This is a genomic window from Shewanella sp. ANA-3 (assembly GCF_000203935.1).
Taxonomy (GTDB): Bacteria; Pseudomonadota; Gammaproteobacteria; order Enterobacterales; family Shewanellaceae; genus Shewanella.
Genome location: NC_008577.1, coordinates 344,714 through 401,854, shown reverse-complemented (window position 1 = coordinate 401,854; position 57,141 = coordinate 344,714). Strand labels below are relative to the sequence as shown.

The window sequence follows — 57,141 nt, the reverse complement described above, 5'->3', positions numbered from 1 at the left end:
TGCTGTCGGTCTCCGCCTACGTCGGCAGCGCCACCGCTAGCCTTAAGCGTGGTGCAATTGTCGGCACTATGCTGGTGAGCTTGTATGCGGTGCTGTACTCGATACTGCAACTAGAAGATTACGCTCTGCTGATGGGCACCGGATTGTTATTAGTGGTTTTACTGGTTCTGATGTTCATAACCCGTCATCAACCCAAGGACACAGTGCAATAGCACCCAAGGTTCCACCCTTGAAGACCCCCGACAGCGCATTTTTTGCTGTCGGGATTTTTTATTGGCAAGCCCAAATGTGACATGTAGCCTATGTGGTTTACTCGGAGGCGAATATTTTGACTCATCCAGCCTATCTTCTACGTCGTTTAGCCCTTGTCTGGTTACTGCTGGCAACCATTCCAAGCTTACTGTTACTCACCCAAAATCAATTATTTCCACTGATCGACTTGCAATCGCCCTTAGCTAAAGCCCTGTACTGGCTGACCACCACAGGCACGGCGCCCTATGGAGTGGCTACCGTGTTAGTGGTACTGGCACTCGCCTATCGCTATATGCCAAAAGCGCTGTTTATTAGCCTGTTTTTAGCCATTAGCCTCAGCCAAGTCATCAGCCTGAGCACCAGTCATACCTTTAAAGCCTTTTTTAAAGAGCCAAGACCGAACTTAGTGTATCTGTCCGACCAACGGCTCCCAGAGGAAGCACAACTCAACCCACACACTTTTTATCAATTAGCCAAACCTGAGCGTTCACAGGCCATCGCCGAGGCGCTAACCGAGCTACATACTATGGAGCCCGAGGTCAAACTCGCGCCTAACATTCACCAACATTGGGAAGATGAAATCGGCTATTCCTTCCCATCGGGTCACACGATTTTCGCAGTCACCTTAGTGCTCACCGCCAGCTATTACTTGCTACTCGCGGGTTTGCCGCTATTTGCCAACGCGTTATTTAGTTGGGGATTATTGATGGGCCTCAGCCGTATGTTACTCGGCATGCACTGGCCGCAGGATGTACTCTTCTCCACCGTACTCGCCGCCATCATCAGCAGCTTAAGTGTATTTTTAGTGGAAAAGTTCAGACCAAGAAGTAAAGAGCAGCCCAGCGGTTAAAAAGTATAAAGCCAACTCAAGGGCTAGTTCAGTGCGACAGGCGGCATCTGCAACTTATGTCGATGCCGTTTTTATGAGGAAGCGTCTAAGCGACCAATCACTTCAGCCATACGTAAATGCCACTATATCCGTCAACAGCAATACTGCCAAGACGACAGATATTGAAAGCGCCATCACACCAATAATCAAATGACTGTATCTTGCGAGGAACTTGTGTTCGATAGCAGCTTCTGGTTGTTGAATAGGCACAGATAAGCTCACCTTATCACCTATTTTTGGCCCAAAGCGGTTGTAGGCATGCTCGTTATAATTCATCAGCGCGCCACAGGTATAGCGCTGCCCTCGCCAGAAATATTCAATCACCGGATTAATAAACACTTGCTGATCCCTAAAATGCTCAGGCTCGTCGCTATATCGAGTAATCTCGTGCAGCGAAACGACCGTCCCTTCAACCAGCTCATAAGTGAACAGCTGCTCTTGCCTAAATCTTAATATCCCGCCAATCCCGATCAACCCAAGCACCAAAGAAAACCAAGAGATTAACAGCAGCCCGCCAATATCCTCGAAGACAAATGCACCAATAATCACGGCAGGAATAGATAAGATAAAAATGAGGAATAATTTCTTCATAAACACGCATTACATCGACATAAAAGAGTGAAGCCATGCACCCAACTTCGTCAACCATAGAAACATACTAAGCCGTCATCAATGACAAATGCTTAGCTTATTCAGTATTCAATCAAGCGTTACAGGTAGTAAGTATCTTCGGCGGTCCTAACCATGGCCTTCTGGGCAACGATAATCGATAAACATTTTGGAGGTATAAAGAACATCATTTGCGATAAATCCAAACACTTTCGGAGGTCCCGATATTTCAAGTGCATTGTGTGAGGTTTACTCTAATGCAAGAGGGTTAAAAACAATCAAACGTGGTGCATCGGTAGCATTATTTGAAAAGTGCTCATGCTCAAAGTCCCTTCCTTGGGCTTCAATTGTGTCTGCCGCTGAGGAGAGAAACTTTGCAATTTCTCGAAGATCACTCGGCGTGGCAGAAATAGTTACTTCAATGAGTGCCTTAGGTTGTGGTTCGGCCGCTTCGGCTAGTTCTTCTTGTGTATATCCCCAAAATTTCATGCGAGCACTTGATCCTTGTTATCAATATTAACAGCCAACACCGAACCCACAGAAGTTCACCATCCCCTCGGAGTTGCCGCAGGGCGAATAGACAAATTGCGTGAGTCTCGCCATGGATGGCGAGCTAGCTTTCGCAGGTGCAAGGACGCATCCTTCGGAAGCGGTAGCAAATTTGGCTATGAGCACAAGGGGCTTTCAACTCCGTTAGGGGCGTCTTGGAGCATCCAAGGAGGATAGGACGAGCAGTCCTCCTTGGTCGGGTGTGGGTTGAAGACCCACGACTTTGATTTACCTCGGCCGTAAGGCCGCAAACATATAGTCAGCTCAACATTAAAACTAAATGATTAAACGCACTTCTCATCTGATGAATCATCGGAAGAAAGTACTCGGCTAATACTGCCGAAGATAGCGGTTAAAATCCCAATGCCCACATCCATCTGCCGGGCATTGCTATCATCACCGCTGGCCTCGCGTTGACTCTGATTGCCTGCTGTTCCTCGCACAAAATCACAACTGGTATTGCTCATATTGCTGGAGGCACAACCACTTAAGATCAGAATCAAACCGCCAATCAATAAACGTGAGCTAACTAAGCGCAAACTCACTCTGCGTAACATCCTTATACGCGAAACTGACATATTAGTTCAGCACCTCTTCTAGGGCGCGCAGACAGAGCGCGACATTCTCACGACGGGCACCAAAGCCCATTAAACCGATGCGCCAAGCTTTGCCCGCTAGAGCACCAAGGCCGGCACCGATTTCAAGGTTGTAATCCTTGAGAAGACGCGCACGCACGGCGGCATCGTCAACGCCTTCAGGGATATAAATGGCATTAAGTTGTGGCAAGCGCGAAGCTTCGGCGACCACAAATTTCAGGCCGAGTTTTTCAAGGCCGGCGCGCAGCACTAAATGCATGTCTTGATGACGTTTCCACGCATTTTCTAAACCTTCTTCGGCCAATAAACGCAGCGATTCGTGTAGGGCATAAAGTGCATTAACGGGCGCGGTATGGTGATAACTGCGCTTGCCACCAGCGCTGGTCCAATAGGCCATGACCAGACTTTGATCGAGGAACCAGCTCTGCACCGGCGTCTTACGGTTTTTAAGCTTTTCCACCGCATTGGGCGAGAAAGACACAGGCGATAACCCCGGCACGCAGGAGAGACATTTCTGACTGCCAGAATAAATGGCATCGATTCCCCATTCATCGACTCTTAATTCCACGCCGCCGAGGGATGTGACCGCATCGACAATCGATAAACAGCCGTATTGTTTTGCCAGCGCGCACAGGGTTTTAGCATCACTCAATGCGCCTGTTGAGGTTTCGGCATGCACAAAGGCGAGGAATTTAGCATCGGGGTTGGCCTTAAGCGCCGCTTCAACGGCAGCAGCGTCGACTGGCGTACCCCATTCGTTATCCACCAGCACCGCAATCGCACCGACGCGCTCGACGTTTTGGCGCATACGCTCACCAAACACACCGTTGCGGCACACAATCACCTTTTCGCCGGGTTCGACTAAGTTTACAAAACAGGTTTCCATGCCCGCACTGCCGGGGGCCGACACTGCCATCGTCATTTCATTTTTGGTCTGAAACGCATATTGGATCAGGCTCTTAAGCTCATCCATCATGCCAACAAATAATGGGTCTAGGTGACCAACGGTCGGCCTTGCCTGCGCGGCTAATACTTCAGGATAAACATCCGATGGACCTGGCCCCATCAAAATGCGGCGAGGCGGATTAAAGGCAGAAAAATGCGGTGCAGGTAACATCATGTCTCCTTAATGCGTAGGGTCGAGGTCTGATTATTGTGTGACTAGAGCATTCACTCTTAACTTGTTAAACCAAACTACCACAAAAAGGGGCGCCTGTGCGCCCCTCCTTTAGCCTAAGTTGTAACCTAAAGCTAAGTGATTACAAAGGCAGGCTCTTTTTTCCTTTTCCAGCATTCAAAAATAGTTGATAAGCAGGGCTTTGCGTCTCTTCTTGATAGACAAATCCCAGCTCAGTTAAAAACTGCTGAAACGGCAAGGCATCGCCCTCGGGAACTTCGAACCCCGCCAGCACTCGCCCAAAGGCCGCGCCGTGATTACGGTAATGGAATAAACTGATATTCCACTTGCTCTGCAGGGTAGTTAAAAACTTCAGCAGCGCCCCCGGATGCTCGGGAAACTCGAAGCTAAATAGGCGCTCCTCTAACGGCTCTGGCGGATGACCACCGACCATATAACGCACATGCAATTTCGCGGTTTCGTCACCGGATAAGTCCTGCACCTCGAAGCCATTATCTTCTAAGGTATTGATGATCTGCTCTAATTCGCCATGGCCTTTGGTCAGACGAATACCCGCAAACACCACCGCCATATCGCGGCTACTAAAGCGATAGTTAAATTCGGTCATCACCCGCTTTTCGAGCAACTCACAAAAACGCAGGAAGCTGCCGGGACGCTCGGGCACTTTAACCGCCAGCACGGCTTCTTTTTGCTCACCCAACTCGCAGCGCTCCGATACATAACGTAGGCTATGGAAGTTCACATTCGCGCCACTTAATATCGCCGCGACTTTTTCCCCCTTGCCACTCTCGCCTGCGGCATTGGTGCTGACGTATTTTTTAAGCCCCGCAAGGGATAAGGCGCCAGCAGGTTCGGCAATGGCGCGGGTATCCTCAAAAATATCTTTTACAGCAGCGCAGATTTCGTCGGACGTTACCGTCACCACTTCATCCACAAACCACTTAGCTAAGCGAAATGGCTCTGTGCCGATACGTTTAACCGCGACCCCATCGGCAAACAAGCCAACTTGCGCAAGTGTGACAGGCTCGCCCGCCTCCATCGCCGCTTTTAAGCAAGCCGCATCTTCAGGCTCCACCCCAACAATTTTGACCTGTGGCATCACCGCCTTGTAATAGGCCGCAATCCCAGCAATTAAGCCACCGCCGCCCACGGGCACAAATACCACTTCAAGGTCGCGCTGCTGTTGCAGCATTTCTTGGGCGATAGTGCCTTGGCCTGCGATAACGGCTTCGTCATCGAAGGGGGCGATATACACCCGACCCTCCAGCTTTGCCATCTCCATCGCAAAGCCATTGGCCTGATCGAAGGCTTGGCCGTGCAACACTACGTTGCCGCCCAAGCGGCGCACAGCATCGACTTTGATATCCGGCGTAGTTTCGGGCATCACAATCACAGCATCCACACCACGACTGGCCGCCGACATGGCCACGCCTTGAGCATGGTTACCCGCCGAGGCGCACACTACGCCGCGTTGACATTCGGCTTGGCTTAACTGGGCGATACGGTTATAGGCGCCGCGCAACTTGAAGGAATGCACTGGCTGCATATCCTCACGCTTTAAAAATACTTGGCAGCCCAAACGCGCCGAAAGTTTATTCAGGCTCGAGAGTGGCGTCACTTTCGCAACGTCATAAACCGACGACAGCAGGATTTTTTGCAGGTAGCTTTGCGCAAGCTGACTCTTTTCTAAGGCAGAAGTGCCCGGCTTCGACTGAGAGGCCTGCGCCTCAGCCTGCTCCGTTTGCGACGATGCGAGAGATAACATATCAGTCCTCCAACTTACTGCGATCGCGCACCGCGCCCTTATCGGCACTGGTGGCAAGCATGGCGTAGGCTTTGAGCGCCATCGACACATAACGCTGACGCGAAAGCGGTTTCCACGCCATTGGCCCACGGGCGAGCATGGTTTCACGGCGCGCCGCTAACTCGGCATCACTCACCGCAAGCTTGATACTGCGTTTAGGAATATCGATTTCGATGCGATCGCCGTTTTCAATCAAGGCAATCGTGCCGCCCGCCGCCGCCTCAGGCGACACATGGCCGATGGATAAACCGGAAGTTCCACCAGAGAAACGGCCGTCGGTGATCAGTGCGCAGGCCTTGCCTAAACCGCGGGATTTTAAGTAACTGGTGGGATACAACATTTCTTGCATGCCTGGGCCGCCTTTTGGCCCTTCGTAACGAATCACCACCACATCACCCGCCACCACTTCGCCACCTAAGATACCAGCGACTGCATCGTCTTGGCTTTCGTACACCCGAGCGCTGCCGATAAAGGTCAGATTCGATTCATCCACACCCGCCGTTTTAACAATACAGCCATTGTCGGCCAGATTACCCGATAACACGGCCAAACCGCCCTCTTGGCTGAAGGCAAATTCGCGGCTGCGGATACAACCTTCACGTCTGTCATCGTCCAGCGATGGCCAGCGGCAGTCTTGGCTAAAGGCTTTAGTGGTAGGAATACCCGCAGGTCCCGCCATAAAGAATTGTTTTACTTTGTCATCTTGGGTTTGCATGACATCGTACTTGGCGAGCACCGACTTGAGGTTGCCCCCCGCATCGGCGGCAACGTGTGGCACATCGGTATGTAGCAGTCCGGCGCGGTCTAGCTCGCCTAAGATACCCATCACACCACCGGCGCGGTGCACATCTTCCATATGGTATTTAGCGGTCGACGGCGCCACCTTACACAGATGCGGCACTTGGCGCGACATACGGTCGATATCGTCCATAGTGAATGCCACGTCCGCCTCCTGCGCCGCAGCCAATAAGTGCAACACTGTATTAGAGGAGCCACCCATGGCGATATCTAGCGCCATGGCGTTTTCAAAGGCTTTAAAGCTGGCGATGTTGCGTGGCAGTGCAGAGGCATCATCTTGTTCGTAGTAACGTTTGGTCAGCGCCATTACGCGGCGGCCCGCTTCTAAAAACAACTCACGGCGATCGGCATGGGTCGCGAGCATGGAGCCGTTGCCCGGCAGCGACAGACCTAAAGCTTCGGTTAAACAGTTCATCGAGTTGGCGGTAAACATGCCCGAACAGGAACCACATGTAGGGCAAGCACTGCGTTCAATTTTGGCGCTATCTTCATCGCTCACACTCGAGTCGGCCGCCGCCACCATAGCATCGACTAAATCGAGCTTGATAAGCTTGTCCGACAGTTTGGTTTTACCCGCCTCCATCGGCCCACCCGACACAAACACCACGGGGATATTGAGGCGCAGCGCCGCCATCAACATGCCGGGGGTGATTTTGTCGCAGTTAGATATACAGACCAGCGCATCGGCGCAGTGGGCATTGACCATATACTCAACGCTATCGGCGATAAGCTCCCGCGAAGGCAGACTGTAGAGCATGCCACCGTGGCCCATGGCGATACCATCATCCACAGCGATGGTGTTGAATTCCTTGGCGATACCGCCCGCCTCTTCGATGGCGTCCGCCACCAGAGAGCCCATATCTTTTAAGTGCACATGGCCGGGAACAAACTGAGTAAAGGAGTTGGCAATCGCAATAATCGGCTTACCAAAATCATTGTCTTTCACCCCTGTGGCGCGCCATAGCGCACGGGCACCCGCCATATTGCGGCCTTCGGTACTGGTTGCTGAACGTAACTTTGGCATTGACTCTATCCCTTATCTCAAATCGAAAATCGTGCCCTTAGGGCGTTGCTGCAGTGCTAATACCGCTGCCACTGGATGCTTATGCGTGTACTTTTTGTTGTTGCAAGTTTAGCGGTAACAAGACCTTGCATTGAGTGACATCAATCAATTTATTCAGTTGATTGCTGAGCAGCTCGATGGCGCGCTCGCTGTCCACTTCCATATCCAGCGACAGACTCGCATCGTCGTTCATCCGCATTTGCATTTGGGTGACAGTAAAACCACGGTGACGAGTCACCCGTAGTACACGTTCTATCACTTCTGGGCGTTGTTGAACCGTTAATTCTAGGGAGTGGATCATGTTTGTTTCTCCATTTCGTCCATCATATCGCTGTTTGATGCGCCGGGGGGCACCAGTGGCCAAACGTTAAAAGCATCGTCAATTGCTACGTGTAACAAATAGGGACCCTTAGCCGCTAACATTTCGGTTAAGGCCTCTTCCACTTCGTCGGAAGAGAAAATCGTTCGGCCGGGAATATCGAAGGCCGAAGCGAGTTGCACAAAATCGGGGTTGTCTGACAGATCGGTTTCGCTGTAGCGCTCTTCAAAGAATAGCTGTTGCCACTGTTTCACCATCCCCAGTTTTTGGTTGTCGATTAGTAGGATCTTCACCGGTAATTTGCGGCGCTTGATGGTGGTCAGCTCCTGCACGTTCATCATAAAAGAGCCATCGCCAGACACTGTGACCACAGTTGCATCCGGGCGGGCGACTTGGGCGCCGATAGCGGCGGGTAAACCAAAGCCCATAGTGCCTAAACCTGCGCTGGATAAATGATCTTCAGGGCGACGGAACCACATATGTTGGGCGACCCACATTTGATGTTGGCCCACATCGCAGCACACTACGCTGTCTTCGGGCAGTTTATTAGCAAGGCGGCGCAGCATGGCGGGAGCGTAGATTAAGCTGCCGGGATGTTGATAATCCCATTGATGTTTACGGGCAAGATGTTCAACCTCTGCTTGCCAAGGCGTGATGTTCAGCGCCATAGCTAAAGCAGGGAAAATCTGGCGTAAATCACCGGCGATGGCCACATCGGGCTGGCGCAATTTGCCTAACTCGGCGGCGTCTATATCTAAATGGATGACTTTAGCCTTATTGGCAAAAGTCGCTAAACGTCCTGTGACCCTGTCATCGAAACGCGCACCGGCAACCACTAATAAATCACAATCCTGCACCGCTAGGTTGGCCGCCTTTCCGCCATGCATACCTAACATGCCTAAATAACCTGGGGTGCCGTGGGCAATACTGCCTAAGCCCTTTAACGTTGCGACCGATGGCATCCCCGTGGCTTTGATAAATTCCCGCAGTTGATCGACCGCGCCCGCCATCCCGACGCCCCCCCCCACGTACAGCATAGGCTGCTTCGCCTCAGCTAACAGGGCGCGTGCCGCGTCAATCTCACTGGCGCTCGCCTGTGGCTCATTGGTTACCGCTAACAAGGGAGTGCGATATTCCAGTTGCGCGATTTGGATGTCCTTAGGAATATCCACCAGCACTGGGCCGGGTCGCCCCGATGCCGCGATTTCGAAGGCTTGATACAGGGTCGGGATCAGATCGTTTACATCCGTCACCATAAAACTGTGCTTAGTGCAGCTTAAGGACATGCCCAATACATCGATTTCTTGGAACGCATCTGTGCCAATCACGGCGGTTGAAACCTGACCTGTGATAGCGACAACAGGCACAGAATCCAATAACGCATCGGCAAGTGAAGTGATTAGGTTGGTGGCGCCAGGGCCAGAGGTGGCAAAGCATACGCCGGTTTTACCACTGGCTCTAGCGTAACCTACTGCGGCAAAGGCGGCGCCTTGTTCGTGGCGGCTTAAGAGATGTTCGACAGGGCTTCCATAGAGGGCATCGTAGATTGGCATAATGGCACCACCTGGGTAACCAAATACTGTGGTAACACCATGTGCTGCCAACACTTTTATGACTGCGTCTGCGCCTCTAATCATCTGCCCTGGTTCCATATTCTCTCTCGCTACCTTGATCCTAAATTGCCGAAAATCGACTCGTAATTTGTGCTATTTCGAAACCTCATTTCCAAAACCTAGGGCCTGAAAACGAAGAACCCCCCGGTCCTTTCGGAGCGGGGGGTTCTTTCGAAACTTTTAACCTTTTAGGTCTACCAGTTTGCCATGCGCCGCCCCCGCTGTGATTTAATAATCACTACGGTAATAATCACGAGAATGAGCTTGGCAGCTTGGTTAAACATCAATATGGGTTCCTAATCGGTGTTCTGTATGTGTATCGCTGAAATTCTTATCGCTCCTCACTTTTAAGCCTGAGCGATGTTTGCTTTGGGAACCTTGTCCCGCCGCGAGTTATTAGCTTTACCATAAAGCGACAGCCAAACACAATAAAAAAATATCTAATGTCAAAAAAATTCAGCTTCCCTGCCGAGACAATGCAAAACAACAAAGTGAAACGTTAACAAACGCGCGTTAGTGAACCTTATCGCCAACTAACCCATGTCGGTTTTGCCCGCTCGACAACCTACGAAGCAGGAATAAATTTGTCACGCCGAGCCCCACATCCTTAGGGGCTCGGCCTCTATCGATTAAGCTCCAACAATACTTTTCATATCAGTCATATAACCACGAAGTTCCGCACCGATATACTCAACTGAGGTGTGGCGAATCGCATCATTGATGGCGATTAACTGCAGGTTATCGACGTTGTTTGAACTGTCCTTCAGACCCGCACCTAAATACTCTGGCGACATGGCATTTACATAGTCACGCAGCATAGGCACGGCAGCATGGTTGAACAGATAACAACCGTATTCTGCGGTATCCGAGATCACCACGTTCATCTCATAAAGACGTTTACGGGCGATGGTGTTAGCGATCAGCGGCGTTTCATGCAGTGATTCGTAATAGGCTGACTCTTCAACAATACCCGCCGACACCATAGTATCAAAGGCTAATTCGACACCGGCTTTGATCATCGCAACCAGGAAAATCCCCTTGTCGAAATAGGTTTGCTCGTCGATATGCTCGCTCGACACTGGGGCATTTTCGAAGCCCGTTTCGGCGGTTTCGGCGCGCCAACGCAGCAGGTTAGCGTCGTCATTGGCCCAGTCTTGCATCATAGTGCGGGAGAACTCGCCGCTGATGATGTCATCCATATGTTTTTCGAATAAGGGTTGCAGAATTTCTTTTAAATCTTCTGCAATTTCAAACGCTTTAATCTTGGCTGGATTAGACAGTCTGTCCATCATATTGGTGATACCGCCGTGCTTAAGCGCCTCGGTCACGGTTTCCCAACCTTGTTGAATTAACTTAGCGGCATAGCCAGGTTCAACACCATCGGCCACCATCTTGTCGTAACCTAAGATAGCGCCAGTCTGCAACATACCGCACAGAATGGTTTGCTCGCCCATCAGATCCGATTTTACTTCGGCGATAAAGGAAGATTGCAACACGCCAGCGCGGTCACCACCTGTGGCACTCGCATAGGCTTTGGCAATCTCTAAACCATCGCCATTAGGGTCGTTTTCTGGGTGCACGGCAATCAGTGTTGGTACACCAAAACCACGCTTGTATTCTTCACGCACTTCGGTGCCTGGACACTTAGGCGCTACCATCACAACTGTAATATCGGGGCGGATCTGCATGCCTTCTTCAACGATGTTAAAACCGTGGGAATAAGACAGTGTTGCGCCCTGTTTCATCAGTGGCATCACAGCGCTAACCACATTGGAGTGCTGCTTATCGGGCGTTAAGTTCAATACCAAATCCGCCGTTGGGATCAGCTCTTCAAAAGTACCTACTTTAAAACCGTTATCTGTGGCTTTTTGCCATGATGCACGTTTTTGAGCAATGGCTTCAGGGCGCAGAGCGTAGGCAATATTCAGCCCAGAGTCGCGCATGTTCAGACCTTGGTTAAGACCCTGAGCACCACAACCTAAAATAACAATATTCCAATCTTTGATGTAATTGCAGCCGTCGCTGAATTCAGAACGGTCCATGAAACGACATTGGCCAAGCTGTGCTAATTGTTGACGTAAATTCAGAGAGTTAAAATAGTTAGCCATCTGAGATACCACCTTTCAGTCGGGAATTTGGGACTCAACCAATATCAACTTTTTGTTAATAACTGGTTGTGATTGAAATCACTATAACCTATGGCTATCGTTGCTTAAAATGATATATTCGAAACCTCATATTGCGTTTTATGCAATGTCATTTTCGGTTACAACAGCCTTGATAAGCGGCCAATAGGACGAGGTTATGGACATACGCACCCTCAAATTGTACCTACACTTATGTGACAGTTTGCACTTCGCCAAGACGGCGGAGCAGATGCACGTCAGTCCCTCGACCTTAAGTCGCGCCTTGCAACGGCTCGAAGAAGAAGTGAACGCCAAGTTATTCGAACGGGATAATCGCAGCGTGACCTTAACCCATGCGGGGCGCGAGTTTAAATTGTTCGCCGAGCAGACCCTGCACCATTGGCGCAACCTGCGGCACAGTATCGATCTCAAGCAGGATGTACTGCGCGGCACCTTAAATCTCTATTGCTCGGTGACCGCCGCCTACAGCCATTTACCGCAATTGCTGGAACGTTTTCGGCAGGAGCATCCCTTTGTTGAGATAGCCCTCACCACAGGGGATGCTGCCAATGCACTGGCCGAAGTGCAACAAAATCGCGCCGACATTGCCATTGCCGCGCTGCCGGATCCCTTCCCTGCCACCTTGCATTTCGCCAAGATTGACGATGTGCCTTTGTCCTTAATCGCGCCAACCATGCGCTGCGCGGTGCAGCAACAGATAAGCCAAGCCCCCATCGACTGGTCGCGGGTGCCCTTTATCATTCCCGACCATGGCCCAGGGCGACGCCGCGCCGATAATTGGTTCAAACAGATGGGAATAAGCCCCAATATTTATGCGCAGGTGTCGGGGCAAGAAGCGATTGCGTCCATGGTGGCGCTCGGGTGTGGTGTGAGTATCACCCCAGAGGTAGTGATCAATAACAGTCCGGTACGGGATAGGATCCAGCTATTAGCCTCCCCCGTGAACATTGCCCCCTTTGAGCTGGGTTGTTGTTGCAAGGTCAAACGCTTGGACGATCCGATAGTGAATGCGTTTTTAGAAGCGATCTAAATTTTAGTAGCAATATAAAAAACGGGACTGAGTCCCGTTTTTTTATGATGTTGATAAGATTAGGTATCTGGCGACATCAACTTATCGTTGCCATCGATACGAGTTACAAGCAATTGGTCGACCTTGTAGGCGTCGATATCCACCACTTCAAACTTGTAGCCAGCATAGTTAACAAAGTCGGTGCGCTTGGGGATCTTACGCAGCATGTACATCATAAAGCCAGCAATGGTTTCGTAGTTTTGATTATGGGGGAATTCCTCAATATCGAAGGCACGCATTACGTCGGTAATCGGCGTCACCCCATCCACTAACCAAGAATTGCCATCACGGGCAATAATTTGCTCTTCGCTCTCGTGTAGCGACCAGGCCCCCATCACCGCGCGCTGCAGATCGTTGGTGGTGACAATCCCCACAACCAGAGCATATTCGTTCATCACCACCGCGAAATCGGCGCGGCTATTTTTGAAGTATTCCATCGCCTCAGACAGGCTTAAGGTATCGGGAATAATCAGCGAGGTATGCACAAGACTGTTGTCTTTTAAGGTAATTTTTTCACCGTTGATCACACGGATCAGCAGTTCCTTCGCATCCACAAACCCTTTGACCATATCCAATTGGCCATCGCAGACCAAAAACTTAGTATGGGGATCTTCGGCAATCTTACGCTTGATATCCTCCTCGCTGTCTTGCAACAGGAAATACACTAAGCTTTCGCGGGCCGTCATGGCGGACGTTACCGAAACGGTTTGCATTTCAAACACATTTTCGATCATTTGTTGCTCGCCCTTGTCGAGCACCCCAGCTTCAGCCCCCGCGTTCATGACCGCATAAATATCATCTGGGGTGATTTCATCGTTACGCACGGTAGGGATCTGCAGCAACTTGAAGATACCGCTAGCCATGCCATTGAAAAACCACACCAATGGACGCAGGATCGCGATGCAGAAACTCATTGGCCCAACAACCACTAGCGCAACCGATTCAGGCATCGCCATCGCAATTCGCTTAGGCATTAAATCGGCGACCAAAATAAAGGCACTGGTTACCACAAAGAAAGACAGGAAGAAGCTCAGCTGGCTCAGCCAAGGGTCGCTCAACCACGCACTTAAAAACTGGTAAAAATAGGGACGAAACGCCGATTCACCCACAATACCGCCCATGATGGCAACGGCATTCAGGCCAATTTGCACCACAGTAAAAAAGCTACCGGGCTGGGCTTGGAGTTGCAGCACTTTTTCGGCGCGGCTATCGCCTTCATCGGCTAATTGACGTAAACGGATTTTGCGTGATGCGGCCAAAGCGATTTCTGACATGGAAAAGAAACAACTTGCGCCAATTAAGCACAATATAATCATCACGTTATCTAAGAGACTCATGTAACACCTTTTGTTTCACACTAGACTTACTTGTACCAACCCGCGCAGTGATTTTCGCGAGTCAGTTGGATTTGGCCCCGTAAAGCGGCACAAGCCTGTGGCGATAAAAGAACCCTGCTGCCGCTAAGCCCTTTGCTACACTTTAAAAAAATCGCCACTGCGCTTAAAAAGTATGATGCGTTTATTATATCCGCTAATCGCCTTGTTATGCGTGATTCTGCTCTCGCCTGCTGCCCATGGCGCAGACGAGCTTTCCCCATTAAGGTTACGCTTTTGTGTCGAAGAGACTGAATATCCACCGTTTAATTATTTTATTCGGCAAGATGGCATTAAGACTTCCACGCTTAGCGGCTACGATATCGACCTGCTAGAACGCACCTTTAAACCCATTGGAATTGATTATGAAGTGCAGGCTTTGCCTTGGTTACGCTGTTTGAAGGACGTTCAAAATGGCAGCATAGATGCCGCAATGAGCGCATCGCTCAACCGACAAAGGGCGACTGATTATATCCCATCTATTGCTTATTATTACCTCACCCCCAGTTATTTTTATTTGAAAGCAGAACTAGACCCGCAATTTCATATAAATGATATCAATCAGTTGGCTGATTTTGGCACGGTTTGCGGCATTAAAGGCTTCAATTACGACAACTTTGGCTGGCATCACGACACGCCAATTAGCGAGATAAATTCTCTACATCATCTACCGGAAATGCTGCTGAAACACAGGTGTAAATTCTTTATCGCCCGTAAGGAGATTTTGGCAGGCACACTCGCCTTAGCGCAGGCTGGCGAACTGCCGAAGACACTCACCTCACAACCGTCGCCGAATACTCAACAGGAGCCCTTTTATATGCTTATCTCTAAGCGTTCGGCTCATAAAGACTTGATTGCTCGTGAGTTTAATCGGCAGGTCAAGGCGATGCGTGATAACCACCAACTCGAAACCCTCTACCAATACCATATTCAAAAGCTTACTCACGGGGGCGATAAGGGCAGTAATTCGCCTTAGGGCCAATTTGTGGATGGTTACGGCACGTCTCTGGACGTTGATGATAAATGGTGCAGCGGCGGGTTTTACTGTCTAAATACAAGCAGTCATCGTTGGCCATACGGGCCAGAGTAAATATCGCGGTTTTATGGTTAAAGTTGTCGATAATACGCGCTTTTTGCAGACGTTTGGCGATGGCTTTGAGATCGCCCTCGGCTTCAAACTCATCGACTAACGTCATGCGCACTAGGTCGCTGACCGTCACTTCAACAGGCAGCGTACAGCAGGTAGCGTGGCAAGTGTCGCACAAGCCTTTACGGTATTTTTGCCAAGTCGACAAATCATCGATATTGAAAATCGCCACCGCATTAGCCGTATTTTTGCCCCGTTTCGACACGCCAGAACCTACAGATGGAAAATAAAGGGCGGCAATTATAGCAGCCCCAAAGCAGAAATAAATCTGCCGCCACGGCTAGGTTGCAAACACGTTGAGGCGAGCCTTAATCAACAGTAACTTAGCAAGTCTTGAGGCAAAGTCTCGAGGCAGTTTACGATTCGATGACCACAGTATTGCGTCCTTGCTCTTTGGCGCGGTACAAACAAATATCGGCCCGGCGCAGCACCTCAGAGAGGGTAAAACCGCGAACGCTTGTATCTAAGGGGAGATACACGCCACCAATGCTGAGGGTAATTTTGCCCTTGGGAGAGCTACGATGGGGAATATCCAAGGCGGCGACTCGATAGCAGAGTTGGTTGGCTATGGCCTCCAATTGGATAGGCGTTATCTGCTCAAGAATAATCGCAAACTCTTCGCCACCGATTCGAGCCAGCAAACTATCCTGCGGCAAGACATCACACTGTTTGAGCGCCTGCGCAACCAATCTAAGCGCCGCATCGCCTTCGAGGTGACCGTAAGTGTCGTTGTAACTCTTAAAGTAATCGACATCCAACATCAGCAACCCCACGGGTTTAGCTTGTTGGAGCAAGGTTTCCAAAGTATGAGTAAAAGGGCGACGATTGCTTAAACCAGTCAACTCATCGGTTTCGGCCATCACACGTAGTTGAGCATTCACCGACACTAAAGCCTGTTGCAGGCTGAGCATCTGTCGCTCTTTTTCCTCACGCAGTAATAATTCGTTCAGAGCCGCCGCAAATTGAGTCAGCATCACCTTCTTTTGTGGATTCCAATTTAATGGACGGCTCACCATGGAAAGAGAGAGTAAACCGAGTAATTCATTGGCATTTTTAATCGCAAATGCGGCGATAGAACAAATCCCAACCGAGCGCAGCGCTTGGTATTCCGTAGGAGACTCACGCTCTAAAAAATCAATCGATTCGATGACTAACGTCGACTCCGACACAAACTTTTGTGCCAGCACGGCAACACTATCGACTGAGATATCTTGGATCTGATTTGCCTGCGACTCGCAGCTCCAAAAGCTACGATAATTGGCGTAGCGCTGGGTAAACTCAATAATACTGACCCGTTCAACATCGAATAACAGTCCAATGCGATGGCAGGCATCGGCGAGGCATTCATCCAGTTGCGAGGTATCTGTGGTTAAAAACTGCAATGACATCTCGGCTAATAACTGATTCGCCTGGGATTGCCAATTAAGCTCTTGAGTTCGTTCGTCGACTAAACGCGCCAACTGATTCTGCTGCTGTTGTAATTCGCGCCCCTGACGTTTGTTAATGGCTAAGTCATTGCGAATGCGCTGATACATGGCCTGTAGCGATTGCGCTACATGGCCAATTTCATCTTGGCTAGTCACTACACTGATGGGCACTTTCAGTTTGGGTAATGAATTCAAATTGATTTGATTGGCAAACCGCTCCAGTGCCGACAATCGGTTGGTCACCAATAAACGCACCATAGTGAGGATCAGGTAAATCATCAGCAGGGTTTTAAGGCCATTGCCGAGGACGATGATAATCAACTGCTGCCATAATTCGTAATACAGCTTATTGGTGTCCAGACCAACGGTGAGTGAGCCAATCCGCTGCTCTTGATACATAATCGGATAATGAAACGAAGTTTGGTTGTCCTCCTGCGCACCTAAGGACTTACCTAACTGCATAGTCACACCATCGACACTTTCGAGATTGACACTCGAGACCATGGGCATCATCCCTAAACCCGACAACAGATCGGATAACAGGCTATGGTCGACATCCCAGAGCGACTTAGCAATGCTAGGCAAGATAGACTCGGAATACTCACGAATATCTGCCGTGGCCTTATCTATGCTCTCCTGATAGTTCCATACCAACTGCACCAACATAGTCAGGACGGCAAAAAACGAGCTCACCCCAATAATAGTGAGCGTCATCCTGTGGCTGATGGAATGATTACGATGCTTCATGGATACCTATTCGTTATTATTGCGGTGGCAACTTATCCAAGATTTGGGATTGGAAAATTGCCGACCAATCCCTTGCCACTAACATGCGAGAAAAGTCTGAGCTTGGCTCAAGCACGCTGAATAACTGGACCTTATCGTAGGGATAATATTGCCCTGTCGCCTGATAATGTTGCAGTTGCACTAACCCCAATGCGCCCGCTAAAAAATGCCCACCACCGAGTACACTGAGTTGTTGCTCCTGACGGAGTCGTAAAATCTCGGCGGACGTATTTACAGAGCTCACCAACACGTCTCGCCCAGGGTTGAGCCCTTTTTCCTTCAATGCTTTAATTACCCCCATCGCCATTCTGTCACTTGCGGTCCAAATCAGCTTTAAATCGGGATAACGGGTCAGCAGCGTCAATGCTTGCCCATAGGCAATATCCTCACTCCATTGGCCATAAACCGTTTGTGTGACTGTCACATTGGGTTGCATAAAGAAATAATCGTTGGCGCCCTGAGTCCGCAGAACAGATGCGGGCGTGGACTTATCGCCCGAGATCAATAAAACCTTAGCTTTTTTAACGTCTAACCCCGTTAACAAAGCTTTAGCGGTCTCGGCTCCGATAGCATAGTTATCGGGCATAATGGCGGGCAATAAATAGGTCTGCCAGTGGGGATCTTGCAATAGCATTTCCCGTTCGGCCACGGAAATATCATTCAATATAAGCTGCACATAAATGGGATGGTGATAAAGCATCTGCAACATTTTTAATGCTGACTGCTTCTCATTAACCAAAATAACCTGATTAGGAAGGGATTGTTGCGATTTTAATAAAGAGTCTAACTGGCTAATCATTTTAAAATGATTGCGATCTGAATGGATAATTTGCAAATTAATGTCGAGTTTTGCTGAGGCCACCCACATTAATTTGTCGACATCACCCCAAAAGCTATCGGCCTCGGCACCGGGATTGAAAAACGCCACATCGAGTTTGGCCCATGCTGGCATAGCAGAAAACAATATGCCAATAAATAAACAGGTTAAGCACCATAGACGCAAAGGCGAGTACTCCTCGACCATGTTTCCCCACATGTGATCCGTCACCAGAGGTCACTTTCTTATTATCGATTCACAACCGTGTTACCGCATAAAAATTTATGCCCGATACAGGCAATCAATCATTCGATTAAACCACAAAAACTTACAAAGTGTACGTTATTAATAACGAATGATGATTTTCTCTATCGTTTAATTCTAGGATTCGAACACATTTATTTTAATATGAATAAATTTATTTTAATATGAATAAGATAAGGAGAAATATGCTCCAAGGGCAATTTAGCCCATAAGACTGAAATAAATCCTCAATTCGTCGCTAAACCCTCCTATAACCGCACCCACCGAGCAACTCAGCCCAAGATTGCCTTACGCTTATACTCTGTTAGTATATGTATAAATTCACAGTGATTGAGCGCTAACGACTTGCAGCAATTGGATCTTGTTCCGATCACCGACCTCAAAGGCGTCGCCAAAAGGGTGGCGGAAAAACTCGCCAAGCTCGGCATCACAACAGTACAAGATCTGCTGTTTCACTTACCCCTGCGCTACGAAGACCGCACTCAAATTTATCCTATTGCCGCCTTAATGCCGGGTAATTACGGCACCATTGAAGCCGAAATCCAGTCGACGCAAATCATTCAAGGCCGCAAACGCATGCTGGTGTGCAATGTGCGCGATAATACTGGCAGCATGAGTCTACGCTTCTTTAACTTTTCGATGGCGCAACGTAATGCGATGCAAAATGGCTTAATGATCCGCGCCTATGGCGAAATTCGCCGGGGCAATCATCAGGCCGAAATCGTCCATCCCGAGTACAAAATTGTCTATCCCGGTGAAGATATTCATTTAAGTGATACCCTCACGCCAATATATCCCACCACGGAAGGGCTCAAGCAGGCGAGCTGGATTAAGCTTACCGAGCAAGCCCTCGAATTATTAGAAGACGGCGGTTTGACCGAGTTATTACCCGCCAATTTGCAGCCCAATAGCATGAGCTTGAAACAAGCGTTGCAAACCCTGCATCGCCCCCACGCCGGGATATCGCAATTTGACTTAGAGCTCGGCCAGCACCCGGCGCAGCAACGACTGGTGCAGGAAGAACTGCTCGCCCATAACCTCAGCATGCTCCGCCTCAGGCAGCGCAGCAATCTCGACGCTGCCGTCACCATGCACGCCAGCGGCCAGCTTTTGAATCCCTTTCTCGCCTCATTGCCCTTCAAACCGACGGGCGCACAGCAAAGGGTCGTCGCCGAGATAGGTAAAGATTTAGCGCAGCCGCACCCTATGATGCGCTTAGTTCAAGGCGATGTGGGCTCGGGTAAAACCTTGGTCGCCGCCCTCGCCGCATTGCAAGCCATCGAAAATGGCTACCAAGTGGCCATGATGGCGCCCACCGAATTACTCGCCGAGCAGCATGCGACTAACTTTGCCGCGTGGTTTGAACCCCTCGGGTTAAAAGTGGGATGGCTTGCGGGCAAGCTTAAAGGCAAGGCACGGGCACAATCTTTAGAAGATATTGAATCGGGCGCGGCGCAAATAGTGATAGGCACCCATGCCATCTTCCAGCAGCAGGTAACCTTCAATAAGTTGGCTTTAATCATTATCGATGAGCAGCACAGGTTCGGGGTTCACCAACGGATGGGGCTCAGGGAAAAAGGCATTAACCAAGGCTTTCATCCCCACCAGTTGATTATGACGGCGACCCCCATTCCGCGCACCTTGGCCATGACGGCCTACGCCGATTTGGACACCTCGATTATCGATGAGTTGCCGCCCGGCCGCACGCCCGTGACCACAGTCGCCATTCCCGATTCGCGTCGCAATGAAGTGCTCGAGCGCGTCCGCAACAGCGTAGTCACGGATAAACGCCAAGCCTATTGGGTATGTACCTTGATTGAAGAATCCGAAGTCCTCGAGTGCCAAGCGGCGGAAGATACCGCCGAAGAGTTGCGCCAAGCGCTACCGGAACTGAGCATAGGCTTAGTTCACGGCCGGATGAAAAGCGCCGAAAAACAAAAAATTATGGCAGACTTCAAGGCGGGAAGCATACATCTCTTGGTGGCAACCACAGTGATTGAAGTCGGCGTTGACGTCCCCAACTCCAGCTTAATGATTATCGAAAACCCAGAGCGACTGGGCCTTGCACAGTTACACCAGCTGCGGGGTCGTGTAGGGCGCGGTGCCGTGGCAAGCCATTGTGTGTTACTCTACAAGGCGCCATTGAGCCAAACCGCGAGCCAGCGGTTAAATGTGCTCAGGCAAAGTAATGATGGTTTTGTGATTGCACAGAAAGACTTAGAGATCCGTGGGCCGGGCGAAGTACTGGGCACTAAGCAAACGGGACTGGCCGAGCTGAAAATTGCCGACCTTGTCCGCGATCAGGCGCTTATCCCACATATCCAAAAACTGGCGAGCCATGTGATGTCACAGGCGCCAGAGTCGGTCGATGCCATTATTCATCGTTGGCTTGGACACAGGCAACAATACGTTCAGGCCTAAACCTTAAGCTAACCCCTTCAAGGTAAAATAAATTCAACCTGTTCAGCTCACCGCTATGGACAAGCGCGTGGAAACTTGCACAATGAACCTGCCACCGACAACTCGTTGGCACTTGCACTTTAAATGTTAGCTGCATGTATTCACCCCGTTACCTTGACACTTAAGCGAAGGATGTAAAATGCAAGTTAATCAAGATGATAGAATTACACCTCAAGAAACCTCCTCAAGCAGTAATCGCTTTGCTTTGATTGCGATTGTGCTCGTCGTGCTGCTCTCTGCGGGAGGTTATTATTACTACACCAAAGATGACTCACCCAAGCTCATCCCCAATGCGCCGATAGTGCTGCCTGAGCCGCCTTCATCTGAACCAATGACGCTCGAAACAGGCACTGAGCCTGAAACCGCGCCGGTGGAAAATGAAACCCCAGCGGCGACCACGACGGAAACCGAAACCACGGTCACGCCAACCGAGCCTGCGATTCCAGAAGAAGTCGTCCCCAGCCTGCCTGAGAGCGATGCCTTTGTGCATCAAAAAGCGCTGGCGATCATCAATAACAACGTGGTCGGCTCCTCCTTAGTGAACCAAGATTTGGCCCGTCAGTTTGTGGTGTTCGTGGACAACTTGGCCCAAGGCGATCTCGCCCGCAAAGTCAGCCCAGTCAAAGGCCCAGAAAAGCTGTTCACTGTGTCTGAAATAACGAGCAAAGTGTATTTAAATCCAGAGAGTTACCACAGATATGACGCCTACGCGACTGTGATTGCCAGCATGGATGAGCAAACCTTAATGCACACCTACAAACAGCTCACGCCGCTGTTTGACGAGGCCTTTGCCGAATTGGGTTACAGCAATGCCAAGTTCAATGACAGAATGCTGCAAGCCATTAAGATCATGCTCGCAGCTCCTATCATCGAAGAGCCTATTGAGCTGAGCTCAATCAGCGTGAACTACCGCTTTGTGGATCCTAATCTAGAAGCCTTACCGAGCGCGCAAAAACTGATGATCCGCATGGGGCCAGAAAACACCCGTAAAGTGAAAGCGGCGCTGCGTAAATTGGAAAACCAACTCGCCCAGTAATGCTCCAAACCTGTCAAAAAAGGCGCCTAGTGCGCCTTTTTTTACATCCACACTTTCAGCTTCATTTCAGCGTATAAACCCAGCTTGCTAGCCGTTCAACTCTGGTTCAGTAAGACAGTTTATAGTGCTCTTCCCCCAACGGTTCTACTGCAACTTATGTTGCCTAACAGTGATAAATCGAATCTTGATTGCATTTTGTTAACCATCATGATGCAAATGGCTTCATTAAAACTAAGGACTTAGTGTAGAATAAGCCGCACATTCACCGGGGAATTGGCGCGATTTATCCAACGCGTAGACAAGCTATAGGCCTATCAATTCATTAATATTTTTCGCTTAGTTAGGGATAACTAAGACAGCTTTAAATAGTGTCGAGGCAAAGTAGTGCAACTCAGATTCAGCATCCTTTCTTGGGGCGCATGGGCGCCAAAGTATCCACAGCGTGATGACTGGCAAACTTGGTGCAAGCACTCGGCTGACACAAGCAAAGATGACCTCGAGGGGATTTCCCCTACACTTCCCCAAGTCCCCGCCATGCAGCGCAGACGTTTTAGCCGTTTAACCAAGATGATGCTGGATGTCTGCTTCCAATGTGAGGCTGCGCCTAACTGTCGCTCGATATTTGCGTCTCGCCACGGCGAGCTGCACCGCACCATTGGACTGCTCGAAGATATTATTGAAAAACAACCGCTTTCCCCCTTAGGTTTTAGTCAGTCGGTGCATAACACTGGCAGCGGTATTTTTGGTATTTTGACCAATAACACCGCCCCTTCGACCTCGATTGCCGCGGGCACAGAAACCCTTTCCCAAGCCATGGTAGAAGCGTTCGCCCAACTGCACCAATCACCTGAACCACTATTGTTGGTGTTTGGCGATGATCCCGTCCCGCCAGTCTATGATGAATTTACTCAAGAGTTTGAGTTGCCCTTAGCCCTAGGATTGACCCTAGCACCCGCGGATGAGAGTGCGACCGTTACCCTCACCCTCAGCCAACTGACAACGGAGCAGCAACAGCAGGCCACGCCGCTGTCCTACGGCAAATTGATCCACGCGCTGGCGACCTCACAGGATATTGACGGCTGCTTGTCGCACTGGCACTGGAGCCTAACGCATGCCTAATCCAGTACCACACAATGCCGAATTTAATGTCGCTTATACGCTGCCTGAAAAACGCCGCGCGGGAATCAACTATATTCCCCGTTGGCTCGGCGGCGTCAGTTGCTACATCGCCTTTGGTCTCGGTGGACTGTTAAGCTCGTTAACCATCTTGCCTCTGCTGCGTTTTTGGCCGGGCACGCCCGAGGCGAGGATTATCCGCGTGCAAAAAGCCGTGCACACTATGTTTAAAGGCTTTGTGGCCATGTTGACTTGGGCGGGAGTTATCCGAGTCAGCACCCATAATGCCGAGCTGCTGCAAAATGCCAAGGGCGTGATAGTGATTGCCAATCACCCGAGTCTGGTCGATGTGGTAGTTTTAATCAGCTTGATGCCCAATGCGGGCTGTATCGTTAAACAGGGCCTATGGCGCAATCCCTTCTTACGTGGCGTCGTCTCCTGCGCGGGATACATTCCCAATCGCGGCGCCGAGCTGATGCTCGAAGATTGTCGCGAAGTGCTCGCCCGCGGCACGAATCTGATTATCTTTCCCGAAGGCACGCGCACTGTATTTGGTGCAAGCATTAACGAGTTTGCCCGCGGTGCCGCCAATATTGCGATTCGCACCCAAGCCGATATTTTACCTGTGGTTTTGCGCACCAATGTGCGTGGTTTGACAAAGGAACAACCTTGGTATGAGATCCCAAGGCAAACCATGGGAATGGCCGTCGAAATCGGCAACACAATTTCTCACCAAGGCTACCAAGCTCCATTGGGTGAGCATGCGAAAATGGCTCGGCAATTAACCCGAGACCTTGAACAATACTATCAACAACAACTCGAAAATAATTATGACTTTACATAACGAAATTAAACAGTTGATCATCGACTGCCTCGACTTAGAAGACGTCAGTATTGATGATATCGACACAGATGCACCGCTCTTTGGTGAAGGACTCGGACTCGACTCGATCGACGCGCTCGAGCTGGGTTTAGCCATCAAGAAAAAATTTGATGTGAAAATCGAAGCCAACTCGGATAGCACTAAGGCGCATTTTTACAGTGTGGCCAGCCTAGCTACCTTCATCGAATCACAACGTCCATAGGAGAGGAAGATGCAAAACCGCGAACAAATCCTCGCTATGTTGACCACGATTTTGGTGGATGAGTTTGAAATCGATGCCGATGCGATTACGACAGAGGCGAATCTCTACCAAGAGTTAGATCTGGACAGCATAGATGCCGTCGACTTAGTGATTAAGCTGCAGCAACTCACGGGCAAGAAAATTCAGCCCGACGAGTTTAAATCTGTCCGCACAGTCAACGATGTGGTTAATGCCATTGAAGGCTTAGTTAAAGACTAATGCGTGTTCTGCTACAAGTACTAACCGCACTCGCGCTGATTGCTTATCCAGTCGCCGTGTATTTAGGACTGAATTATCTGCCAGCAGGCACCATAGCCCTAGTGCTATGCCTCTTGTTGGTAGTGCGTTTAATGCTGCAAAAGCAAAAGGTTAAAACCTTAGTTTTGCCTTTGCTTGTGGGGATTGGGCTCACCGCGGGCAGTTTTGTCGCCAAACGCAGCGACTGGCTCTTGTATTACCCCGTGGTGATAAACCTCACCATGTTAGCCCTGTTTAGCTACTCGCTATACCAAGGCCCGAGCATGATTGAACGGCTCGCACGGCTCAAAGAGCCCGAATTGCCGGATGAAGCCATAGGTTTGTCTCGTCCTAAGATAGGTTGACAGTTTTTAGGCCAGCTCCAGTAGCTGGCCTTTTCTATTGTGCACCTGATTAGGGGAGTCCATATTCAAACTCAGATGCGGTCTCATATTGTTGTATATTGCTATCGATTCTCTAACAAGTATCTTCAGCTCCGCAAATGTCCTACATCGGTGCAGTAAAAACTCCTGCTTCAGTATGCCATTTACTCTTTCTGCTAATGCATTTTGGTAGCAATCATAACCATCCGTCATTGACGGCTGGATTTGGCTCGCCTGAAGCGCATTCTGATAAACGGCTGAGCAGTACTGTAAGCCTCTGTCTGAGTGATGCACCGCGTTGCCGATATAGCGCTTATCTTTGATGGCCATTTTTAACGCTTTCACCACACTCTCGGCTTTCATGTCTTTACTCACGTGATGACCGACTATTTTACGAGAACTGGCATCGGTGACCAGTGACAGGTAGTGCACACCTTGGTCTGACTCAAGATAGGTGATATCGCTGACCAGTACATGCCCTGCATCGTGCAGTCCCTCCTCTTTCAGCAGATTAGGATGCTTCTTCATCCAGTGTTTGCTGAACGTGGTTTTTGTGTAGCTTTTCTTCGGTTTAACCAGTAAACCTTCACTTCTCAAATAGGTAAAGAACCCATCTCGCCCGAGTTTAATATTGTGCTCAACCAACTTGGATTTTATCAACGTGTAGAGCTTACGGGCCCCTAACCTTGGCATATATTTACGCCAGTACTGGACCCAGTCTTTGATAACCGATAGCTCAGCTCTACGACTTTCCATTCGAGCAACTGCCTGATAAATACCTTGCCTCGACATACCCGCAGCACGACATGCGGCAGCGAGGTTTATTTCTCCGTTGCCTTTTGCTTGCCAGACGTACCGGATAAGTACTTTTTTCTGAGGCCAGCTCCATATTCATTGTCCATGATATCAACCATGCCATTGAGGATTTGGTTACGCAGTTTCTCTTCTGCTAACTCACGTTCAAGGCGCTTGATCGTTTCGGCAGGGGTTTCTTTTGATTTAGGCATAAGGGGATGTTGAAAAGGTTTCGACCAATCGAGTCTACCATGTTTTCTAAGCCAAACGAGAACCGTTGAACGGCCTTGAATACCAAAATGGGTTTGGGCTTGTTTGTACGTCATTTCGCCTTTTTCAACACGCTCTACAACGCCTAATTTAAAGGCTAAGGTGTAATCTCGTTGTGTGCGCTTACGGCTTGAGTTAATTAATGTTGTCATAAAGAAATCCTCTTTATGTCAACGTATTTCAGGACGGGACAGTTATCTTAAAAAAGTCACCCTACTTTGGTGTGGCTTATTTATCCTAAACGGCACTGTGGCGGCCTATACCGCCGCGTTTACCAGCCTAGCAACTTGGACCTTGTATAACGGTTTGATTGCATACGTACTCATGGGACTGCTCCTCGGTGGGGAATGGTTATATCGCAGCTTTTGGTTGAAGAAGACATGACACAACTACTCAAAAACTGGTTAACCCAAGGGCCATTCGCCCAACAACTGATCAGCTTTAATCACCATGACATAGTCACAGGTGCCCTGTTTACCAATCAGGTTGCGCATTTCTACGAGCAGCTGCGCCAAGCGCCTGAACAAAAATGGTTACTGGCGAGTGATACCAGCGATCTGTTTGCCGTGGGCCTGTGTGCCGCACTGTTGGCGGGCAAGGAAATTATTCTGCCGCCCAACACCCAAACCGGAACCCTGAGTGAGCTGACCCATCAGTTTGAAGGCATATTGTCAGACAAGCCGCTGTGCGAGAGTCACGTCTTTATCCTGCTGAATAAAGAGCTGAGCCTGCCCACCAAACCTTGGCCAGAGAGTGACAGCTTTGGTGAACTGCTGCTCTTTACCTCGGGCAGCAGTGGCGAGCCCAAAGCGATTCGCAAGAGCTTAAGGCAGCTCGATGCCGAAGTGACAGTGCTCGAGCACACCTTTGCCGAGCATTTGCCCCATTGCAGTGTGGTATCGACCGTTTCCCATCAGCATATCTACGGCTTGTTGTTTAAGATCCTCTGGCCCTTAGCCGCCAGTCGCCCTTTTTTAAGCGAGCAGATCGAATACCCAGAGACCTTAAGCTACTACACTGCCTTGTTACCAAACCTGTGCCTCATCAGTAGCCCAGCGCAATTATCCCGTTTGCCTAAGGCGCTAGAACACGAACGCCAACTTCGCTCACCCAGCTTAGTCTTTAGCTCCGGCGGGCCGTTAAGTTTCACCGCAGCCCAAGGGGTTGCACAGTGCTATGGCCATTTACCTATCGAGATTTTCGGCAGCACCGAAACCGGCGGTATCGCCTATCGTCGCCAACACGAGGCCGACGAACCTTGGCAAGTGTTTGAACAGATTACCATAGACCAAGACGCTGACGATGGCGCCCTGCTGCTGAAGTCACCCTATTTGGCCGACGATCAGTGGTTACGTTGTGAAGATAAAATCGAGCCGACGGCCAATGGCCAATTCAGGCTCAAGGGACGACTCGATCGCATCGTTAAGATTGAAGAAAAACGTCTTTCGTTGGCGCAAATGGAGACCTTGCTCTGTAGCCACGCCTATGTCGAGCAGGCCGCCTTGGTCGTATTGCCCCAGTTTAAATCCCAGTTAGGGGCGGTGATCACCCTGTCGCCATTGGGCCGAAGCGTGCACCAAGAGCAGGGAAAACTCAGTATCAACAACGCGTTAAAAGCGCATCTACTGACTCAGTTCGAGCGCGTGACCTTACCGCGCCGCTGGCGTTACCCCGAAACCTTACCGTTAAACACTCAGGGCAAGCGCGTCGTCGCCCAGCTAGTTGAGTTATTTGACCATGATTAAGTCGAGTTTACCGCCGATCCTGGCATCAGAGATCGGCCCAGAAAGTATTGAACTGCGCCTCTTTGTCGCCGCCGATCTCGAATATTTTAACGGCCATTTTCCCGAGCAAGCCGTGCTCCCCGGCGTAACCCAACTCGATTGGGCCGTGCGCTTAGGTTGCGAGCATTTTGGGTACAACGCTGCGGTCGCTAATTTAGAAGTGCTAAAGTTTCAACAGCTTATTCTGCCGGGGCAGGAAGTCACCTTAGCCATTAGCCATAATGCCGCCAAAGAGAAGTTAACCTTTGCCTACAGCGATGGCGACCACCGCTATGCCTCAGGGCGTATCAGCTTTGCTAGCCAGCAAGATGATGGAGCGTCCCTGTGAGCGACGGTATGAGCGACACAATGCTAGTCCCGCCGAGTGATTTAATGGGCACGGCACCAATCAAGCTGGCACTGGTGATCCCCAATTATAATCATAGCGCCGCGATCGCCCAGACCTTGGCCGAGCTATCCGCCCTCAATCTGCCCTGCTATTTGATAGACGATGGCAGCAACGATGAGACCCGCTATCTGCTGCAATCCTTGGCGGAGCAACACGACTGGGTGACCCTGCTGCAACACCCCTACAACCGTGGTAAGGGTGCGGCTGTGATGACGGGGCTTCGCCGTGCGTATCGCGATGGCTTTACCCATGCGCTACAGATCGATGCCGATGGCCAGCATAATTTGAGCGATATCCCCGCCATGCTCACCAAGGCTCAGGCCAAGCCGGATGCGCTGATCTCGGGCAAGCCAGAGTACGACGAGTCCGTCCCCAAGGGGCGACTTTATGGGCGTTACCTCACCCACTTTTGGGTATGGGTCGAAACCTTAAGCTTTGATATTCAAGATTCTATGTGCGGATTTAGGGTGTATCCCTTAGCCGCCACCGAGCGTCTCTTAAGCCAGCACGCCCTCACAGAGCGGATGGATTTTGATATCGAAATCCTAGTCAAACTCTACTGGCAAGGGGTGGAAATTCTGTTTCACCCCACTAAGGTCATTTATCCCGAAAACGGCGTCAGCCACTTCCAAGGTGTGGCCGACAATGTGCGCATCACTAAGCTGCACACCCGGTTATTTTTTGGCATGTTAAAGCGCCTGCCACAACTGCTGCGCCGTAAACAGAAAGCGCAATCGCTCCAGCCCGATAAAGCATCAACCCATTGGTCAGGGATGAAGGAGCGCGGTAGTTATTGGGGCATAAAACTGTTAGTCGAAAGCTACCGATTCGGCGGCCATTGGTTGTGCCGCGCCATTATGTATCCGGTAATTTGCTATTTCTTCCTGACGGGCAAAGTCAGCCGCGAGGCCTCGTTGGATTTTCTGCGCCGCGTGCAACGCCTCGAGCCGCAACATCCGCAATTGAATCGCCCCATTGGCTGGCGCGATAGCCTGAACCACTTTCTCGCCTTTGGTAATGCGGCGCTCGATAGAATCGATGCCTGGTGCGACCGTATTCAATTAAGCCAAGTGGATTTTCCCGACCGCCAGGTGCTAGCCGATCAGCTAGAAAGTGGCAAAGGTGCCGTGCTGCTGGTCTCCCACTTGGGTAATCTCGAACTGTGCCGCGCGATTTCAATCCACCAGCGCAAGGTCAAAGTGAATGTCATGGTGTTAACCAGCCATGCCGAAAACTTTAATAATGTCCTCAAGCAATTAAACCCCGATAGCACGCTGAATTTGATCCAAGTAACCGAGCTTAATCCCGCCACCTCTATGCTGCTACAGCAAAAGATTGAAGACGGTGAGCTAGTAGTAATTGCTGGCGATAGAACCTCATCCCACTCCCAAGGACGCGTGGTATATGCGCCATTTATGGGTGAAGAGGCAGCCTTCCCGCAGGGGCCATTTATTCTAGCCGGCCTCTTGGATTGCCCTGTGTATCTGATGTTTTGCCTGCGCGAACAAGGGCGATATCGCGTGCATTTGGAGCACTTTAGCAACAGCCTCAAGGGCCCGCGTGCAGGGCGAATGGAACGACTACAACAGGCGGTGCATAACTACAGCGAGCGCCTCGAACACTATGCAAGGCGTGAGCCCTTGCAATGGTTTAACTTTTTTGATTTTTGGCGGGACGATAGCAAGGTTAACCGCGCGACATCCGCCCCACAAACGACAGCAGCACTCCCGGAGCTGGAGCGCACTACAGACAGGACAGAGCATTTATGAGCCACGCAGTTACTCACACGACAACCACTGAGCAGCCAATCGAATTTGGCCGTCAGTTACTCACATTAGAGCAAGTCGTCGCCGTTGCTAAGGGTGCTAAAGTCAAACTCTGTGATGATGCCGATTACCAAGCTTATATCCAAAAGGGCGCCCGCTTTATCGACAGCCTGCTACACGAAGAAGGTGTGGTCTACGGCGTCACCACCGGCTATGGCGACTCTTGCACTGTCAACGTGAGTCTCGACTTAGTCCATGAGCTGCCACTGCACTTATCCCGCTTCCATGGCTGTGGCCTCGGCGAAGTCTTGAGCGTGATGCAGGCGCGCGCCGTGATGGCTTGCCGTTTAAACTCACTCGCCATCGGTAAATCCGGCGTAACCTATGAGTTATTAAAACGCATCGAAACCTTGCTTAATCTCAATATAGTGCCGGTGATCCCAGAGGAAGGTTCGGTCGGTGCCAGCGGTGACTTAACGCCACTGTCTTACTTGGCCGCCGCGCTAGTTGGCGAGCGCGAAGTGATTTATAACGGCGAGCGCAGAGCCACCCAAGAGGTTTACCGTGAGCTGAACATCACGCCCCATGTGCTGCGCCCCAAGGAAGGTTTAGCCCTGATGAATGGCACGGCAGTGATGACGGCATTAGCCTGTTTAGCCTTTGATCGCGCACAATATTTAGCGCGTTTAGCCAGCCGCATTACCGCCATGGCATCGTTAACCCTCAAAGGTAACTCGAACCATTTCGACGATATTCTGTTTGCCGCCAAACCCCATCCGGGACAAAACCAAATCGCGACCTGGATTAGGGAAGATTTGAACCACCATGTTCACCCGCGCAATTCCGACAGATTGCAGGACAGATATTCCATCCGCTGCGCGCCGCACATCATTGGCGTATTGCAGGATGCACTGCCCTTTATGCGCCAATTTATCGAAACCGAAGTCAACAGCGCCAACGACAACCCCATAGTCGATGGTGAAGGCGAGCATATTCTCCACGGCGGCCATTTTTACGGTGGACACATTGCCTTTGCGATGGATTCCTTAAAAAACACTGTGGCCAACATCGCCGATCTTATCGACCGCCAAATGGCACTAGTGATGGATCCTAAGTTTAACAACGGTTTACCCGCTAACCTTTCGGGTTCTACTGGCGCGCGCCGTGCCATCAACCATGGCTTTAAGGCGGTACAGATCGGGGTTTCGGCATGGACCGCAGAGGCGCTCAAACACACTATGCCTGCGAGCGTGTTCTCTCGCTCAACCGAATGCCATAACCAAGATAAAGTCAGCATGGGTACTATCGCCGCCCGTGACTGTATGCGCGTGTTGCAGCTGACAGAACAAGTCGCCGCTGCTGCCCTGCTCGCCATGACCCAAGGCATTGGTCTGCGCATCACACAGAACGAGTTAGACGAAGCTTCGCTGACGCCATCGCTGGCCACCACGCTCGCCCAAGTGCGCGCCGATTTTGAGCCATTAGTCGAAGACAGACCGCTCGAAGCCGTACTGCGCCAAACCGTAGCGAAAATCCAAGCGGGCGAATGGGAAGTGTGCCGATGAAAGCCTTGCTCAGCATAGAAATGGACATGCAGATCCCCTTCCACGATGTGGATTCGATGGGGATCACTTGGCATGGTAATTACCTGCGTTATTTCGAGATTGCCCGCTGCAAATTGCTCGACGAGTTAGACTACAACTATCGCCAAATGCAGGCCTCGAACTACGCTTGGCCGATTATTGATTTGCAGATCAAATACGTTAAAGCCAGCACCTTCGAGCAACACATTACCGTGCGCGCCGAGTTAGTCGAGTGGGAAAATCGCCTAAAAATCAATTATCAAATCCGTGATACGGCAACCGGTGAGCGTATTACTAAGGGTTATACCATTCAGGCGGCGGTGGATATGACGAGCCAAGAAATGTGCTTTGTGACGCCAGAGATATTCCGCAGCAAAATCGCCCCGCTGCTTGCAAAGGCGGATAGCGAATGATTGCCCTCTTTACAAATTGGCCACGAGCTAAGTGGGCGCAATGGTTCTGCCAAAGTCTACTATTAAGCTGCACACTGCTGCTTGGCTCGGTACAGGCGCAGAGCCTCGCCGATACCAACCTAGCTGGTTCAAACCTCACAGGGGCAAGCCAGTACCAAACGCTATTTGCCCAAGGCGCAGATAACGCCGCATTACTCGCCCTCAGCCAAAAGCTCAATCTTGGCGAGACGGTTCGCGGCCACTTTGTGCAATCACGCCAGCTTAAAGTGCTGAAAAAGCCCCTAGTGAGCCAAGGCCAGTTTGTGTTCGACAAGGCACAAGGGCTTATCTGGCAACAACTTAGCCCCTTCGAATCTTTGCTGATCTTAAAGGATAAGCAACTGATCCAAAAAGATAGCCAAGGGCGAGTGCAAATCAGCCAAGCCGATAATGCGGCAAGCGCGGCGGCCATGGGGGATTTATTACCGAGTCTAGTAAATGCCATGCTGGGCGGCGATATTTCGGGTTTAAGTGCAAACTTCGAACTGCACTTTTTAGCCCAAGAACCGTTGGCGCAAGACAAGTCGCCACAAAAAGCCTCAAGTTCAGGCAGCGCAAACTGGCAGTTGGGATTAACCCCTAAAGATCCGCTGATGAAGAAGGCCATCGCCCATATGGTGCTCGAAGGCAGCGATATGCTACACGCCTTAGTGCTACTCAGCGCCAATCCGAGTGTGAGTCCGCAGGATATCACCCGTATCGATTTTAGCGAGCTGCGCCAAGGTCCACTGAGTGAGGCTGAGTTAGCCCAATATGCCATCAGCCAGACAACGCCTAAAGACACTGGTCCAAGAGAGTAAGGCAGAAACATGGCGCCCAAGATTGCCACGCGTATTGGCCACAGCCTGATGCAAACCTCAACTAAATGGCGCTTCGCTATTTGGTTGTGTTTGATGCTGGCGGCGAGCCTGTGGACGCTGCAACTGTGGCAAAATGGGGCAAAGGTACAAAGCGATATTCTCGCCATGTTGCCCCATCTTCAGCAGGACGCACTCACGGCGCGCGCCCTCGAACAAGTGGAATCGACACTCGCCGATCAAGTGTATCTCGCCCTGATTGCCAAGGATGAACCTCAGGCGATTGCGGCGGCCACACTCCTGATGGAGCAGCTTAAGACTCAAAACACCGCCTTTACCGATATTCGCAGCGCCGATCTGCAAATGGGTGAAGCCCTAGGGCAATTTTATTTGCCCTATCGCTTTAAACTGCTCACACCTGAGCAAACCGAAGCCTTAAGCCATAATGGCCTCGAGCACTTAATTGCCTCAGCCACTCAGCAGCTCTACAACGCCTTTAGTTATGCCAATAGCCAACTCTTGACCCAAGATCCTTTGCTGTTGTTCCCCGACAATTTGCTCGCCCTTGCGCCTAGTTCGAAGCTGAGCGCCAACCAAGGGATTTTACTTGCTCATCCACAAAGTGTTGATACCAAACAAGGTGTTAATAGCAGTGAAGGCGTGGCCGCCATTGTGATGGCAAAGGGCACCGAAAGCGCCTTTAACCCTAATGCGCAATTACGCCAGCAAGCGGCACTGACTCAGGCACTGAATGCCGTCAGCGCGCAATACCCCAGCATTAAAGTGTTACAGGCGGGCGCGCTGTTCCATGCCATCGAGGCTACCAATACCGCGAAGAGTGAAATCTCTGTCCTCGGTCTCGCCTCTTTGCTTGGCGTAGTGTTATTGGTTTGGCTAGCGTTTCGCTCCGTGATGCCACTCTTGCTGGCGATGGTGACAATCGGCAGCGGCCTGCTGCTGGCGGTGACTTTTACCTTAAGCGTGTTCGGGGAGCTACATTTACTCACTCTCGTCTTTGGCACCAGCCTGATTGGGATTGCCATCGACTACAGCTTCCATTTTTACTGTGAGCGGTTAAGCGATCATCAGCGTAGCGCGCAGGCGACCGTGGCCTATATCTTCCCCACAGTGTCACTGGCCTTTATCACCAGTGCCTTAGCCTATGTCGGTATCGGTTTAGCGCCGTTTCCTGGCATGCAGCAAGTAGCGATTTTCTGCGCCTCGGGTTTACTCGGCGCCTACCTGACGTTAGTGCTCGCCTATCCATTATTGGCGGGCAGCAAGTTACCTTCGGGAGAGCGTCCGCTAAACCTTGCTCAGGCCTATCTTGCGAAACTCACCGGATTCTCCAATAAACTGATCTCGCCATGGGGATTGAGTCTGTTTGCCTTAGTGCTCGCGGGAGTCTGCCTATTGGGGATCAGCAAGCTTAACGTCGACGATGATATTCGCCATTTACAGCAAAGCCCTGCGAGTGTGACTGAGCCTGAAGACAAACTCAGAAAATTACTCAGTGGCGGCACAGATAACCAGTTTTTATTGGTGCGCGCCCCCAGCGAAGAAGCCTTACTGCAACGGCTCGAAGCCCTCAGTCCGCAGCTCGATGCCGCCATTAAACAGCAAGAGCTGGGCAACTATATCAGCCTCAGCCGTTATCTGCCGAGCAAGCAAAAGCAGGATGCGGCGTATCAATTACAGAGCAAGATTTACCAGTCGCAATTAACCACAGTGCTAAACAGCATTGGCCTAGATGACGGCCTAGCACCTGAGCTTTCTGCCACCTACCTTGCCGCCAAGGATAGCTATATCACCCCGACGGATTTTTTCGAACTGGGCCTAGGCAAACAGCTAGCCCCACTCTGGCTTGCACCACAGGGATTCGCGCCGCTTGGGCACTCAACAGAGTCAGCAACCAGCCCCGATAATGCCAACCTAGGGAACGATAGCCACGGCACCATAGTGCTGCTCGGCGGTATTGAAGATATTGCGGCCCTCAAGGCACGCTTTGTCGAGGATCCGCTGGTGCAGCTTATTGATAAAGTCGCGGATATCTCCACTGTGATGGGGCATTATCGCCTGCTTACGCTCAAGTTATTGGGGCTGGCGCTCGTTATCGCCCTCTTGCTATTTAGCCTGAGTTTTGGCGTTAAAAGAGCCGCCCTAGTGGTCGCCGTACCCGCGCTGGCGGCCTTACTCACCTTGGCCATTTTAGGCTTAGCCGGCTCGCCCTTAAGCTTGTTTCATGCGCTGGCGCTGATTTTAGTCTTCGGGATTGGGATAGATTACAGTTTGTTCTTTGCCTCTGCAGCGCAACATGGCAAGGCAGTGATGATGGCGGTGTTTATGTCCGCCTGCTCGACCCTATTGGCCTTTGGCTTACTCGCCTTTAGCCAAACCCAAGCTATTCATTATTTTGGATTGACCCTATCCCTCGGCATAGGGTTTACCTTTGTACTTTCGCCATTGATTTTGACCACCAGTCAGGTTTTAACCACCAACAAGGTCTCGATACCTACAAGGAATGTTATTTAAATGTCCACATCTACCGCTGCAAGCTCCACACAGTCTCACTCCCTTTCCGTCGATGTGGCCATTATTGGCGCAGGCCCCTCGGGCTCGATTGCCGCTAGTCTGTTGCATAAGCAAGGCAAACGCGTATTAGTGCTAGAAAAACAACACTTTCCACGCTTTTCTATCGGCGAGAGTCTGCTACCCTGCTGCATGCAATTTATTGAAGAAGCAGGCATGTTAGAGGCGCTGAATGCAGCAGGATTCCAATATAAAAATGGTGCCGCCTTCCGCCGCGATGGCGTATATACCACCTTCGATTTTACCGACAAATTTACCCCTGGACCGGGCACAACCTTCCAAGTGCAACGGGCAAACTTCGACAAATTGCTTGCCGATACCGCAGCAAGCTTTGGGGTGGAGATCCGTTATGGAGAAACCGTTGAGGCGATAGATTTAACTGCCGCACCACGTTTAACTGTGCGTAACGAGCAGGGCGAGCTGTACCAAGTTGAGGCGAAATATGTGCTCGATGCCAGTGGTTTTGGCCGAGTATTACCACGCCTACTCGACCTCGAAACGCCGTCTTCACTGCCGACCCGTAGCGCTATCTTCACCCATGTTGAAGATAACATCAGCGATCCCGACTTCGACCGGAACAAGATTTTAATTAGCGTACACCCACAGCATCAGGATATTTGGTACTGGTTAATTCCCTTCAGCAACGGCCGCTGCTCACTCGGCGTCGTGGCTGAGCCTCAATTACTCGCGCGTCTCGAAGGCGATTTAGAGCAGCAGCTACTGACCATAGTCAAAGAAGAACCCGGCCTGAAAGCATTACTGGCCAATGCCAAGGTCGCACAGCCCTGTGCGACACTCAAGGGCTATTCCGCCAACGTATCGCGCCTCGCCACCGACAAATTTGCCCTGCTAGGCAACGCGGGCGAGTTTCTCGATCCAGTATTCTCATCGGGCGTGACCATTGCCATGCAGTCGGCATCCATGGCGGCGAAATGCGTGCTAAAACAGCTTAATGGCAACACGGTAGATTGGCCCGCCGAGTACTCTGCGCCGTTAATGCAAGGGGTGAACACCTTCCGCACTTATGTGCAGGCTTGGTACGATGGTCGCTTCCAAGATGTGATTTTTTACGAAAATCCGAATCCTAAAATCAAACAGATGATCTGCTCGATTTTGGCGGGCTATGCTTGGGATGTGCAAAATCCCTTTGTAAAAGACTCCGAGCGACGCCTCAATATGGTGGTCGAGCTATGTCGGCAAGAAGCCGAACTCACCGCCGAACCTGCCGTTAGCGAATTAGCCGAGGTGTAATTCGATGCGCTTAAGCCTTAACGCCAAAGGTCGCCCCAAAGCGATAGCAACCTTTTCCCTGCTCCTTATCAGCCTAGGCTTGATGGGATGCAGCGAGCTGCTCTATCGGCAAACCTGTGTTGGCTTGGCGAAAGATATGCGTTACTGCTTAGCGCCACTGCCCCATGATTTTGGCCCTGCAACGAATAAACCGCTCAATAAGCCGCTGACGAATGACCCTAAAATTCAAGGCAATAGTCAGCAAGGTGACAGCAAAGCTGGGGTATCCTCGCCCCAGTCCTTTAGTCAGAAGGTGAGCATTAAGGTGGGCGATAACACCCACGAGCTACTCACCCAGCTCGAACTCGAAGGGGAACGGATGACGCTGGTCGGGCTCGCGCCCCTTGGGCAGGCATTGTTTACCTTGGTTTACGATGGGAATACACTCAGCAGTGAACAGAGTCTCTTGCTAGGGGATGAGTTTAAGGCCGAATACCTGATGGCGATGATGCAACTCATCTATTGGCCGGAGCAAAGTATTAAAAGCCATTTAGAGGGCGGCGAGTTAGTGACAGGTCTGTGTGACACTCTTCCCTGTCGCCAGTTTTATAGCCAAGATACGCTTATCAGTCGCAGCGATAGCCAAACTCAAGTGATACAAATCCGTTATCAGCAACAGACCGATGATGCCCTCTGGCAAGCACACATTAATTTGACCATGCCACAGGCAAAGTTTGAGTTAGAGATACAACCCATTTAATCGTCTTTTGACAATGCCATAGGCACCCGTTAACAGCCAATCGATATGAGCCTTTAGCCTTGCTCACATCAAAGGCCATAGGTATAGCAAGCAGCAATGAACAACAGAGTCGCCATTACACAAATTGGATTGTGTACCCCGTTAGGGCAAACGCCCGAGCAGGTGTTAGCCCGCTTGATTGCAGGCGATACCAGTGCCATGCAAACCAGTGAAACCCTGCTATTTGAGGAGTCGACACTGGTTGCGCCCGTCACTGAGTCGTTACCGACGATACCTGCCGCGCTGGCGCAATTCGATTGTCGCAATAATCAGTTGCTCCTTGCTGCCGCACTGCAAATTCGCGATGCCGTAGAGCAAGCCAAAGGTGAGTTTGGCGCCGACCGTATCGGCGTGGTCTTAGGCACCAGCACCTCGGGAATTTCGAAAGGCGAAGCCGCCTTGGCCTATCGCAATCAACACGGCCACTTCCCCGCCGATTACCATTATTTCCAGCAGGAACTCGGTAGCACCAGCGATTTTCTACGCCAGTTATTTGAGCTCCAAGGCCCTTGCTACACCATTTCGACCGCCTGCTCCTCTAGCGCCAAGGTATTTGCCAGCGCCAAACGCCTACTCGAGGCCAAGCTGTGCGATATGGTGATCGTCGGCGGTATCGACAGCCTGTGCCAACTGACAGTCAACGGATTTCACGCCTTAGAATCGGTTTCCAAGGGACATTGCAACCCCTTCAGCGCCAACCGCGATGGCATCAATATCGGTGAAGGCGCCGCGCTATTTACTCTGACCTTAGCGACAGACAACACAGCAAATGAAGCCTGCGTTTTGCTTGCAGGCATAGGCGAGTCGAGCGATGCGCACCATATGTCGGCGCCACATCCCGAAGGTGCGGGGGCAATTGCCGCCATGCAGGCCGCGCTTGATGATGCACAGATATCGGCGCAACAGATTGATTATATAAACTTACATGGTACAGCAACGCCTAAAAATGATGCGATGGAAAGCCGTGCCGTAGCCTCGGTATTTGGCGACACGCCGCCACCCGCAAGCTCAACCAAACCGCTGGTCGGCCATACCTTAGGTGCCGCGGGCGCGATTGAAGCCGCATTTTGTTATTTACTGCTCTCACCCCATAATCACCATCTTGCCCTGCCTCCCCACAGGTTTGATGGGCAGCCAGATCCACAGGATCCCAGCATAGCCTTAGTCGCGCCCAAACAATGTGCCGAGCATGGCAGGCTGAACTATGTGATGAGCAACTCCTTCGCCTTTGGCGGCAGCAATGCCTGCCTGATTTTTTGCCGTAAAGGGGCTTAAGATTTATGTCCAGTTCTACTGACACTGCAATGGCACCCGCCGAGCCGATGTGGCTGCAACAATTAGCCGAGCAGAATATTGCCGATTTTATTCCGCACCGCGCGCCAATGATCTTGATTGATAAGATTATTCGCCATCAGCAGGATGCGCTCGAAACCGAAGTGCAGATCACTCCTCTGAGTGCTTATTTTGACGAGCAACGTCAGGCCGTTCCCAATTATGTGGGTATCGAGTATATGGCACAGAGCATCGCGGCCCTCGCCGGCGTCGAGGCCAAACTGCGCCACGATAAAATCCGAGTAGGTTTTTTATTGGGATCGCGTAAATTAGCCTTGCACACAGCGCAGTACGAACTCAATCGCCGCTACCGCACTCGGGTTAAACGCCTCTATCAGGAAGAGTCGGGACTGGCGGTATTCGATTGCCAGATTTATCTGTTGCCCGAGGCGGGAGCGGAGCAAACACCACAACTCGTGGCCGAGGCCAATGTGAACGTGTTCCAACCCCAGGACACCCAAGCGTATATCGCCTCCAGTCAGGCTTAATGTCTGGCCTAGCGCTCACAAGCGCCAAGCTTTAAACCGACGCAACGTCAGTCGCACTACAAAAGGATTTAGCCCTTTGATGCATAAACAACTCATCATCAAGCATCACGGGTGGAGAAATAAAGATGAATAACAGAGTATTAGTCACAGGTTCGAGCCGCGGTATTGGCAAAGCCATCGCCCTTAAACTGGCCGCGGCGGGCTACGATATCGCGCTGCATTATCACAGCAATCAGGCCGCAGCCGATGCCAGCGCCGCAGAGCTTAGCGCCCTTGGGGTGAACGTCAGCCTATTGAAGTTTGATGTTGCCGACCGCGCCGCGGTAAAAGCCGCCATTGAGGCCGATATCGAGGCCAATGGCGCCTATTATGGCGTGATACTCAATGCTGGCATCAACCGTGACAATGCCTTCCCAGCGATGAGTGAAGCCGAGTGGGACAGCGTGATCCACACTAACCTCGATGGTTTTTACAATGTCATTCACCCCTGCGTAATGCCCATGGTACAAGGCCGCAAGGGTGGCCGTATCATCACTCTAGCCTCAGTGTCAGGCATTGCGGGCAACCGTGGACAGGTCAACTACAGCGCCTCTAAGGCCGGGTTGATTGGTGCCACTAAGGCGCTGTCCTTAGAGCTGGCCAAACGTAAAATCACCGTCAACTGTATCGCCCCAGGTTTGATCGAAACCGATATGGTGGCGGATATTCCTAAGGATATGGTCGAGCAGTTAGTGCCTATGCGACGCATGGGTAAACCGAATGAAATCGCCGCCTTAGCCGCTTTTTTAATGTCGGACGATGCTGCCTATATCACGCGCCAAGTGATTTCGGTGAATGGAGGCATGATCTAAATGACGCAGCGCAATCCCCTAGGCAGACGAGTCGTCGTTACTGGTATCGGTGGCATCAGTGCCCTAGGCCATGACTGGCCGAGTATCGCAAGCAGCCTTAAGGCACAAAAAAACTGTGTCGTGACGATGGCGGAATGGGATAAATATGACGGGCTGAACACCCGCTTAGCTGCACCTATTACTGACTTTGAGGTGCCGAGCCACTATTCCCGCAAAAAGATCCGCTCCATGGGACGCGTCTCGATTATGGCGACTCGCGCCAGCGAACTTGCGCTGATGGATGCTGGACTCTTGGACGATCCTATCGTCACCTCGGGGGAAATGGGGATTGCCTATGGTTCTTCCACCGGCAGTACTGACCCGCTGGTCGCCTTTGGCGATATGCTCAAAAATGGCGATATGTCAGGCGTCACCGCCACCAGCTATATCCGCATGATGGCACACACCACTGCGGTAAACGTGGGGGTATTCTTTGGTCTTAAGGGACGCATTCATACCACCAGCAGCGCCTGTACTTCGGGCAGCCAAGGCATAGGTTACGCCTATGAGGCCATCAAATACGGGCAACAGACCTTAATGCTCGCGGGCGGCGGTGAAGAACTCTGCCCGACCGAGGCCGTGGTATTCGACACCCTGTTTGCCACCAGCACTAAAAATGCCACCCCTGAGTTAACGCCTCGCCCCTTCGATGCCCATCGCGACGGTTTAGTGATTGGTGAAGGCGCTTGTACGCTGGTACTCGAAGAGTTAGAACACGCCATGGCGCGCGGCGCGAAAATTTACGCCGAGATCGTCGGTTTTGGCACTAACTCCGATGGTCAGCATGTGACTCAGCCCAATAGCGATACCATGGAAATCGCCATTCGCTTAGCCCTTAAGGATGCGGCGCTCACGCCCGATGCCATTGGCTATGTAAATGCCCACGGCACAGCCACCGATCGTGGTGACGTTGCCGAAACCCATGCAACGCATGCAGTATTTGGTGCGGATATGCCGATTTCATCCCTGAAAAGCTACACAGGCCATACCTTAGGTGCCTGCGGCGCGTTAGAGGCATGGGTCAGTATCGAAATGATGAATGCGGGCTGGTTTGCCCCCACGCTTAATCTCGACAATATCGACCCAGAATGTGCCGCACTCGATTACATTCGCGGCGAGCCACGTACACTCGACACTGACTATGTGATGAGCAATAACTTCGCCTTTGGCGGCATCAACACCTCACTGATTTTTAAACGCTGGAAAACGACATAAGGACATATCAATGAAACCATTAGTAGCAAGCATTTTACTCGGCATTAGCTTACTGGGCTCACCCGTATGGGCGCAGGAATATACGGTTGAAACCTATCAAGAAATTTTTAAAGGCGACAATCAATTTAAGCAAAAACAAGCCATCGAAGCCCTGACGATTGCCGGATTATCCGATCCCGCCATTTACGATGTGTTAGAGGCCAAACTGCTCGAATCCCTGCCCCTCGCCACCGAGAAAAACGCCATCGACTACAGCGCTTGGTTAGTCAAAGGCTTAGCTTACTCGGGTAATGACAAATACAGCGCGACCATCAGCAACATAGTTAATGGCAGCTACCATAAGAAGCTAAAGAAGTACGCATCACAAGCCCTTGAAAATCTAGCGCAATACAAGAAGTGGAACGCCATTTTAGCGGATAACAGCCAATATGTGGCCGAGCAAAGCCCTAAGAACAATGCCTTTGCCAACGCCTTGAAAAGCGATGATTTAGAGCTGATGCGCCTCGCCGCTAAACGCATAATGGACGATCAAAACTACGATGATTTTCTATTAGAGCGCCTTAGCGTTGAGCTGAAAAATCCACGCCTAATGAGCAACGACAAGTTAGCCATCGACACCTACGCCAATATGGCTAAAGCCCTCGCCGCATCGGGCAATACGCAATACCGCGAAGTGATTGAAAATATTGCCAACAACAACCCAAACAAAAAGCTGAAAAGCTACGCTGAAAGCTATCTGAAGAAGTACTACTAATCCCTTTGGATTCGTAAAAGCGTTAATAAAAAGCCGAGAATCATCTCGGCTTTTTGCTCTCTTTTGTAGGCAAGTCATGGGACGGACAGTGGTCTCACCAATTCCCATAATTTACCTTTCAAGCATTAACGTAATCTGCGTGCCATATGACTAACACGTATAAAAATGTTCTGAAATCATGCTAGTGAACCCGTTCTCCCCATAATGATTCTTTGTACCGTATAAATTATATTTAAATCAGTTGGTTGAAAGTTTTTCTGCTAAATCATAGGATGTGAGCTTATGTGCACTATGCAAATGTCATATACACTCGGTCGAACGTTGTGAAATTTAATAACCCCCTAAAAACCTTAATTTTTGTGGCATTTACACTAAACCTTGGCTGGATGTATTACGTCGAATATTTAAAAGAACAACCAGAAAAAAGCTTAGAAGAAAGGATGCGAGTGTATTTTACTGACGATGACGAAAAGATAAAAATGACATGGTTCAAAACTAGCGCATCAGGAATATCCTTGGCACTAGAAATACAAGGAATGGATAAACCAAATGTTGATATCGAAAAGATAAAGTCTAATTCCAAATCTATAATTAATAGTAAAGTCTGTAATGAACCTCAGCTACGTTCATACCTTGAAGCTGGAAATTGGATATCTATCGATATTCGTGATGGTTCTCAAACTACTGTAACAAACATTATGAACCTTCAATTCAGCAATGAAATATGCATTTAAAAAACTAGAAAAATCATGCAAATGCATAGTTCCAGCTAAAAATGATTTTTGCTACTGTATAAACAAAATGTAAATCAGTAGGCTGCAAATTATTTTACCAAGTAGCCTGAAGAAAGATTATGTGCGCATGCACAATACAAATTGTTATGTGTTTTTCAGGTTCATCGAAGTAATGTGTATGGAAGAATTATCAACTTCTGTAGTATTAGATAAGTTTAAAAGCGCGAAACCAGAAGATTATGAATTAGTGGCGCAATTCCAAGATTGGTATTTTGATTCGTTTATGGATGCGCTAGGAATTTATATCGAGTGGAGACAGAGAACAAAAAATCCAAAGGGCTTTCTCGATCGGTTATTAAAAATTTGGGGAGTAAAACAATGGATCCCCGAGTATCCACCCGCCGTCCTCAAGAAAATGATCACCAATAGCTACACAACTTTATCGATTAATGATGTGGCCACTATTAGCATCGCCCTCTCAGCATTATTGATGGACGACAAAATGGGGAAACAGCTCAAGGAACGGGTGCTAGTGTGTATAGAAAGACAGTCTACTGATCTCGTACTAACCCAAGCTGGCCACAAGAATTTAAATACCGCTAAGACCTTTTGGGATAATCTCAAGCTATTGATTGGTCAATCAAAATAGAGCTAACAAAGTATCGTAATAAAGTCACAGAACCGCTTTGGGCATTAACAACTAATGAACATCGAAACACTGATTGAACAAATAGAGAATACCAATTGGTTGAGCCAAGCTGAGCACATCTTAGCGCTTTCTCAATTGCAATTTGAATGGGATTGGTTGCCGACCAGTAGAGATCAATCCGATCCGTTCGAAGGAACATTTACGGCTAATGCAGACCAACGGCCTTACGACAAAGAGGCTGAGAAGAGGGTTTATAAAGCCGCGTTAAGATCGTTGCGCACTGTAGGGAATGCTCACCCTAAACTCGTTAATGGCCCACATAACTATACAGAGCCAATGAAGGGTAGCGCGCTGTTCGCTTGTAAACATGCAGCCAAAGAAGTCCTTTCCAATCAGCCTGGAAAATGGTTAACCATCTTAGCGTTATATAAAAACGGTGTCTGGCCGTGTGGCATAACCCAAACAGGGGAATTGGTTATCCTGTAGACACAGTGCAGACAGTAAAACCAAAGTAGGGCTGGCATCACTCAACGATCGAGTGCTAGGCCATTAATGCTGGATATCTCTATTTTCCAAAAGAATCGTAAAGATAAAAGCCGAGCATCATCTCGGCTTTTATTTTACCTCCAGCCTTTGTGAGTGAAACCGGAGGCATAACACGTTTAATCACCGCTATAAGATGCTGGTCAAGCGCAATGCTGCGCATCGTAAGCTAAAGCGGCCTCTTTAAGTTTCTCAATATCCGATGCACATAAATATCGCCTGAGTGACTCAAATTTTGCCTGAGGCCAATCGTAAATCCTTAGACCTAATAACTCATCGATAACAGAGGGTTCGAAACGATATTTAACCAACTTGGCAGGGGTTCCTCCCACTATACTATAGGGAGCAACATCTTGAGTGACAACGCTATTTGCCGCAACGATAGCGCCTTCCCCTATCGAAACACCCGGCATAATCATGGCTCTCATGCCCAGCCATGCACCATCGCCTATATGCGTATCACCTTTGCCAACATAGGCTTCCTCTATAACGTCCATAAAGGGATATAAACAAAACCAGTCGGCCCTGTGGGTATGATTTCCCCCCATCAGAATAACAGCTTCCGCTCCTATACAGACGTAATCACCAATGTGGAGCTTATCTATTTCCCACAGCGGATCCCAAGTTAGGCTGATTTCGTCACCATAGAGATATCGAACGACTGACTCTTCGAAGCCCTTATCCCAGCAATCGCTGTAATAACTGTGCTCACCTTTGATAGTAATATTCGGATTTGTCACTACTTGATGCAGCAACTGGACTTTGGACCAATGCTTATTTTCCATTAGCATCTTCAACCTCATGTTAATTAATCAAAATTTGACAAATAAAGACTATGTCGTCAGTGAATTCGAGGCTGTTTTAATAAAGGTGAAGAGATAAACGGCATAAATAAACTCGAGTGTTTGAAGTGGATGCTAGAGCACCATAGCTCAGCGTTACGAGCATAAGTTACAACAGCCTACGCCGTATCGGCAAACCTATTACCAATAAGATGCTGTCGTTCAGGCAGATGCCATTCGCTTTGTTGGCTTAGGCTTTGCTTATCCACCGCGGCGTTTTACCCCTAAAAACAACGAAACGTGATAACGCTATGATGGATAAGCGACAACACAGGGAATTTTAATCTTGAGAGCAACAATGAAAATAATACTAGATGATCTAAAAGGGCCTGAAATTGCAGCACTTTTAACTGAACACCTCGAGGATATGCGAGCAACCTCGCCGCCGGAAAGTGTGCACGCATTAGACTTGGATGGACTGCGCCAACCCAATATTCGCTTTTGGACACTGTGGGATGGCCGAAATCTGGCGGGCTGCGGTGCACTAAAATGGTTAGATGCCGAGCACGCAGAGATCAAATCGATGCGTACCGCCGCCACCTACAAACAACAGGGGATTGCTTCTAAGGTATTGCAGCATTTGATCAATGACGCCAAAGCCGCAGGCGTGCAGCGCCTCAGTTTAGAAACGGGCTCAATGGCCTTTTTCCAGCCCGCCCGTAACCTGTATGCCAAATTTGGCTTCGAGCTGTGCGGCCCCTTTGCCGATTACGTGCTCGACCCCAATAGCCTGTTTATGACCAAAAAGCTCTAGGCCTCAACACACATCAATCCACTAAGGTGGCGAACCTCAATCTAGACCTAACCACAGCTAAGCTTTTGCCTGTTTAGCTGTGGTTAAGGCGCGATGCTTGTGCCAGTAATGCATTAAAAATCCGAGTAATAATCCCCAGAAGGCACTGCCGATCCCCAATATACTCACACCCGAGGCGGTGACGAGAAACGTAATCACAGCCACCTCTCGCTCGTCGTTATCCGCGAGCGCAGCGGTCAGACTGTTACCTATGGTGCCAAGCAGGGCTAATCCTGCAATCGCCAGCACCAATTCCTTCGGAAATGCGGCGAAGAGCCCCACCACAGTTGCGCCGAGTAGACCTGTTATCAAATAAAAGATTCCGCCCCACACCGCCGCCCAATAACGAGTTACGGGGTTAGGGTCCGCCTCTTTACCCATGCAAATGGCCGCCGTAATGGCGGATAGGTTGAAGGCAAAGCCGCCAAAGGGTGCAAACAATACGCCCATCAGCCCCGTCACGGTAATTAATGGTGAGATAGGCGGGCGATAACCATGGCCGTGGAGCGCGGCCACCCCTGGCATATTCTGCGAAGCCATAGTCACCACAAATAAGGGTAGCGCCACTCCCACCACGCAAGCTAAAGAAAACGTAGGCGCTATCCATACGGGGGCAGCAAATTGCAGCTCAAACTTATCGAGTTGCAATAAATCCAATTGATAGCTCATCCCTATCCCCGCAACGAGGGTGAGCAACATAATGTAGCGCGGCGCCCAGGGCTTAAGCACAACAAAGACTAGTAACATCAAGAGGATTAAACTCAGCTGAGTCTGCATGGCTTGAAACAGCCCTAAGCCAAACTGCAATAAAACCCCCGCTAACATGGCCGCTGCCACCGAGGGTGGCATGATACGAATAAGCTTATCCATCCAGCCTGTCAAGCCGCAGAGGGTAATCAACAAAGAGCTAATAAGGAAGGCACCTACGGCTTCGTGGATACTCAATCCCGCTAGGCTGCTGACCATCAGCGCCGCCCCAGGTGTCGACCATGCCGTAAGTACCGGATTTTTATAGTAGAGAGACAGACCAATACTGGTGAGCCCCATGCCGACACCTAAGGCCCACAGCCATGAACTCATTTGTGCCGATGTCGCGCCCACAGCGTCCGCCGCCTGCAGGATAATCACCGCCGAACTGCTGTAGCCCACCAGCACGGCAATAAAGCCCGCCGATATTTTTGATAGTCCCAAAGCCTCGCGCCACATCATCCCTACTCCTCTGTCTACCTTTGTCTTGATCATCGAACCACTCATCGTGCGCTATAACGCACACAATGGACAAGATAGCACTTGTGCGTTATAACGTACAAATAATTTTTTAAGCGTCAGAATCTAATGCAGACCATCAACAGCTATCTTGCCGCGACCCTAAAACAACTGCGCAGCCAAAAGGGTTGGAGCTTAGATAAAGCGGCACTCGAGACAGGCGTAAGCAAGGCCATGATAGGCCAGATTGAGCGCGGCGAATCTAGCCCCACCATTGCTACCCTGTGGAAAATCGCCAGCGGTTTTAATATCTCACTCTCGACTTTTCTGGAGCCGACACCCGAGAGCCAAGGCGCCCTCTTTCGTAACGCCGATGCATTACGCCAAAAGCCAGCAACCGACGGCATGTTAGTGGCGTCGCTATTTCCCTTTGAGCCACGCTTTGGTTTTGAGATGTTTGAACTCACCCTATTGCCGCACTATGAGCGCCTCTCCGAGCCCCATGAGGCGGGTGTGACCGAGCATGTGATCGTGCTCAGCGGCAACATGGAAGTGTTAGTCGATGGCCAGTGGCAGCCATTACAACAGGGCGAAGCCGTGCGCTTTGCCGCCGATAAACCCCATGGTTACCGTAACTTAAGCGATCTACCCGTAGTATTTCATGATCTAATCCACTACCACAGAGCATCGTCTACCGCGGAGTAATGCCGACAAGCCAAGTGCCCAACAGATTGCCGCTTGCGCCCGCCAATCCATTAGAATAAACTTATTGAAACTTTTCTAATCATAGAGGCAAAGCTATGTTTCAATCTTTACTGGCTAAATTATCTGGTAGCAGCAACGGTGAAAAGTGTTGGCAATTGATTGATCAAGGTGCGCGCGTTATCGATGTGCGCTCACCGGAGGAATTTGCCTCGGGTCATTTGCCTCAGGCCATCAACGTGCCGCTGCCAACGCTCGACCAATGGTTACATCAGGTTGAAAATAAACAGCATCCCTTTGTGCTTTACTGCGGCGCAGGCATTCGTGCCCAAAAGGGTTGCGATATTTTAAGGGCCAATGGTTTTGAATGTGTGGTTAACGGTGGCTCGCTAAAAGATTTAGTCTGCTGCCAGCCAAGCTAAGGCCTAAGCCAAGCAAACCAACTATGCGTGAGGAGGTGCGGATGACAACAAAGTGCCCACGTCCGCCTAGCGGCGAACAACCGCCTCAGCCCAAAGCGGTTCGCGAAACCCGCTACAGCGTAAGCCGCAACCGTGGCCAAGCCAGCACTAAGGTGCATTATATCGAAACCAGTGCTATGTCCCTCGGTTGCAAGCTGTGCGAATAATCGCTTGCTGCAGAAACAAAAATGCCAGCATTTACGCTGGCATTTTTTATTATCTTGACGATTAAACGGTTAACGCATCGAGGCTTTGTTTCGCTTCGCTGATACCTTTTTGGTTGGCTTCTGGGCCCATGTTCAGCGCTTCGCCATAAACCACTTCCACGTCGGTGATACCGATAAAGCCGAGGAAAGTTTTTAAGAAAGGCACAATGTGATCCGTTGGACCATCTTTATGGGCGCCACCACGGGTGGTGATCAACACAGCGCGTTTACCTTCCACTAAGCCTTTAGGGCCGTTTTCGGTATAAGTGAAAGTCACACCTGCACGGGCCACAAAATCAATCCAGTTTTTCAGCTGGGTTGGAATGTTGAAGTTGTACATAGGCGCGGTGATCACGATAGTGTCGTTCGCTTTTAACTCTTCAACTAAGGCGTTAGACAGGTCGAGCATCTCTTGCTGACGTGCAGTTAACTCAGCGCCGCCACGTAGGCCAGAGGCAATTTCACCATCAACCATTGGCAACACATCTTTACCCGCTAAATCGCGAACTGTGATGGTCGCGCCTTGGTCTTCCCATTTACCGATAAGGTGGTCAACTAACAAGGCAGATTGTGAATAACCGCCAAGAATACTGGATTTTAACACTAGGACTTTAGACATAATCTGCTCCGAAAATTGAAATTCTTGAGAGTCTTTCAACTTGCTCTCGACTCTATGGGCTTAGTTTATTAGCCCATAAAAAAGAAAAAAAGCGGATAAAATTTGAGATTAATTTCTATTTTTTAGAAAGGTTTTACATTTTAGGCACACTGACATACAAGCCATCGAATTGGGCGCAGAGTTTATCGTCACAAAAGAGTTGTACTTCGAGTTTGACTTTGGCTTTACGCCCCCGTTGCAGCGGGCTTAAATCCGTTTCAGGCCAACGCACTATGACCTCGGGCGCACAGGTCACGGGCGCCATGTAGCGGATATGGGCATCGGCTAACACTATGTCGCCATCCACCTGTTGAAGTTGCTGTTGCAGCCACACCATGCCCCAACCAGTGAGGGTCATAAGGGTATAAATGCTGCCCGCAAACATTGTGTTATGCAGGTTGATATTCGGCGCCAGTGGCGCACTCACAAATAACTCGCCATCCAAATAGGATATTGGCGCTATCTGCATAAACTCGCTAACGGGAATGGTGCTGTGCCAGGTCTGGCGCAATTGGTTTAATAATTCATCCATGTGCATGTCCTTACTGCCGTTGGCACACTGTCCTGTGGGTTACACCTGCAAATTGAAGGTCACAGGGCCATCGTTGATTAGCTCGACCTTCATGTCGGCACCAAATTGCCCTGTTTCTGTGGTCACGCCCTGCGCACGGCAAAAGGCGACAAAGTCTTCATATAGACCAAGCGCTTGCTCAGGAGTACCCGCCCCCGAAAAGCTCGGGCGCAGGCCACGGCCAGTGTCGGCGGCCAAGGTAAATTGCGAAACCACTAAAAGCGAGCCTCCCGCCTGAGTTAAGTTGAGATTCATCTTGCCATTTTCATCGGAAAACACCCGATAACTCATCACTTTAGTGGCTAATTTTTCCATCTTCTCGCGGTTATCTTCCCGCTCAACCCCAAGTAAAACTAACAAGCCCTTATCGATTGCACCTATGGTTTGATTGTCCACCACCACGCTGGCGCGGCTCACTCTTTGAATTAACGCGATCACAACTTTTCCTTTAAATTAAGACTTAACGAGGGGCATCAATGGGATAGGACGCAGATACTGCTCCACACCTTCGGGTAATGACTGGGCAATTTCAGCTAAACCGCCATCGGTCCACAGCATAAAGCGGCGAAGTTCCTCGATTTCGACCTTATCGGCAAAGGTCACAGTGCCTTGGATTTGGATCACCGCGCCCTGCTCACGCAGCACGAATTTAGCAAAATTGAGCTTGGCGTTCAGCTCGCCAATCACCGCTGGCAACTCAGGATTGGCCTGCAACTGCGGATGCACCGCATAAAAACGATTCATCAGAATACGGTCAATCCCCGCAGCATTCATACTGGGTTCGAGCATAAAATCATTATTGCCAAACTGCACCGCAACCTTATCCGCCCCGACCTTGGTGGCTAAATAGTTGGCATTGAGTAAGGCCTGATACAAGGTATCGGCGGCGACCTCGTTGGTCATACCCGCCAACTGCACCACTTTAGGCGCCACGGGAGCGCGCGCCTCAGTGGACTCAACCACAGAAGATGAGGATTGAGACTCCGGGGTAGGAGATGAGGTGGCCGCGCAGGCAGTTAATCCCAAAATGGCGGCAATAATAACGGCTAATTTCATGCTAGCTCCTGTCGCTTTATCCAAGTCCACATGGCTTGGATCTCGAGTGTGACGGCAAGTGGGAGTATGTCACTATTCAGCGAATGCCCACCATCGACAATGGTATGAATTTGTATCCTAGGGTTGTCGATTTTTGCCAAAAATGCGGCTAATAAACGTGCCGGACAGACAGCATCCTGTGTGCCTTGTAATAGCAGGGTACGCGCTGTGACTTGTGATGTCACCCGCTGTAATATGCTGAACATATTGAAGTAATCATTTTTTGCATAGTGCAACTCAATTTGAGCTAAGGCTAGCAAAGGCGCCGCAAGCCGCTTCGGCAAGCCTGTTGGTACGCCCGCTAAGGTTAATTCCCATTGGATCCAGCGACGGGCAAATTCATGACGGGTTGCTTCATCTTGGGCGTTAAATCCTAGCTGATAGTGCGTAAATAAATCCGCCAAACCAATAGAAGGTGCAGCAAATTCACGGTAAGCCTGCGGATATAACTGCGCTGCGCCCGAGGGGGCATAGAGCCATTCAATACCGGCCTCTGAGGGAATAAACACCGCCCACAGCACTTGGGCAATCACTCGATGGGGAAATAAACCACTGTAAATTAAGGCTAAGGTGGCGCCAAATGAGCCACCCGCTAAGCACCAACGTTCTATGCCTAAGTGAATGCGAATCGCCTCAATATCGCTGATAAGTCCATTTAAATGATTATGCTCCAACTCGCCAGTAGGCAGTGATTGTCCCGCACCACGTTGATCTAGCAGTAAAATCCAGTAGTGCTCGGGGTTAAATAAACTCAGTTCACTGACCGAAGCTCCCGCCCCTGGACCGCCATGCAAATACAGCAGTGGAATACCCTGCGGATTACCATATTGTGCAAGATGCAACTGCTGCCCATTGCCCATCATCAACCAATCACGGCGGATAAAAGGAGCAAGCTGATGGGCGTCAGTGATCATTGGCGGGATAAGGCTCGTTAAATGTCTTGGTGGATGACAACTTAGCTACGGCTTATCCAGTGTAGTCGATTGCGGCGCGTTTGCGGCAAGTTCACCCATCGTATCAACCTCTTGGCTTGATTGGGCAGATATGGTTTCTGGCTCCACGGCGGGTGTATTCTGCGCCGCTAAAGGCTCACCATCGAGATTGGTTTCGTTGATATTGCTGCTAGACTCATAGTCCAAATACTCAGGCATGGCCGCGGTAATTTCGGCGCCCAGCAACACTATCATCCAAGATAAATAGACCCAAACAAACAGAATAGGGATGGTCGCCAATGCGCCGTAAATGGCCTCATAACTTGGGAATTTAGTCACATACAGGGCAAAGCCTTTTTTCCCCAACTCGAACAGTAAGGCCGCCACTACCGCGCCTAATAGCGCATGCCAAAACTTCACCTTTTGATTCGGCACCACCATATAGAGCAGTAAAAACGCTGCCACCGAAAACAGCATAGGCAAGCGCTCGATAAATAGCGGCATCACCCCAGATAAGGCGTCGCCCTCAAACAGTTTTAATGACACCACGTAGGAAGTCGCCACTAGGCTCGCGCCCACCAGCACTGGGCCTAAGGTAATCACCATCCAATACATGGAAAAGGCCACCACCACTGAACGCTTTTCCTTAGTACGCCAAATATTATTCAGCGATTTATCGATGGCGGAGATCAGCATAATCGCCACCACGACCAGAGCCGCGATCCCCACTGCCGTGCCCTTAGAGGCATTGCCAACAAATTCATTAATATAGACTTGTACCGTATCGCCCGCCGCGGGCAGAAAATTCTCATAAACGAAGGCTTCGATTTGGCCACGGATCCCCTTAAACACAGGGAAAGCCGACAGCATCGACATAGTCACGGCCACCATAGGCACAAGGGATAACAGGGTGACATAGGCTAAGTGGCCGGCGCGGATATTGATTTGATCTTCCACTAAACGCTGGCGTAAATGCAGCAGGAAGCGCCAGATCCCGAGGAATAAGACTTGAATTTGTGCCAGTTCTATCTTCTTAGTCACGGGTTTCTCTTGATTCTGTTGGTATTGACTCGTTATCTTCGTACAATAAACACTTAATTTACAAGTCTAAGGAGTGAATTGATGTCACAACAAGGATCTGCGGGCAATGTTATCGCCGCTATCGCTAGTCTGTTCTTTCCCGGCCTAGGTCAACTAGTTCAGGGACGAATTTTGGCTGCATTGCTGTTTTTCGTGGTCACTGTGGTTGGCTATGCCCTCTGGTGGTTAGTGGTCCCTGCTGTAATAGGTGCTATCTTTCACCTCTGGAGCATTATCGATGCGGCGCGTTTTAAGGCCGACTAACTTCATTTGACTCAGTGACGGAATACCCAATGAAAAGATTGATCACCTCAAGCCTGATGGCGGCAACGCTATTGCTGACGGGCTGCCAGAGTGCCTATTACGGCGCCATGGAAAAAGTGGGCTACCACAAGCGCGACATCATGGTCGACAGAGTGAAGGCCGCAAAAGAATCCCAAGAGGATGCCCAAAAAGAGTTCAGTTCAGCACTCGAGGAGATGCAAGCCCTGCTCAACCACGATGGTGGCAACCTCGAAAAGGCCTATAACAAGGCCAAAGATGAATACGAGTCAGCCCAAACTGCCGCCGATGACGTGAGTAATCGCATCAATAAAGTCGAAGATGTCGCCGAGGCGCTATTCGATGAATGGCAAGCCGAAATCGGCGAGATCAGCAAAGCCAGCCTGCGCCGCAACAGTGAAACCAAGCTCAAGGAAACCCGCCGTTCCTACGAGCAACTGATGAAAACCATGCGCCGCGCCGAATCGAAAATGCCACCTATCCTCACCGCCATGAAAGACAATATGCTGTATTTAAAGCATAACTTGAATGCTCAAGCGATTGGCGCGATTAAAGGGGAATTTGCGAGTTTGCAGACGGATATTTCAGGCCTAATCAAAGAGATGAACAAGTCGATCAACGAGTCGACCAAGTTTATCGAGGCCCTCGAAAACTCTAAAGGTTAACGCTCAACGTCATCTTACCTTGTCAGCCGCAGAGGCTGGCAAGGTCGATACCCTCTTAAATCTTCCATTACGCCTGCTGTTTACCGCTTTATTTAACTCGATAAAATCCCCTAATCTCGCTGATTTTTTTTCATTCTCAGTACGCTATTGATACTTTATGGCATACTTGTTAGCTCAACGTTAATCATGAGAATCTGTATGGGCCGAGCGACATGGATGGGTTTACTCACATTGGGAGCATTGCTGCTCATCTGCGTGGCATTCACGACCAAGGCCGCAACGGCAGAGATATCCTGGCAGGATAATACGACCAGTCTCACCGACTTTCCGATGAGCTATTTTGTCGATACCTCGGAGAACATGCCCTTTACTGAAGTCACGCAACAAACCTTTATCGACTCCAGCAATCGCGTATCTCTTGGCACAGCCGCCATCAAAACCTGGGCAAAGATCCCCTTAGTTAATACCAGCAATAGCCCACAAACCCTGTATCTGCACCATCCCTACGCCTATCACAATCGCCAGGTTGGACTCTATGAAACAGTCGATGGGCAGGAGACACTGCGCCGAATACTCGACCTCGACGACCCTAGCACCTATGGCTGGCTCTATGGCGGTGCGGCGGTATTTGAGGTCACACTCGCGCCACACCAAAAGAAAACCCTATACGTCGAGAGCGTGTCCTTTTCACACCAATGGTTCTCAATCGATTTATACAACAAGGAACAATCCCAACGAGCATTGCTCGGCAGCTTTACCGATATTGCGGTTATGGTGGGCATGCTACTGGCGCTGATTATCTACAACCTATTGTTATTTATGTATTCCCGCCAGCGGGACAATCTGTTTTACGCCTGTTACTTAATCTCAGGCGGGATCTGGATTGCCCTCTCCTATGGGCTGGTCGCCGAAGTATTCGCGTTTTACGGCTCAGCCAGCCTGTATTGGCACCTTACCCTGATGACCATGCCCATCTTTTTGATTTTATTTATGATGGATATTTTCGAGACTCGGCAACATTATCGCTTCGAGCATTATGCCCTCGTCTTTGTGCTCGTCCTGTTAGTGGCCGAATTTTGTTATGGCGTGGTGGATATCATTGGTGCGCTGCGCTATTCCAGCAGCCTGGCTGCCTTGATGATGTTAACTACCCTCTCGGTCACGATTTCGCTGGTGATAAAACGACATCCCATCGCGAAATACTTTCTCCTCGGTCACTGTCTTTTCGTCGGTTTTAGTGGTCTTGCGGTGATGTTTTACAAAGGCCGCGCCGAGTTTAGCTATCTCTCAAGCCACGGTGTCGGCGTGGGCATTATGCTAGAGGCGCTAGTGCTTGCACTTATCATCGCCTATCGCATCCGTCTGCTCGAAGAAATTAAAGCCTCGCAGGAAGAACTTAAATATCAAGCGGCGACAGATTCGCTCACCCATTTATTTAATCGCCGTCATTTCCACAAAGAAGCGCAGCGGATCTATATGCAGGCTAGCGTGACACAACAACCCATGGCGGTGATTATCTGTGATATCGACCTGTTCAAACGGGTCAACGACAAATACGGCCATCTGATGGGCGATCAGGTCATTATCGATATTGCCACCACACTCAAACAGCATGCGCGTAAATGTGACATAGTGGCGCGCTACGGCGGCGAAGAATTTATTATGTTGCTACATGACGTGTCCCTTACCGAGGCACACCAATGCGCCGAACGCATTCGCAGCGCCGTTGCTGAGCTAAGCTTTATGGCCGAGACGCAAGAAGCCTTCACTGTCACCCTGAGTCTTGGGGTGGCGGCCGTTGATTTTGTCCATCCCCTAGAGCATGCCATCAAGCTGGCGGACGATGCCCTGTATCGCGCTAAACATCAGGGCCGTAACAATGTGCAATCCAGCGAAATCAATCTATTAGAGATAAAGGAAGGCATAAACTAACACGGCAAACCAAAGCGAGTGCCATCGCCTACTCTACAAAATCGACTCGGTCTATAGGGTGCTGTGTCGGCTTTGTGAGCTATCACTCGCTTTTACCACGGCATACTGTAAATATCGGATCTGCCGCACAATTTCGCTTTAGGCTCAAAAACTTATCCAACGAAAGCCACTCAGATGGAATACGTGTATTCTATTTGCAGTATTAACATGACTTTTATTGAATCTCTCACCCTGATGTTGGCCCTGATGTATATCGCATCCTTAAGTTATTGGAGCGGTAAAAAATGGGGCGCCGTTGCCACCTTACTCTTAAGTGTTGGCGCCGTAGCGATTAGCCTCTACTGGCCTTTGGCGCTCGCCCTAGCCATTGCCTTACCGCTGTGCCTGATAGCCAACAAGTTCGCCCCAGAGGAATTAAAGGGTGAGATAAAAATCAACACCCTGCGCGAAGGCTGCCAGCATCTGCTCGCGCTCTCACTGTTTATCGTCGCTATCCAATACTGCATCAATGCTATCCAGCTAAAACAAGGCATAGTGCCTTGGTTGATGCGCCCCGATGTCGCCGACGCCTTCTTGCCTATCGCGGGCGGAATTGAATTAAAAGCCATTTTGGCGCTCAACCTGTGGGACCAAACACACCCCGCCGCAGCCGTCATGCTCTTCGCCGTGCTACTCACAGGCTTACTCTGCAAACGCGCCTTTTGTGGCTGGGCCTGCCCATTAGGACTCGCTGGCGAATACCTCTACGCCTTACGCAAACGCTTTATCAAAGCAGAACTTGCGCCACCCGCATGGTTAGACTGGCCACTGCGTATGCTTAAGTACCTATTACTACTGGCGCTTTTTTACATCGTCATCGGTATGCCTAGCGAGTCGATTCCCTATTATCTACAGGGCAACTACCACAAGATTGCCGATCTTAAGATGGCGCTGTTTTTTGTCACGCCTGGGCTCATTACCTTAGCCTGCTTTGCTCTTATCCTCGCCTTAGCCGCATGGCGTCGCCAGGGATTTTGCCGCTATTTGTGTCCCTATGGCGCCATGCTGGGGATCTTAAGTTTTGCCAGCCCACTCAAGATCCGCCGCGATACTCAGCATTGCCTGATCGAAGCCAAAGGCATGAAGTGCGATAAATGTACCCGCGCCTGCCCAGCCAACATCATAGTGCACACCAAAACCACGGTACGCAGCGACGAATGCCAAGCCTGTATGCGCTGTGTGGCCGCTTGCCCTAAATCGGCGGCGCTCGGTTTTGGCCTCAAGTCGGGCCACAGAGTTAGCCATAAGGGCTTGTTAGTTTTGTTATTATTGGCACTCTTTGCCCTGCCGCTGGGCGCCTATTTAGCCGGGTTCTGGCATAGCCAAACACCGGACAGTATCCGCATGGAGCTTATCCAAGTAATTGACCGCGTGGGTCATTAATTCTCTGATTTATTGATAAATAGATATAAAAAAGGTGCAGCCCAAGCTGCACCTTTTATGTACACGCTAAGTTTAAGTGCTAATGATTAGGCAAGGTCGAACCTATCGGCATTCATCACCTTAGTCCAAGCGGCCACAAAGTCATGCACAAACTTCTCTTTGGCATCATCCTGCGCATATACCTCGGCATAGGAGCGCAAAATCGAGTTAGAGCCAAACA

Annotated in this window: 58 protein-coding genes and 2 pseudogenes (2 of these 60 only partly in view); 37 read left to right on the top strand and 23 right to left on the bottom strand. The window is 50.2% G+C overall.

The window, feature by feature from the left end:
* Together creD and SHEWANA3_RS01930 are read left to right on the top strand one after the other, a co-directional pair.
* On the top strand, positions 1-212 hold the 3' portion of the coding sequence (gene creD, locus SHEWANA3_RS01935; protein ID WP_011715594.1) for a cell envelope integrity protein CreD. 1,264 nt of this gene lie to the left of the window's left edge; only the last 212 of its 1,476 coding nucleotides appear in the window; its start codon lies off the left edge, out of view; its stop codon occupies positions 210-212.
* A 116-nt stretch (positions 213-328) separates the two neighbouring features.
* The gene (locus SHEWANA3_RS01930; RefSeq protein WP_041412519.1) at positions 329-1,102 is read left to right on the top strand and encodes a phosphatase PAP2 family protein; all 774 of its coding nucleotides are present in this window, start codon (positions 329-331) and stop codon (positions 1,100-1,102) included.
* A 102-nt stretch (positions 1,103-1,204) separates the two neighbouring features.
* Here SHEWANA3_RS01930 and SHEWANA3_RS01925 read toward each other — a convergent pair whose 3' ends face one another.
* The 9 genes from SHEWANA3_RS01925 to ilvC all read right to left on the bottom strand — a co-directional run bounded on the left by SHEWANA3_RS01925 (position 1,205) and on the right by ilvC (position 11,738).
* Complete coding sequence (locus tag SHEWANA3_RS01925; protein ID WP_011715592.1) at positions 1,205-1,732, bottom strand: hypothetical protein; 528 nt, start codon at positions 1,730-1,732, stop codon at positions 1,205-1,207.
* Between the two features lie 267 nt (positions 1,733-1,999).
* The gene (locus SHEWANA3_RS01920) at positions 2,000-2,239 is read right to left on the bottom strand and encodes a hypothetical protein (RefSeq protein ID WP_011715591.1); all 240 of its coding nucleotides are present in this window, start codon (positions 2,237-2,239) and stop codon (positions 2,000-2,002) included.
* 344 nt (positions 2,240-2,583) lie between these two features.
* On the bottom strand, positions 2,584-2,844 hold the full coding sequence (locus SHEWANA3_RS01915) for a hypothetical protein (RefSeq protein ID WP_086017235.1): 261 nt from the start codon (positions 2,842-2,844) through the stop codon (positions 2,584-2,586).
* A 34-nt stretch (positions 2,845-2,878) separates the two neighbouring features.
* Positions 2,879-4,012 (bottom strand): alanine--glyoxylate aminotransferase family protein, encoded by a 1,134-nt coding sequence (locus SHEWANA3_RS01910; RefSeq protein ID WP_011715589.1) that lies wholly within the window; start codon positions 4,010-4,012, stop codon positions 2,879-2,881.
* Positions 4,013-4,154: 142 nt separating this feature from the next.
* Positions 4,155-5,798, bottom strand: coding sequence for a threonine ammonia-lyase, biosynthetic (ilvA, locus tag SHEWANA3_RS01905; protein ID WP_011715588.1), 1,644 nt, complete (start codon positions 5,796-5,798; stop codon positions 4,155-4,157).
* Position 5,799: 1 nt separating this feature from the next.
* Positions 5,800-7,659, bottom strand: coding sequence for a dihydroxy-acid dehydratase (gene ilvD, locus SHEWANA3_RS01900; RefSeq protein ID WP_011715587.1), 1,860 nt, complete (start codon positions 7,657-7,659; stop codon positions 5,800-5,802).
* 79 nt (positions 7,660-7,738) lie between these two features.
* Complete coding sequence (gene ilvM / locus SHEWANA3_RS01895; RefSeq protein ID WP_011621169.1) at positions 7,739-7,999, bottom strand: acetolactate synthase 2 small subunit; 261 nt, start codon at positions 7,997-7,999, stop codon at positions 7,739-7,741.
* Positions 7,996-9,669, bottom strand: coding sequence for an acetolactate synthase 2 catalytic subunit (gene ilvG, locus SHEWANA3_RS01890; protein WP_011715586.1), 1,674 nt, complete (start codon positions 9,667-9,669; stop codon positions 7,996-7,998). Before ilvG ends, ilvM begins: the two co-directional genes overlap by 4 nt.
* A gap of 590 nt (positions 9,670-10,259) precedes the next feature.
* The gene (ilvC, locus tag SHEWANA3_RS01880) at positions 10,260-11,738 is read right to left on the bottom strand and encodes a ketol-acid reductoisomerase (RefSeq protein ID WP_011715585.1); all 1,479 of its coding nucleotides are present in this window, start codon (positions 11,736-11,738) and stop codon (positions 10,260-10,262) included.
* Between the two features lie 196 nt (positions 11,739-11,934).
* Between ilvC and ilvY the strand changes: the two genes are divergently transcribed.
* Entirely contained in the window at positions 11,935-12,807 is an 873-nt protein-coding gene (gene ilvY / locus SHEWANA3_RS01875; RefSeq protein ID WP_011715584.1) for an HTH-type transcriptional activator IlvY, read from the top strand.
* A 59-nt stretch (positions 12,808-12,866) separates the two neighbouring features.
* On the opposite strand, the gene SHEWANA3_RS01870 is transcribed toward ilvY, so the two are convergent.
* Positions 12,867-14,183, bottom strand: coding sequence for a hemolysin family protein (locus SHEWANA3_RS01870; protein ID WP_011715583.1), 1,317 nt, complete (start codon positions 14,181-14,183; stop codon positions 12,867-12,869).
* Positions 14,184-14,355: 172 nt separating this feature from the next.
* Between SHEWANA3_RS01870 and SHEWANA3_RS01865 the strand changes: the two genes are divergently transcribed.
* Positions 14,356-15,195, top strand: a complete 840-nt coding sequence (locus SHEWANA3_RS01865; RefSeq protein ID WP_011715582.1) for a transporter substrate-binding domain-containing protein — start codon at positions 14,356-14,358, stop codon at positions 15,193-15,195.
* Here SHEWANA3_RS01865 and SHEWANA3_RS01860 read toward each other — a convergent pair.
* The 3 genes from SHEWANA3_RS01860 to SHEWANA3_RS01850 all read right to left on the bottom strand — a co-directional run bounded on the left by SHEWANA3_RS01860 (position 15,158) and on the right by SHEWANA3_RS01850 (position 18,531).
* The gene (locus SHEWANA3_RS01860; RefSeq protein ID WP_011715581.1) at positions 15,158-15,571 is read right to left on the bottom strand and encodes a YkgJ family cysteine cluster protein; all 414 of its coding nucleotides are present in this window, start codon (positions 15,569-15,571) and stop codon (positions 15,158-15,160) included. The genes SHEWANA3_RS01865 and SHEWANA3_RS01860 overlap by 38 nt on opposite strands.
* A gap of 151 nt (positions 15,572-15,722) precedes the next feature.
* Positions 15,723-17,540 carry a sensor domain-containing diguanylate cyclase gene (locus tag SHEWANA3_RS01855; RefSeq protein ID WP_011715580.1) on the bottom strand — a complete coding sequence of 606 codons (1,818 nt, stop codon included), beginning with the start codon at positions 17,538-17,540 and terminating at the stop codon, positions 15,723-15,725.
* A 16-nt stretch (positions 17,541-17,556) separates the two neighbouring features.
* Entirely contained in the window at positions 17,557-18,531 is a 975-nt protein-coding gene (locus SHEWANA3_RS01850) for an ABC transporter substrate-binding protein (protein ID WP_166485369.1), read from the bottom strand.
* A 474-nt stretch (positions 18,532-19,005) separates the two neighbouring features.
* On the opposite strand from SHEWANA3_RS01850, the gene recG reads away from it, so the two are divergent.
* The 7 genes and pseudogenes from recG to SHEWANA3_RS01815 form a co-directional block, all read left to right on the top strand.
* Positions 19,006-21,081, top strand: coding sequence for an ATP-dependent DNA helicase RecG (gene recG, locus SHEWANA3_RS01845; protein ID WP_041412518.1), 2,076 nt, complete (start codon positions 19,006-19,008; stop codon positions 21,079-21,081).
* 178 nt (positions 21,082-21,259) lie between these two features.
* A complete protein-coding gene (locus SHEWANA3_RS01840) occupies positions 21,260-22,156 on the top strand; it encodes a DUF3014 domain-containing protein (protein WP_011715577.1) in 897 nt (298 codons plus the stop codon).
* Between the two features lie 384 nt (positions 22,157-22,540).
* A complete protein-coding gene (locus SHEWANA3_RS01835) occupies positions 22,541-23,275 on the top strand; it encodes a beta-ketoacyl synthase chain length factor (protein WP_011715576.1) in 735 nt (244 codons plus the stop codon).
* Positions 23,268-24,116 (top strand): lysophospholipid acyltransferase family protein, encoded by an 849-nt coding sequence (locus SHEWANA3_RS01830; RefSeq protein WP_011715575.1) that lies wholly within the window; start codon positions 23,268-23,270, stop codon positions 24,114-24,116. The genes SHEWANA3_RS01835 and SHEWANA3_RS01830 overlap by 8 nt, the downstream gene beginning before the upstream one ends.
* A complete protein-coding gene (locus SHEWANA3_RS01825; protein WP_011715574.1) occupies positions 24,103-24,357 on the top strand; it encodes a phosphopantetheine-binding protein in 255 nt (84 codons plus the stop codon). The genes SHEWANA3_RS01830 and SHEWANA3_RS01825 overlap by 14 nt, the downstream gene beginning before the upstream one ends.
* Before the next feature lie 9 nt (positions 24,358-24,366).
* Positions 24,367-24,615 (top strand): acyl carrier protein, encoded by a 249-nt coding sequence (locus tag SHEWANA3_RS01820; protein WP_011715573.1) that lies wholly within the window; start codon positions 24,367-24,369, stop codon positions 24,613-24,615.
* A pseudogene (locus SHEWANA3_RS01815) lies at positions 24,615-24,971 on the top strand (hypothetical protein); the annotation flags it as partial. The gene SHEWANA3_RS01820 and the pseudogene SHEWANA3_RS01815, both read left to right, overlap by 1 nt.
* A gap of 33 nt (positions 24,972-25,004) precedes the next feature.
* Here SHEWANA3_RS01815 and SHEWANA3_RS23105 read toward each other — a convergent pair.
* A protein-coding gene (locus SHEWANA3_RS23105; protein WP_086017233.1) for an IS3 family transposase occupies positions 25,005-26,233 on the bottom strand; the annotation gives its coding sequence in 2 pieces (ribosomal slippage) (positions 25,005-25,882 and positions 25,882-26,233; 1,230 coding nt in all).
* Positions 26,234-26,276: 43 nt separating this feature from the next.
* Here SHEWANA3_RS23105 and SHEWANA3_RS23100 point away from each other — a divergent pair.
* The 18 genes and pseudogenes from SHEWANA3_RS23100 to SHEWANA3_RS01720 all read left to right on the top strand — a co-directional run.
* A pseudogene (locus SHEWANA3_RS23100) lies at positions 26,277-26,465 on the top strand (hypothetical protein); the annotation flags it as partial.
* A complete protein-coding gene (locus tag SHEWANA3_RS01800) occupies positions 26,462-27,826 on the top strand; it encodes an AMP-binding protein (protein ID WP_011715568.1) in 1,365 nt (454 codons plus the stop codon). The pseudogene SHEWANA3_RS23100 and the gene SHEWANA3_RS01800, both read left to right, overlap by 4 nt.
* On the top strand, positions 27,819-28,193 hold the full coding sequence (locus SHEWANA3_RS01795; RefSeq protein ID WP_011621152.1) for a thioester dehydrase: 375 nt from the start codon (positions 27,819-27,821) through the stop codon (positions 28,191-28,193). Before SHEWANA3_RS01800 ends, SHEWANA3_RS01795 begins: the two co-directional genes overlap by 8 nt.
* Before the next feature lie 20 nt (positions 28,194-28,213).
* Positions 28,214-30,022, top strand: a complete 1,809-nt coding sequence (locus SHEWANA3_RS01790) for a glycosyltransferase family 2 protein (protein ID WP_041412911.1) — start codon at positions 28,214-28,216, stop codon at positions 30,020-30,022.
* A complete protein-coding gene (locus SHEWANA3_RS01785) occupies positions 30,019-31,584 on the top strand; it encodes an aromatic amino acid ammonia-lyase (protein WP_011715566.1) in 1,566 nt (521 codons plus the stop codon). Before SHEWANA3_RS01790 ends, SHEWANA3_RS01785 begins: the two co-directional genes overlap by 4 nt.
* Positions 31,581-32,015, top strand: a complete 435-nt coding sequence (locus tag SHEWANA3_RS01780; RefSeq protein ID WP_011715565.1) for an acyl-CoA thioesterase — start codon at positions 31,581-31,583, stop codon at positions 32,013-32,015. The genes SHEWANA3_RS01785 and SHEWANA3_RS01780 overlap by 4 nt, the downstream gene beginning before the upstream one ends.
* Entirely contained in the window at positions 32,012-32,854 is an 843-nt protein-coding gene (locus SHEWANA3_RS01775; RefSeq protein WP_011715564.1) for an outer membrane lipoprotein carrier protein LolA, read from the top strand. The genes SHEWANA3_RS01780 and SHEWANA3_RS01775 overlap by 4 nt, the downstream gene beginning before the upstream one ends.
* Before the next feature lie 9 nt (positions 32,855-32,863).
* Positions 32,864-35,383 carry an MMPL family transporter gene (locus SHEWANA3_RS01770; RefSeq protein ID WP_011715563.1) on the top strand — a complete coding sequence of 840 codons (2,520 nt, stop codon included), beginning with the start codon at positions 32,864-32,866 and terminating at the stop codon, positions 35,381-35,383.
* Entirely contained in the window at positions 35,384-36,691 is a 1,308-nt protein-coding gene (locus tag SHEWANA3_RS01765; protein WP_011715562.1) for an NAD(P)/FAD-dependent oxidoreductase, read from the top strand. It begins immediately after the preceding gene.
* Positions 36,692-36,695: 4 nt separating this feature from the next.
* Entirely contained in the window at positions 36,696-37,430 is a 735-nt protein-coding gene (locus SHEWANA3_RS01760) for a DUF3261 domain-containing protein (RefSeq protein WP_011715561.1), read from the top strand.
* 96 nt (positions 37,431-37,526) lie between these two features.
* Positions 37,527-38,744, top strand: coding sequence for a beta-ketoacyl-[acyl-carrier-protein] synthase family protein (locus tag SHEWANA3_RS01755; RefSeq protein ID WP_011715560.1), 1,218 nt, complete (start codon positions 37,527-37,529; stop codon positions 38,742-38,744).
* A gap of 5 nt (positions 38,745-38,749) precedes the next feature.
* Positions 38,750-39,289, top strand: a complete 540-nt coding sequence (locus SHEWANA3_RS01750; protein WP_011715559.1) for a hotdog family protein — start codon at positions 38,750-38,752, stop codon at positions 39,287-39,289.
* Positions 39,290-39,414: 125 nt separating this feature from the next.
* Complete coding sequence (locus SHEWANA3_RS01745) at positions 39,415-40,140, top strand: 3-ketoacyl-ACP reductase FabG2 (RefSeq protein ID WP_011715558.1); 726 nt, start codon at positions 39,415-39,417, stop codon at positions 40,138-40,140.
* The gene (locus SHEWANA3_RS01740) at positions 40,141-41,394 is read left to right on the top strand and encodes a beta-ketoacyl-ACP synthase (RefSeq protein WP_011715557.1); all 1,254 of its coding nucleotides are present in this window, start codon (positions 40,141-40,143) and stop codon (positions 41,392-41,394) included. It begins immediately after the preceding gene.
* Positions 41,395-41,404: 10 nt separating this feature from the next.
* A complete protein-coding gene (locus SHEWANA3_RS01735) occupies positions 41,405-42,148 on the top strand; it encodes a hypothetical protein (RefSeq protein WP_011715556.1) in 744 nt (247 codons plus the stop codon).
* A 323-nt stretch (positions 42,149-42,471) separates the two neighbouring features.
* Positions 42,472-42,882 (top strand): hypothetical protein, encoded by a 411-nt coding sequence (locus SHEWANA3_RS01730; protein ID WP_166485341.1) that lies wholly within the window; start codon positions 42,472-42,474, stop codon positions 42,880-42,882.
* 178 nt (positions 42,883-43,060) lie between these two features.
* Positions 43,061-43,531: a hypothetical protein gene (locus tag SHEWANA3_RS01725; RefSeq protein WP_166485340.1), complete on the top strand. Its 471-nt coding sequence runs from the start codon at positions 43,061-43,063 to the stop codon at positions 43,529-43,531.
* Positions 43,532-43,585: 54 nt separating this feature from the next.
* A complete protein-coding gene (locus SHEWANA3_RS01720) occupies positions 43,586-44,017 on the top strand; it encodes a hypothetical protein (protein WP_011715554.1) in 432 nt (143 codons plus the stop codon).
* Positions 44,018-44,217: 200 nt separating this feature from the next.
* On the opposite strand, the gene SHEWANA3_RS01715 is transcribed toward SHEWANA3_RS01720, so the two are convergent.
* A complete protein-coding gene (locus SHEWANA3_RS01715; protein WP_041412908.1) occupies positions 44,218-44,859 on the bottom strand; it encodes a CatB-related O-acetyltransferase in 642 nt (213 codons plus the stop codon).
* 355 nt (positions 44,860-45,214) lie between these two features.
* Here SHEWANA3_RS01715 and SHEWANA3_RS01710 point away from each other — a divergent pair, with 355 nt between their 5' ends.
* Positions 45,215-45,670, top strand: a complete 456-nt coding sequence (locus SHEWANA3_RS01710; protein ID WP_011715552.1) for a GNAT family N-acetyltransferase — start codon at positions 45,215-45,217, stop codon at positions 45,668-45,670.
* Between the two features lie 57 nt (positions 45,671-45,727).
* On the opposite strand, the gene SHEWANA3_RS01705 is transcribed toward SHEWANA3_RS01710, so the two are convergent.
* Positions 45,728-46,915: a benzoate/H(+) symporter BenE family transporter gene (locus SHEWANA3_RS01705; RefSeq protein WP_041412906.1), complete on the bottom strand. Its 1,188-nt coding sequence runs from the start codon at positions 46,913-46,915 to the stop codon at positions 45,728-45,730.
* Positions 46,916-47,044: 129 nt separating this feature from the next.
* Between SHEWANA3_RS01705 and SHEWANA3_RS01700 the strand changes: the two genes are divergently transcribed.
* The 3 genes from SHEWANA3_RS01700 (at position 47,045) to SHEWANA3_RS01690 (ending at position 48,245) form a co-directional block, all read left to right on the top strand.
* Positions 47,045-47,620, top strand: coding sequence for an XRE family transcriptional regulator (locus SHEWANA3_RS01700; protein WP_011715550.1), 576 nt, complete (start codon positions 47,045-47,047; stop codon positions 47,618-47,620).
* Between the two features lie 95 nt (positions 47,621-47,715).
* Complete coding sequence (locus SHEWANA3_RS01695) at positions 47,716-48,039, top strand: rhodanese-like domain-containing protein (RefSeq protein WP_011627458.1); 324 nt, start codon at positions 47,716-47,718, stop codon at positions 48,037-48,039.
* A gap of 41 nt (positions 48,040-48,080) precedes the next feature.
* On the top strand, positions 48,081-48,245 hold the full coding sequence (locus tag SHEWANA3_RS01690; RefSeq protein WP_011715549.1) for a hypothetical protein: 165 nt from the start codon (positions 48,081-48,083) through the stop codon (positions 48,243-48,245).
* A gap of 61 nt (positions 48,246-48,306) precedes the next feature.
* Here SHEWANA3_RS01690 and azoR read toward each other — a convergent pair whose 3' ends face one another.
* From azoR to SHEWANA3_RS01660, 6 genes are all read right to left on the bottom strand, one after another.
* A complete protein-coding gene (azoR, locus tag SHEWANA3_RS01685) occupies positions 48,307-48,903 on the bottom strand; it encodes an FMN-dependent NADH-azoreductase (RefSeq protein WP_011715548.1) in 597 nt (198 codons plus the stop codon).
* Positions 48,904-49,036: 133 nt separating this feature from the next.
* The gene (locus tag SHEWANA3_RS01680; RefSeq protein WP_011715547.1) at positions 49,037-49,474 is read right to left on the bottom strand and encodes a thioesterase domain-containing protein; all 438 of its coding nucleotides are present in this window, start codon (positions 49,472-49,474) and stop codon (positions 49,037-49,039) included.
* Positions 49,475-49,513: 39 nt separating this feature from the next.
* Entirely contained in the window at positions 49,514-49,951 is a 438-nt protein-coding gene (gene dtd / locus SHEWANA3_RS01675) for a D-aminoacyl-tRNA deacylase (protein ID WP_011715546.1), read from the bottom strand.
* A 15-nt stretch (positions 49,952-49,966) separates the two neighbouring features.
* The gene (locus tag SHEWANA3_RS01670; protein WP_011715545.1) at positions 49,967-50,569 is read right to left on the bottom strand and encodes a hypothetical protein; all 603 of its coding nucleotides are present in this window, start codon (positions 50,567-50,569) and stop codon (positions 49,967-49,969) included.
* Positions 50,566-51,522, bottom strand: a complete 957-nt coding sequence (locus SHEWANA3_RS01665; RefSeq protein WP_041412512.1) for an alpha/beta fold hydrolase — start codon at positions 51,520-51,522, stop codon at positions 50,566-50,568. The genes SHEWANA3_RS01670 and SHEWANA3_RS01665 overlap by 4 nt, the downstream gene beginning before the upstream one ends.
* A gap of 45 nt (positions 51,523-51,567) precedes the next feature.
* On the bottom strand, positions 51,568-52,581 hold the full coding sequence (locus SHEWANA3_RS01660) for a virulence factor BrkB family protein (protein ID WP_011715543.1): 1,014 nt from the start codon (positions 52,579-52,581) through the stop codon (positions 51,568-51,570).
* Positions 52,582-52,662: 81 nt separating this feature from the next.
* Between SHEWANA3_RS01660 and SHEWANA3_RS01655 the strand changes: the two genes are divergently transcribed.
* The 4 genes from SHEWANA3_RS01655 (at position 52,663) to SHEWANA3_RS01640 (ending at position 56,921) form a co-directional block, all read left to right on the top strand.
* Positions 52,663-52,884 (top strand): hypothetical protein, encoded by a 222-nt coding sequence (locus SHEWANA3_RS01655; protein WP_011627464.1) that lies wholly within the window; start codon positions 52,663-52,665, stop codon positions 52,882-52,884.
* Positions 52,885-52,913: 29 nt separating this feature from the next.
* Positions 52,914-53,567: a DUF2959 domain-containing protein gene (locus SHEWANA3_RS01650; protein WP_011627465.1), complete on the top strand. Its 654-nt coding sequence runs from the start codon at positions 52,914-52,916 to the stop codon at positions 53,565-53,567.
* 198 nt (positions 53,568-53,765) lie between these two features.
* Positions 53,766-55,499 (top strand): diguanylate cyclase, encoded by a 1,734-nt coding sequence (locus SHEWANA3_RS01645; protein ID WP_049795871.1) that lies wholly within the window; start codon positions 53,766-53,768, stop codon positions 55,497-55,499.
* Between the two features lie 207 nt (positions 55,500-55,706).
* Complete coding sequence (locus SHEWANA3_RS01640) at positions 55,707-56,921, top strand: 4Fe-4S binding protein (protein ID WP_041412511.1); 1,215 nt, start codon at positions 55,707-55,709, stop codon at positions 56,919-56,921.
* A gap of 86 nt (positions 56,922-57,007) precedes the next feature.
* Here the strand turns inward: SHEWANA3_RS01640 and katG are convergent, their stop codons facing one another.
* Positions 57,008-57,141, bottom strand: partial view of a catalase/peroxidase HPI gene (gene katG, locus SHEWANA3_RS01635; RefSeq protein ID WP_011715540.1) — the 3' end only. Its footprint extends 2,053 nt past the window's final position; 134 of the gene's 2,187 nt are visible here — the last part of the coding sequence; the start codon falls outside the window, past its right edge — the gene reads right to left on this strand; it ends in the stop codon at positions 57,008-57,010.

Coding starts and splice junctions, on each gene's coding strand:
- SHEWANA3_RS01925 (WP_011715592.1), bottom strand. CDS start 1,732: ATGAAGAAATTATTCCTCATTTTTATCTTATCTATTCCTGCCGTGATT.
- SHEWANA3_RS01920 (WP_011715591.1), bottom strand. CDS start 2,239: ATGAAATTTTGGGGATATACACAAGAAGAACTAGCCGAAGCGGCCGAA.
- SHEWANA3_RS01910 (WP_011715589.1), bottom strand. CDS start 4,012: ATGTTACCTGCACCGCATTTTTCTGCCTTTAATCCGCCTCGCCGCATT.
- ilvA (WP_011715588.1), bottom strand. CDS start 5,798: ATGTTATCTCTCGCATCGTCGCAAACGGAGCAGGCTGAGGCGCAGGCC.
- ilvD (WP_011715587.1), bottom strand. CDS start 7,659: ATGCCAAAGTTACGTTCAGCAACCAGTACCGAAGGCCGCAATATGGCG.
- ilvM (WP_011621169.1), bottom strand. CDS start 7,999: ATGATCCACTCCCTAGAATTAACGGTTCAACAACGCCCAGAAGTGATA.
- ilvG (WP_011715586.1), bottom strand. CDS start 9,669: ATGGAACCAGGGCAGATGATTAGAGGCGCAGACGCAGTCATAAAAGTG.
- ilvC (WP_011715585.1), bottom strand. CDS start 11,738: ATGGCTAACTATTTTAACTCTCTGAATTTACGTCAACAATTAGCACAG.
- ilvY (WP_011715584.1), top strand. CDS start 11,935: ATGGACATACGCACCCTCAAATTGTACCTACACTTATGTGACAGTTTG.
- SHEWANA3_RS01870 (WP_011715583.1), bottom strand. CDS start 14,183: ATGAGTCTCTTAGATAACGTGATGATTATATTGTGCTTAATTGGCGCA.
- SHEWANA3_RS01865 (WP_011715582.1), top strand. CDS start 14,356: ATGATGCGTTTATTATATCCGCTAATCGCCTTGTTATGCGTGATTCTG.
- SHEWANA3_RS01855 (WP_011715580.1), bottom strand. CDS start 17,540: ATGAAGCATCGTAATCATTCCATCAGCCACAGGATGACGCTCACTATT.
- SHEWANA3_RS01850 (WP_166485369.1), bottom strand. CDS start 18,531: ATGCCAGCATGGGCCAAACTCGATGTGGCGTTTTTCAATCCCGGTGCC.
- SHEWANA3_RS01840 (WP_011715577.1), top strand. CDS start 21,260: ATGCAAGTTAATCAAGATGATAGAATTACACCTCAAGAAACCTCCTCA.
- SHEWANA3_RS01830 (WP_011715575.1), top strand. CDS start 23,268: ATGCCTAATCCAGTACCACACAATGCCGAATTTAATGTCGCTTATACG.
- SHEWANA3_RS01825 (WP_011715574.1), top strand. CDS start 24,103: ATGACTTTACATAACGAAATTAAACAGTTGATCATCGACTGCCTCGAC.
- SHEWANA3_RS01820 (WP_011715573.1), top strand. CDS start 24,367: ATGCAAAACCGCGAACAAATCCTCGCTATGTTGACCACGATTTTGGTG.
- SHEWANA3_RS01800 (WP_011715568.1), top strand. CDS start 26,462: ATGACACAACTACTCAAAAACTGGTTAACCCAAGGGCCATTCGCCCAA.
- SHEWANA3_RS01795 (WP_011621152.1), top strand. CDS start 27,819: ATGATTAAGTCGAGTTTACCGCCGATCCTGGCATCAGAGATCGGCCCA.
- SHEWANA3_RS01790 (WP_041412911.1), top strand. CDS start 28,214: ATGCTAGTCCCGCCGAGTGATTTAATGGGCACGGCACCAATCAAGCTG.
- SHEWANA3_RS01785 (WP_011715566.1), top strand. CDS start 30,019: ATGAGCCACGCAGTTACTCACACGACAACCACTGAGCAGCCAATCGAA.
- SHEWANA3_RS01780 (WP_011715565.1), top strand. CDS start 31,581: ATGAAAGCCTTGCTCAGCATAGAAATGGACATGCAGATCCCCTTCCAC.
- SHEWANA3_RS01775 (WP_011715564.1), top strand. CDS start 32,012: ATGATTGCCCTCTTTACAAATTGGCCACGAGCTAAGTGGGCGCAATGG.
- SHEWANA3_RS01770 (WP_011715563.1), top strand. CDS start 32,864: ATGGCGCCCAAGATTGCCACGCGTATTGGCCACAGCCTGATGCAAACC.
- SHEWANA3_RS01765 (WP_011715562.1), top strand. CDS start 35,384: ATGTCCACATCTACCGCTGCAAGCTCCACACAGTCTCACTCCCTTTCC.
- SHEWANA3_RS01760 (WP_011715561.1), top strand. CDS start 36,696: ATGCGCTTAAGCCTTAACGCCAAAGGTCGCCCCAAAGCGATAGCAACC.
- SHEWANA3_RS01755 (WP_011715560.1), top strand. CDS start 37,527: ATGAACAACAGAGTCGCCATTACACAAATTGGATTGTGTACCCCGTTA.
- SHEWANA3_RS01750 (WP_011715559.1), top strand. CDS start 38,750: ATGTCCAGTTCTACTGACACTGCAATGGCACCCGCCGAGCCGATGTGG.
- SHEWANA3_RS01745 (WP_011715558.1), top strand. CDS start 39,415: ATGAATAACAGAGTATTAGTCACAGGTTCGAGCCGCGGTATTGGCAAA.
- SHEWANA3_RS01740 (WP_011715557.1), top strand. CDS start 40,141: ATGACGCAGCGCAATCCCCTAGGCAGACGAGTCGTCGTTACTGGTATC.
- SHEWANA3_RS01735 (WP_011715556.1), top strand. CDS start 41,405: ATGAAACCATTAGTAGCAAGCATTTTACTCGGCATTAGCTTACTGGGC.
- SHEWANA3_RS01725 (WP_166485340.1), top strand. CDS start 43,061: ATGGAAGAATTATCAACTTCTGTAGTATTAGATAAGTTTAAAAGCGCG.
- SHEWANA3_RS01720 (WP_011715554.1), top strand. CDS start 43,586: ATGAACATCGAAACACTGATTGAACAAATAGAGAATACCAATTGGTTG.
- SHEWANA3_RS01715 (WP_041412908.1), bottom strand. CDS start 44,859: ATGGAAAATAAGCATTGGTCCAAAGTCCAGTTGCTGCATCAAGTAGTG.
- SHEWANA3_RS01710 (WP_011715552.1), top strand. CDS start 45,215: ATGAAAATAATACTAGATGATCTAAAAGGGCCTGAAATTGCAGCACTT.
- SHEWANA3_RS01705 (WP_041412906.1), bottom strand. CDS start 46,915: ATGTGGCGCGAGGCTTTGGGACTATCAAAAATATCGGCGGGCTTTATT.
- SHEWANA3_RS01700 (WP_011715550.1), top strand. CDS start 47,045: ATGCAGACCATCAACAGCTATCTTGCCGCGACCCTAAAACAACTGCGC.
- SHEWANA3_RS01695 (WP_011627458.1), top strand. CDS start 47,716: ATGTTTCAATCTTTACTGGCTAAATTATCTGGTAGCAGCAACGGTGAA.
- SHEWANA3_RS01690 (WP_011715549.1), top strand. CDS start 48,081: ATGACAACAAAGTGCCCACGTCCGCCTAGCGGCGAACAACCGCCTCAG.
- azoR (WP_011715548.1), bottom strand. CDS start 48,903: ATGTCTAAAGTCCTAGTGTTAAAATCCAGTATTCTTGGCGGTTATTCA.
- SHEWANA3_RS01680 (WP_011715547.1), bottom strand. CDS start 49,474: ATGGATGAATTATTAAACCAATTGCGCCAGACCTGGCACAGCACCATT.
- SHEWANA3_RS01670 (WP_011715545.1), bottom strand. CDS start 50,569: ATGAAATTAGCCGTTATTATTGCCGCCATTTTGGGATTAACTGCCTGC.
- SHEWANA3_RS01665 (WP_041412512.1), bottom strand. CDS start 51,522: ATGATCACTGACGCCCATCAGCTTGCTCCTTTTATCCGCCGTGATTGG.
- SHEWANA3_RS01655 (WP_011627464.1), top strand. CDS start 52,663: ATGTCACAACAAGGATCTGCGGGCAATGTTATCGCCGCTATCGCTAGT.
- SHEWANA3_RS01650 (WP_011627465.1), top strand. CDS start 52,914: ATGAAAAGATTGATCACCTCAAGCCTGATGGCGGCAACGCTATTGCTG.
- SHEWANA3_RS01645 (WP_049795871.1), top strand. CDS start 53,766: ATGGGCCGAGCGACATGGATGGGTTTACTCACATTGGGAGCATTGCTG.
- SHEWANA3_RS01640 (WP_041412511.1), top strand. CDS start 55,707: ATGACTTTTATTGAATCTCTCACCCTGATGTTGGCCCTGATGTATATC.